Source organism: Sphingomonas sp. Marseille-Q8236 (assembly GCF_965112005.1).
The window spans coordinates 1,657,968-1,715,046 of the sequence record NZ_CBCOPO010000001.1 but is presented as its reverse complement, the minus strand read 5'-3'; the positions used below and the strand labels follow the sequence as shown (position 1 = coordinate 1,715,046).

At 65.6% G+C, this 57,079-nt stretch carries 50 protein-coding genes and 3 tRNA genes (2 of these 53 only partly in view); 24 read left to right on the top strand and 29 right to left on the bottom strand.

The window, feature by feature from the left end; genetic code table 11:
* The 3 genes from ACWPWT_RS08160 to ACWPWT_RS08150 all read right to left on the bottom strand — a co-directional run.
* On the bottom strand, positions 1-81 hold the 5' portion of the coding sequence (locus ACWPWT_RS08160; RefSeq protein WP_454279271.1) for a L,D-transpeptidase family protein. It extends 1,449 nt beyond the left edge of the window; the window shows 81 of its 1,530 coding nt (coding positions 1-81); the start codon lies at positions 79-81; its stop codon lies beyond the left edge, outside the window.
* A gap of 123 nt (positions 82-204) precedes the next feature.
* On the bottom strand, positions 205-2,316 hold the full coding sequence (locus ACWPWT_RS08155) for a TonB-dependent receptor domain-containing protein (RefSeq protein WP_454279270.1): 2,112 nt from the start codon (positions 2,314-2,316) through the stop codon (positions 205-207).
* Between the two features lie 197 nt (positions 2,317-2,513).
* A complete protein-coding gene (locus ACWPWT_RS08150; protein ID WP_454279904.1) occupies positions 2,514-3,170 on the bottom strand; it encodes a Crp/Fnr family transcriptional regulator in 657 nt (218 codons plus the stop codon).
* Between the two features lie 352 nt (positions 3,171-3,522).
* Between ACWPWT_RS08150 and ACWPWT_RS08145 the strand changes: the two genes are divergently transcribed.
* The 4 genes from ACWPWT_RS08145 (at position 3,523) to ACWPWT_RS08130 (ending at position 6,727) form a co-directional block, all read left to right on the top strand.
* On the top strand, positions 3,523-3,810 hold the full coding sequence (locus ACWPWT_RS08145; RefSeq protein WP_454279269.1) for a hypothetical protein: 288 nt from the start codon (positions 3,523-3,525) through the stop codon (positions 3,808-3,810).
* Complete coding sequence (locus ACWPWT_RS08140; protein ID WP_454279268.1) at positions 3,803-4,231, top strand: SAM-dependent methyltransferase; 429 nt, start codon at positions 3,803-3,805, stop codon at positions 4,229-4,231. Before ACWPWT_RS08145 ends, ACWPWT_RS08140 begins: the two co-directional genes overlap by 8 nt.
* Positions 4,228-4,491, top strand: a complete 264-nt coding sequence (locus ACWPWT_RS08135; protein WP_454279267.1) for a hypothetical protein — start codon at positions 4,228-4,230, stop codon at positions 4,489-4,491. The genes ACWPWT_RS08140 and ACWPWT_RS08135 overlap by 4 nt, the downstream gene beginning before the upstream one ends.
* A gap of 274 nt (positions 4,492-4,765) precedes the next feature.
* Positions 4,766-6,727, top strand: a complete 1,962-nt coding sequence (locus ACWPWT_RS08130) for a putative bifunctional diguanylate cyclase/phosphodiesterase (RefSeq protein WP_454279266.1) — start codon at positions 4,766-4,768, stop codon at positions 6,725-6,727.
* On the opposite strand, the gene ACWPWT_RS08125 is transcribed toward ACWPWT_RS08130, so the two are convergent.
* From ACWPWT_RS08125 to ACWPWT_RS08115, 3 genes are all read right to left on the bottom strand, one after another.
* A complete protein-coding gene (locus ACWPWT_RS08125; RefSeq protein ID WP_261268981.1) occupies positions 6,728-7,654 on the bottom strand; it encodes a crotonase/enoyl-CoA hydratase family protein in 927 nt (308 codons plus the stop codon). It lies immediately after the preceding gene.
* Positions 7,655-7,846: 192 nt separating this feature from the next.
* Entirely contained in the window at positions 7,847-10,360 is a 2,514-nt protein-coding gene (locus tag ACWPWT_RS08120; RefSeq protein WP_454279265.1) for a putative bifunctional diguanylate cyclase/phosphodiesterase, read from the bottom strand.
* 120 nt (positions 10,361-10,480) lie between these two features.
* Positions 10,481-11,920 carry a carboxylesterase/lipase family protein gene (locus ACWPWT_RS08115; RefSeq protein WP_454279264.1) on the bottom strand — a complete coding sequence of 480 codons (1,440 nt, stop codon included), beginning with the start codon at positions 11,918-11,920 and terminating at the stop codon, positions 10,481-10,483.
* Between the two features lie 475 nt (positions 11,921-12,395).
* Between ACWPWT_RS08115 and ACWPWT_RS08110 the strand changes: the two genes are divergently transcribed.
* The 4 genes from ACWPWT_RS08110 to ACWPWT_RS08095 all read left to right on the top strand — a co-directional run bounded on the left by ACWPWT_RS08110 (position 12,396) and on the right by ACWPWT_RS08095 (position 21,678).
* On the top strand, positions 12,396-14,873 hold the full coding sequence (locus tag ACWPWT_RS08110; RefSeq protein WP_454279263.1) for a TonB-dependent receptor domain-containing protein: 2,478 nt from the start codon (positions 12,396-12,398) through the stop codon (positions 14,871-14,873).
* A 555-nt stretch (positions 14,874-15,428) separates the two neighbouring features.
* Positions 15,429-18,470 (top strand): TonB-dependent receptor domain-containing protein, encoded by a 3,042-nt coding sequence (locus tag ACWPWT_RS08105; protein WP_454279262.1) that lies wholly within the window; start codon positions 15,429-15,431, stop codon positions 18,468-18,470.
* Between the two features lie 91 nt (positions 18,471-18,561).
* Positions 18,562-19,635, top strand: coding sequence for a DUF2332 domain-containing protein (locus ACWPWT_RS08100; protein WP_454279261.1), 1,074 nt, complete (start codon positions 18,562-18,564; stop codon positions 19,633-19,635).
* A 282-nt stretch (positions 19,636-19,917) separates the two neighbouring features.
* A complete protein-coding gene (locus ACWPWT_RS08095) occupies positions 19,918-21,678 on the top strand; it encodes a methyl-accepting chemotaxis protein (protein WP_454279260.1) in 1,761 nt (586 codons plus the stop codon).
* A gap of 445 nt (positions 21,679-22,123) precedes the next feature.
* Here the strand turns inward: ACWPWT_RS08095 and ACWPWT_RS08090 are convergent.
* From ACWPWT_RS08090 to dapB, 3 genes are all read right to left on the bottom strand, one after another.
* Positions 22,124-22,200: transfer RNA gene (locus ACWPWT_RS08090), tRNA-Arg, on the bottom strand.
* 45 nt (positions 22,201-22,245) lie between these two features.
* Positions 22,246-22,917, bottom strand: a complete 672-nt coding sequence (nth, locus tag ACWPWT_RS08085; RefSeq protein ID WP_454279259.1) for an endonuclease III — start codon at positions 22,915-22,917, stop codon at positions 22,246-22,248.
* A gap of 10 nt (positions 22,918-22,927) precedes the next feature.
* Positions 22,928-23,656, bottom strand: coding sequence for a 4-hydroxy-tetrahydrodipicolinate reductase (gene dapB / locus ACWPWT_RS08080; protein WP_261268972.1), 729 nt, complete (start codon positions 23,654-23,656; stop codon positions 22,928-22,930).
* A gap of 233 nt (positions 23,657-23,889) precedes the next feature.
* On the opposite strand from dapB, the gene ACWPWT_RS08075 reads away from it, so the two are divergent.
* Positions 23,890-24,603 (top strand): NAD-dependent deacylase, encoded by a 714-nt coding sequence (locus ACWPWT_RS08075; protein ID WP_454279258.1) that lies wholly within the window; start codon positions 23,890-23,892, stop codon positions 24,601-24,603.
* Here the strand turns inward: ACWPWT_RS08075 and ACWPWT_RS08070 are convergent.
* The gene (locus tag ACWPWT_RS08070; RefSeq protein ID WP_261268970.1) at positions 24,581-25,372 is read right to left on the bottom strand and encodes a 3'(2'),5'-bisphosphate nucleotidase CysQ; all 792 of its coding nucleotides are present in this window, start codon (positions 25,370-25,372) and stop codon (positions 24,581-24,583) included. The two genes, ACWPWT_RS08075 and ACWPWT_RS08070, sit on opposite strands and share 23 nt — an antisense overlap.
* Entirely contained in the window at positions 25,359-26,705 is a 1,347-nt protein-coding gene (locus tag ACWPWT_RS08065; protein ID WP_454279257.1) for a TldD/PmbA family protein, read from the bottom strand. Before ACWPWT_RS08065 ends, ACWPWT_RS08070 begins: the two co-directional genes overlap by 14 nt.
* A gap of 243 nt (positions 26,706-26,948) precedes the next feature.
* Between ACWPWT_RS08065 and ACWPWT_RS08060 the strand changes: the two genes are divergently transcribed.
* Positions 26,949-27,110, top strand: coding sequence for a hypothetical protein (locus ACWPWT_RS08060; protein WP_454279256.1), 162 nt, complete (start codon positions 26,949-26,951; stop codon positions 27,108-27,110).
* Between the two features lie 3 nt (positions 27,111-27,113).
* Here the strand turns inward: ACWPWT_RS08060 and ACWPWT_RS08055 are convergent, their stop codons facing one another.
* Positions 27,114-27,743: a DNA-3-methyladenine glycosylase family protein gene (locus ACWPWT_RS08055; protein WP_454279255.1), complete on the bottom strand. Its 630-nt coding sequence runs from the start codon at positions 27,741-27,743 to the stop codon at positions 27,114-27,116.
* 57 nt (positions 27,744-27,800) lie between these two features.
* Between ACWPWT_RS08055 and ACWPWT_RS08050 the strand changes: the two genes are divergently transcribed.
* Positions 27,801-28,118: a 2Fe-2S iron-sulfur cluster-binding protein gene (locus ACWPWT_RS08050; RefSeq protein WP_261268966.1), complete on the top strand. Its 318-nt coding sequence runs from the start codon at positions 27,801-27,803 to the stop codon at positions 28,116-28,118.
* A 355-nt stretch (positions 28,119-28,473) separates the two neighbouring features.
* Here the strand turns inward: ACWPWT_RS08050 and rlmB are convergent, their stop codons facing one another.
* A complete protein-coding gene (rlmB, locus tag ACWPWT_RS08045) occupies positions 28,474-29,217 on the bottom strand; it encodes a 23S rRNA (guanosine(2251)-2'-O)-methyltransferase RlmB (RefSeq protein ID WP_454279254.1) in 744 nt (247 codons plus the stop codon).
* Positions 29,217-30,827 (bottom strand): M20/M25/M40 family metallo-hydrolase, encoded by a 1,611-nt coding sequence (locus tag ACWPWT_RS08040; protein ID WP_454279253.1) that lies wholly within the window; start codon positions 30,825-30,827, stop codon positions 29,217-29,219. The genes rlmB and ACWPWT_RS08040 overlap by 1 nt, the downstream gene beginning before the upstream one ends.
* 170 nt (positions 30,828-30,997) lie before the next feature.
* Here ACWPWT_RS08040 and ACWPWT_RS08035 point away from each other — a divergent pair.
* The 8 genes from ACWPWT_RS08035 (at position 30,998) to ACWPWT_RS08000 (ending at position 36,771) form a co-directional block, all read left to right on the top strand.
* Positions 30,998-31,083: transfer RNA gene (locus tag ACWPWT_RS08035), tRNA-Tyr, on the top strand.
* Positions 31,084-31,126: 43 nt separating this feature from the next.
* Positions 31,127-31,200: transfer RNA gene (locus ACWPWT_RS08030), tRNA-Gly, on the top strand.
* Positions 31,201-31,340: 140 nt separating this feature from the next.
* Entirely contained in the window at positions 31,341-31,649 is a 309-nt protein-coding gene (locus ACWPWT_RS08025; RefSeq protein ID WP_454279252.1) for a polyhydroxyalkanoic acid system family protein, read from the top strand.
* 177 nt (positions 31,650-31,826) lie between these two features.
* Positions 31,827-32,279, top strand: a complete 453-nt coding sequence (locus tag ACWPWT_RS08020; protein WP_454279251.1) for a DUF2721 domain-containing protein — start codon at positions 31,827-31,829, stop codon at positions 32,277-32,279.
* Positions 32,276-32,677, top strand: a complete 402-nt coding sequence (locus tag ACWPWT_RS08015; RefSeq protein ID WP_454279250.1) for a DUF4345 domain-containing protein — start codon at positions 32,276-32,278, stop codon at positions 32,675-32,677. The genes ACWPWT_RS08020 and ACWPWT_RS08015 overlap by 4 nt, the downstream gene beginning before the upstream one ends.
* Positions 32,678-32,770: 93 nt before the next feature.
* Positions 32,771-33,937, top strand: a complete 1,167-nt coding sequence (locus ACWPWT_RS08010; RefSeq protein WP_454279249.1) for an MBL fold metallo-hydrolase — start codon at positions 32,771-32,773, stop codon at positions 33,935-33,937.
* A 156-nt stretch (positions 33,938-34,093) separates the two neighbouring features.
* Complete coding sequence (gene uvrB / locus ACWPWT_RS08005; protein ID WP_454279248.1) at positions 34,094-36,286, top strand: excinuclease ABC subunit UvrB; 2,193 nt, start codon at positions 34,094-34,096, stop codon at positions 36,284-36,286.
* Between the two features lie 80 nt (positions 36,287-36,366).
* Entirely contained in the window at positions 36,367-36,771 is a 405-nt protein-coding gene (locus ACWPWT_RS08000) for a DUF2924 domain-containing protein (protein WP_454279247.1), read from the top strand.
* A 54-nt stretch (positions 36,772-36,825) separates the two neighbouring features.
* Here ACWPWT_RS08000 and ACWPWT_RS07995 read toward each other — a convergent pair whose 3' ends face one another.
* Positions 36,826-37,197: a PRC-barrel domain-containing protein gene (locus tag ACWPWT_RS07995; RefSeq protein WP_261268957.1), complete on the bottom strand. Its 372-nt coding sequence runs from the start codon at positions 37,195-37,197 to the stop codon at positions 36,826-36,828.
* A gap of 130 nt (positions 37,198-37,327) precedes the next feature.
* On the opposite strand from ACWPWT_RS07995, the gene ACWPWT_RS07990 reads away from it, so the two are divergent.
* Positions 37,328-37,858 (top strand): hypothetical protein, encoded by a 531-nt coding sequence (locus ACWPWT_RS07990; protein ID WP_454279246.1) that lies wholly within the window; start codon positions 37,328-37,330, stop codon positions 37,856-37,858.
* A gap of 674 nt (positions 37,859-38,532) precedes the next feature.
* Here the strand turns inward: ACWPWT_RS07990 and ACWPWT_RS07985 are convergent.
* The 3 genes from ACWPWT_RS07985 to ruvB form a co-directional block, all read right to left on the bottom strand.
* A complete protein-coding gene (locus tag ACWPWT_RS07985; protein ID WP_454279245.1) occupies positions 38,533-39,267 on the bottom strand; it encodes a hypothetical protein in 735 nt (244 codons plus the stop codon).
* Positions 39,268-39,271: 4 nt separating this feature from the next.
* Positions 39,272-40,483, bottom strand: a complete 1,212-nt coding sequence (locus ACWPWT_RS07980) for a toxic anion resistance protein (RefSeq protein WP_454279244.1) — start codon at positions 40,481-40,483, stop codon at positions 39,272-39,274.
* Between the two features lie 151 nt (positions 40,484-40,634).
* On the bottom strand, positions 40,635-41,660 hold the full coding sequence (gene ruvB, locus ACWPWT_RS07975) for a Holliday junction branch migration DNA helicase RuvB (protein WP_454279243.1): 1,026 nt from the start codon (positions 41,658-41,660) through the stop codon (positions 40,635-40,637).
* A 170-nt stretch (positions 41,661-41,830) separates the two neighbouring features.
* Here ruvB and ACWPWT_RS07970 point away from each other — a divergent pair, with 170 nt between their 5' ends.
* A complete protein-coding gene (locus ACWPWT_RS07970; RefSeq protein WP_454279242.1) occupies positions 41,831-42,724 on the top strand; it encodes a 2-hydroxyacid dehydrogenase in 894 nt (297 codons plus the stop codon).
* Between the two features lie 35 nt (positions 42,725-42,759).
* On the opposite strand, the gene ruvA is transcribed toward ACWPWT_RS07970, so the two are convergent.
* The 4 genes from ruvA to ACWPWT_RS07950 all read right to left on the bottom strand — a co-directional run bounded on the left by ruvA (position 42,760) and on the right by ACWPWT_RS07950 (position 45,564).
* Complete coding sequence (ruvA, locus tag ACWPWT_RS07965) at positions 42,760-43,359, bottom strand: Holliday junction branch migration protein RuvA (RefSeq protein WP_454279241.1); 600 nt, start codon at positions 43,357-43,359, stop codon at positions 42,760-42,762.
* Positions 43,360-43,636: 277 nt separating this feature from the next.
* Positions 43,637-44,155: a crossover junction endodeoxyribonuclease RuvC gene (gene ruvC, locus ACWPWT_RS07960; protein ID WP_261268950.1), complete on the bottom strand. Its 519-nt coding sequence runs from the start codon at positions 44,153-44,155 to the stop codon at positions 43,637-43,639.
* A 98-nt stretch (positions 44,156-44,253) separates the two neighbouring features.
* Entirely contained in the window at positions 44,254-44,997 is a 744-nt protein-coding gene (locus ACWPWT_RS07955; RefSeq protein ID WP_056437018.1) for a YebC/PmpR family DNA-binding transcriptional regulator, read from the bottom strand.
* Positions 44,998-45,024: 27 nt separating this feature from the next.
* Entirely contained in the window at positions 45,025-45,564 is a 540-nt protein-coding gene (locus ACWPWT_RS07950; RefSeq protein WP_261268949.1) for a DUF1003 domain-containing protein, read from the bottom strand.
* A gap of 71 nt (positions 45,565-45,635) precedes the next feature.
* On the opposite strand from ACWPWT_RS07950, the gene ACWPWT_RS07945 reads away from it, so the two are divergent.
* On the top strand, positions 45,636-47,099 hold the full coding sequence (locus tag ACWPWT_RS07945; RefSeq protein WP_307100696.1) for an ATP-binding protein: 1,464 nt from the start codon (positions 45,636-45,638) through the stop codon (positions 47,097-47,099).
* Between the two features lie 98 nt (positions 47,100-47,197).
* On the opposite strand, the gene ACWPWT_RS07940 is transcribed toward ACWPWT_RS07945, so the two are convergent.
* From ACWPWT_RS07940 to ACWPWT_RS07930, 3 genes are all read right to left on the bottom strand, one after another.
* Positions 47,198-47,425, bottom strand: coding sequence for a hypothetical protein (locus tag ACWPWT_RS07940; protein ID WP_454279240.1), 228 nt, complete (start codon positions 47,423-47,425; stop codon positions 47,198-47,200).
* A gap of 134 nt (positions 47,426-47,559) precedes the next feature.
* Positions 47,560-47,820 carry a DUF2312 domain-containing protein gene (locus tag ACWPWT_RS07935; RefSeq protein ID WP_261268946.1) on the bottom strand — a complete coding sequence of 87 codons (261 nt, stop codon included), beginning with the start codon at positions 47,818-47,820 and terminating at the stop codon, positions 47,560-47,562.
* A 171-nt stretch (positions 47,821-47,991) separates the two neighbouring features.
* Entirely contained in the window at positions 47,992-48,294 is a 303-nt protein-coding gene (locus ACWPWT_RS07930; RefSeq protein WP_454279239.1) for a DUF1244 domain-containing protein, read from the bottom strand.
* A gap of 71 nt (positions 48,295-48,365) precedes the next feature.
* On the opposite strand from ACWPWT_RS07930, the gene pyk reads away from it, so the two are divergent.
* Positions 48,366-49,838, top strand: a complete 1,473-nt coding sequence (gene pyk, locus ACWPWT_RS07925) for a pyruvate kinase (protein ID WP_454279238.1) — start codon at positions 48,366-48,368, stop codon at positions 49,836-49,838.
* A gap of 187 nt (positions 49,839-50,025) precedes the next feature.
* Positions 50,026-50,223: a hypothetical protein gene (locus ACWPWT_RS07920; RefSeq protein ID WP_454279237.1), complete on the top strand. Its 198-nt coding sequence runs from the start codon at positions 50,026-50,028 to the stop codon at positions 50,221-50,223.
* A gap of 106 nt (positions 50,224-50,329) precedes the next feature.
* Here the strand turns inward: ACWPWT_RS07920 and lpdA are convergent, their stop codons facing one another.
* The 4 genes from lpdA to sucD all read right to left on the bottom strand — a co-directional run.
* Positions 50,330-51,724, bottom strand: coding sequence for a dihydrolipoyl dehydrogenase (gene lpdA, locus ACWPWT_RS07915; protein WP_454279236.1), 1,395 nt, complete (start codon positions 51,722-51,724; stop codon positions 50,330-50,332).
* A 110-nt stretch (positions 51,725-51,834) separates the two neighbouring features.
* Positions 51,835-53,067 carry a 2-oxoglutarate dehydrogenase complex dihydrolipoyllysine-residue succinyltransferase gene (odhB, locus tag ACWPWT_RS07910; protein WP_454279235.1) on the bottom strand — a complete coding sequence of 411 codons (1,233 nt, stop codon included), beginning with the start codon at positions 53,065-53,067 and terminating at the stop codon, positions 51,835-51,837.
* Between the two features lie 113 nt (positions 53,068-53,180).
* Positions 53,181-56,174: a 2-oxoglutarate dehydrogenase E1 component gene (locus ACWPWT_RS07905; protein ID WP_454279234.1), complete on the bottom strand. Its 2,994-nt coding sequence runs from the start codon at positions 56,172-56,174 to the stop codon at positions 53,181-53,183.
* A 130-nt stretch (positions 56,175-56,304) separates the two neighbouring features.
* A protein-coding gene (sucD, locus tag ACWPWT_RS07900) for a succinate--CoA ligase subunit alpha (protein WP_042484035.1) crosses the window boundary here: on the bottom strand, positions 56,305-57,079 show its 3' portion. Its footprint extends 110 nt past the window's final position; the window shows 775 of its 885 coding nt (coding positions 111-885); its start codon lies beyond the right edge, outside the window; it ends in the stop codon at positions 56,305-56,307.

The window sequence follows — 57,079 nt, the reverse complement described above, 5'->3', positions numbered from 1 at the left end:
GGCAACCAGCGACCCTGCCGCCAGCGAGCCGAGCAGCCGGGCGAGCGATGGGCCGAAAACGAAGGAATGCGATGCGGTCATGTCGGTATGATAGCCCCTATTCGTCGGAATGTCGTCGCCGGAGCGCGCGCTTACCGCACGCAATCCTACGCCAAGCTGAACCGCGCGGGGAAAATGTCGGGCAAATCCAGGGTAGTGAACGGGTCAATTCGCCGCCTTGCGCCCGAAATCGTAACCGAGACCCAGCAATAGCGCGCGCGTGTCGGTCACCCGCTGATTGACGCCGATCGCCAGCGGGCTGCGGATCGTGGTGCGGATATGGCTGTCCTGCACCAGCCCGCGCGCAGTCAACGAGGCAGTCCAGCGTGGCGAAACGGTGTGACGCCATACCAGATTCACCGCGCCCGCGCCGCTTCGCACCCCCAGCGGAAGCAGTTCCGGCCCCTGTCGATTGGCATCGAGGTGCACCTTGTCCCGCCTGGTCGCGTCCCAATCCACCGACGCCTGAACCGACCAGCCGAGCAGGGACGCTCGATAGGGGCCGAAATCATCGTCCCGGGCGATCCGGTCGGATCGGACATTGCCGCTCAGGCTATAGCGGATGGTCTTGCCGATCGGCCCCGACAGCACAACCTCGCCCCCGATCGATCGACGGACGCCGTTGTTGCGGACGGTGCGCAACAGGACATTGTCCACCCCGAACCGGTAATCGTCGCCGATCAACCGGTCGGTCCGGCGGAGATAGAGGGTGGCCGTCGCCTGAAAGCCCGAATGGTCGAAGCCATATTCGGCCTCCGCCGTGTCGATGTCTTGTGGGCGGAGCAGCGGATTGCCGCGCGACTGATTCTGGGGATCGACGGTGAACAGGACCGGGTTCAGGTCGCTGGGGTCCAGCCTGTCCCGCGAACGCGAGAGGCGCAGGGCCAGGTGATCGCGGCCCATGTCGCGCGTGACGGACAGGCGGTGCGCGAATCCCGCGACCCGGCGGCGCACCGGTTGCGATGACGGCACCGTCGAAACCGCGACCCGGACGTCCTCCAGCCGGCTGCCCGCCTCCACGGCCCAATCGCCTTCGCGATAGGTGATGGCGGCGTGGACGGCGGCGATATGCTGCACTCCGTCGAACCGGGATAGCGTGGGATAGGGGAGGATCGCGCTCCGCAGGGGATCGAAACCCACCTGCCCGTTCGCCACCCAATCCGCCTCGCGCTTGCCCTCCGCGCCCGCGCGCAACTTCCAGGACCGGGACAGCGGCAGATCATAGTCCATGGCGACCCGGTCGATCACCGACAACGTCCGGAACACGACCCGCTCCCCCATGGCGGGGCGAACCGGCATGTCGTAAACGGTGGTGAAGGGGCGGTCCGCGCGCAGTCCCGTTTCCTCATGCTGTGCCTCGATCGACAGCGAGCCATGGGTGTCGGACGGCTTTTGCCGGTAATAGAGGCTCAGGTCCCGATCGTCGTTGCGATAGGTCCCCGCCCTCACCCGGCGATAGAGGCTGTCCGGCTCGCCTTGCCCGACGGAGTCGCGATGCTCCTCGAAGATGCGGTTGATCGGGCTTCCTTCCGACAGGGCCGTCTCGACCCCGATCTCGCCCTTATCGGTCAGGGCGTAGGACAGGCTGGCCGTCAGATTGGCCGAGCGGCTGTGCGTCGGGCTATAGCGGGACCGGGTCACGAAACGCCGCGCTACCCCGCCGTCGCGATCCAGCAGCAGGCGGTCGTCATCGACCGTCATCAAGCGCACATCGTCGCGCAGCGCCATATCGATCGACGCCTTGACCCATCCGGCTTGCACGGTGGCGTTGCCTGACAGGGTGCGGCGGCCGCGATCGCCGACATTGCCGGCCACCCGTCCCCGCACCCCCTCCCCCCGTGCCTTTTTCATCACGAGGTTCAGGATCATCCCGCCTTGCGCATCGTAGCGGACCGAAGGGTTGGTCAGCAGTTCGACCGATGCGATCGATCCCCCCGACAGAGCCTCCAGCGCCGCGCCGCGATCGGGTCCGTTCAGCGCGGCGGAGGGGCGGCCATCGACGAAGATCCGGACCTTCGCATCACCGCGGATCGTCACCCGGCCATCCGGCGCGACATGGACCGAGGGCACGGTGTTGAGAAGATCGGTCGCCGTGCCCGCCACGCCCTGCGCATGGTCGCCGGTCGAATAGACGACGCCCTCCAGCGTGCGCTTCGCGGGCAGGCGGCGTCCACTGACCACGATGTCCTTCCGATCGGGCTTGTCGCCGTTCGGGTCGGCCGTGTCCTGCGCCGCCAGGGTCTGCGGTACGAGCAGCAACAGAGGCGAGGTCGTCACGACGATGCAGCGCCATCGCCATTTCCGATGCCCTGGTCGTCGGGCCATCGTCCGGGCACGATGATCCGTTGCACGCACGAACGGCATCTTGGCAGACCTGTCGCAAGGGGGTGGGCCCCGAAATGGGGATGTCCTTGCCTAGCCCGTTGCCCCGCGCGCCACTAACGATCAATTGTCCGGGAAGACCCCAATTTTCCTCATATCGCCGGGGGAAGCCATGCCGGTTCGAACTGCGGCTGCCGGGGAGAGAGCGGTGCAATGCGGCGCAAGGCGCCCACGTTGAGCAGCCTTACCCGTTGCCCCGACCGCGAGATCAGCCCTTCCATCTCCAGCGAGCGGATCGTGCGGTTCACATGGACGGCGGTCAGCCCCAGCAGGTCGCCGATGATCTCCTGCGTCAGGGGCAGGACGAAACCGTCATCCTCCACCAGACCGATCGGGGTCAGTCGCGCATGGAGATCGACCAGAAACCGGGATAGCTGTTCGCGCGCCGACGCCTTGCCCGTCACGGCCAGCGCATCCATCAGCGCCAGACGCTCCATTTGCGTCGCGACCGTGAACATCGCGGCCAGGCGGGGCAGTTCGGTATAAAGCCGCCCCAGCCGTTCATAGGGGACGAACGCCGTCACCGCCTCGGTAATCGCGGTCAGCGTGTCCGCCGCACGGGGCAGGACCATGCTCGGCGTGGCCAGCATATCGCCGGGCAGATGTACCTTCTGCACCAGTCGATTGCCGCTGCGCAGCAGGATGGAGGAACTCACCCATCCCTTGATAAGCAGGTAGATGCCCCGGATGGCATCGCCCTCGCGTTGGAATGTCTCGCCACGCCGCCGGACGACCTCGTCGTCACCCAGGGCGAGAAGCGCCTGCTCCTCCCTGGGGGTCAGATTGGCAAAAGCGCTGTAGCGGTGGATCGGGTACGCTATGCCTGTTTCCTTTCGAGTGCCAAAGGCGGCCGAAAAGGGGCAAATCCACGACCGCAACCGTAACGATAGCCATATCGTCGCGGGTCGTCCTGTGCCTACATCAATCACATAGCGGGAAACGTCTCGGTCTGGACCGGTGGCCACGCGGCACGCGCCCCGCCCTGTCTCGCCCACCGCCTCGACCCGGCGGGATTATGCCAATGCTATGCGAAAGGCGAAAATCCGTCTCGAAATGCTATGTCGCGGGCGATAGCTGGATCGCCACGACAAGGATTGTGGCATGGCGGCATGGCATCGATCGCGACGCGCGGATGGCGCGTTGCGGGGCGGCGGACTGATCTTATGGATGATCGCCTATGCGGCGATGACCCATCTTCGCGCGGGGCACCCCTCCCCGGTGTCACCCGGTGCAATGGCACTGGCGCTGGCGACAATCGGCTTTCTGGGGGCCAGCGCCGGAACCGCACTGGTCATGCTGGGCCGCCACCTGTTCGATGAGGTGGAGGTCAGTGCACGCTGGCGGACAAGGACCTCGCCCCGCGCGGTGGAGGAGACACGGCATGACTGACCAAGCGTCGCCGAACGGCGATCCGCGATGGTCCCGCATCGTCGACGCGCTGTCACATCTGCGCGAGCGTCGTCGTCATGCGGTGCGAATTATCGACATGGATTGCGCGGGCGGTGCCTTGCTGATCGCGGCAACCCGCCAGGCGCGATTGCTGGGCTTCACCGCGATCGAGGGGCTTGGCATCGACCCGTCGCCCCAGGCAATCGGTCGCGCGCGGGCGGCGGCGCGACGGCTGGGCGACCCAGCGATCGGGCTCGACTTCCAACGTGCCGAGGGGGTGCAGGCCCTGGCGAAGGAGGCCGACTTTCCCGCCGACATTCTGATATGCCACGCCACCAGCATCCCGGCCGCGCTTGCGGCGGCGGGCGATCTGGTGATCGGCGACCAGGCAAATGCCAATGGCGGGAAGCATTTCCGATGACCTGTCGCGATCTCTGCTGGAAAGCCGGGGGCCTCGCGCTGACCGGCCTGGCCTGTACCCTGTGCCTGGTGCTCGACAGATCGCCATGGCAGATGCTGCTCTTTCCACTGGCATTGCTGGGACTGCCGCTGATGATTCACGGCAAGCGGGTCGGCCAGATGGTCCGTGCCGAGCGACGCGGCCATGCGCATACCGCCGATCTGGTCCGTGCCGCGCGACTCCGCCGGCACGCCGAGGGTCGAGGCCTGTCCGGCCGCTGATCGGCTTGCCGAGGTAAATTCAGACGCCTTTTCAGGTGTTTTTACGCCCATGTCGCGGCATGGTGAGGCGGTTCCGGGGGCTGCGTCGTTCTCCATGCGATGACTATCGCCAAGCCATGGCTCCCGCCGCCATCAGCACCGCGCCGATCCGGTGCCGTTACAATCCTCTGGCACTCTTGCCTCCCTTTCCGTACCCAATCGCGCTTGCGAATGACTGACGGAAAGCGATTTGGGCCCTGGCCCGGATGCGATAGGCATCGCCCAGGAGATTGATATGCGACGATTGATCAACCGGGTGCGACGAATCCGTCAGGCCGACGATCAGATTTCCTCCCGGGTTCGCGCGGTGCTGGTCGAATCACTCTATGCGTCCCCGCGCTCTCTGGTCATCGGGGCTCTGACCAGCAGCGCGATCGCCGTGGTCGTCGCCATCGCCAGCCAGGATGACTGGCTGATCGCCTGTGCCTGGGGCATCGCACTGGTCGCGCTGGTCCGGATCGTCGACACCTTTTGGACCCGCCGCACCGCCACGACACGCCAGCAGGAGCGGGGCTATCGCCTGGGCGCGCTGAGCTATGCCGCCTTGCTGGGGGTATTCGGGCTTCTGACCCTGACCCGGACCGATGACGGGGTGCTGCACCTGCTGTCGGTCACCACCGCCATCGGCTATGCGGCGGGGATTGCCGGGCGGAATGCCGGACGGCCGTTGATCGCGCTGTCGCAGCTCTGCTGTGCCTCGCTGCCGCTTTCCATCGGGCTGCTCATACCGCTGGAGCCGCTCAAGGCGTTGCTGGCATTGGTGATCCTGTTGTTCGTCGTCGCGATGATGGACATTACGCAACAGACCTATGCCGAAATCCTGCGCGCCACCGTCGCGTCCGAGGAAAAGGCCGCACTCGCCGAACATCATGCGCAGATGGCGCGGCGGGACGACCTGACCGGGGTGTCCAACCGAACCGCCTTTCGCGAGCATTTCGAGGAGAGGCTGCGCAGCCTGTCCGGCTCGGGCGACAAGCTGGCGCTGCTCTGGCTCGATCTCGACCGCTTCAAGGAGGTGAATGATTCCTTCGGCCATCTGGCGGGCAATGCCCTGCTCGTCGCGGTCGCGCGGCGGTTGACTGCGCAATTCGGGCAGGCGGGGCTCGTCGCGCGGCTGGGCGGGGACGAATTCGCCGTCTTGTGCCACATCAGCCATGCCGATGCGGCGGAAGGGATCGGCAAGACCGTGCTCGATCTGGTGCGCCACCCCGTGGCGTTCAGCGGCAATATGCTGCGCACCTCCGCCTCGATCGGCATGGCGATCGCGCCCGATGACGGCGACGATGCCGACACGCTGCTGAAGAATGCCGATCTGGCGCTGTATCGCGCCAAGGAGAATGGGCGCGGGCGATTCTTCCTCTACGAACCCCTGATGGACGAGAAGATCGAGCGCCGCCGGCAATTGGCCGCCGCCATGGACGGCGCGCTGGAGCGGGGGGAATTCCGCCTGCTGTTCCAGCCGATCTTTCGTCTGGAGGGGGGTGACATCACCTCCTGCGAAACGCTGTTGCGCTGGAACAGTCCGCAGTTCGGCCCGGTCTCGCCCGCCGAGTTCATTCCCATTGCCGAGGAGAATGGCCTGATCGTCCCGATCGGCGACTGGGTGCTGCGTCGGGCCTGTCTGGCGGCCAATGGCTGGCCGCCCGAGGTCACCGTCGCGGTCAATCTGTCCCCCGTGCAACTGCGTACCCCCGATCTGCACAAAGCCGTGAAGCGCGCCCTGGACGCAAGCGGCCTTCCCCCGCAGCGCCTGACCCTGGAGGTTACGGAGACGGTGCTGCTCGACGATGTCGAACGGTCGATCGAGGCCCTGACCGCGCTCAACCGGATACATGTCTGCACCACGCTGGACGATTTCGGGACCGGCTATTCCTCGCTCAGCTATCTTACCCAGTTTCCATTCCAGACGCTCAAGATCGACCGGTCCTTCGTCATCGATCTGGAGCATAATCCCGCCTCGGTCGCGATCGTCCAGACGATCGTCGAACTCGCCGCCAAGCTGGGCATGCGGACGGTGGCGGAGGGGGTGGAGACGCCCGCGCAGCTGGAGCAATTGCGCCGGACGCGGTGCGATTCGGTCCAGGGCTTCCTGCTGGCCAGACCGATGCCTGCGGACAGGCTGTCGGCGCTGTTCGCCGGCATGGGGCTGGAGGATGGTGGCCCCGGGAAAGCATCCGCGATTCCCGGGGCCGGTTGATCAGGCCTCGGCCTTTTCGCGCAGGCGGGTCTGCGCGGCGACCAGCCGCTCCATCCGCTTCAGATCACCCTCGGTCAGCCGCAGGGCCGCATCGGCCCATAGTTCGACCACGGCCTCCAGTTCCTCCAACGGCAGCGGATTGACCGCGCGCGACGCCTCATAAATGGCGCAATGCGCGCTGTGCCGCCGATGGTTCTGGCGAATATAGTCGGCGACCATCCGCCGCCCCTCGCCCGGTTCGGCCAGGTTGTGGACGAGTCCCATATCGTACAGCTCCTCCGCGCTATAGGTCCGGCCGCTCATGATCATCCGCTCGGCCCGCGCCGCGCCCAGCCGCCGCGACAGGAAGCAGTGCGCGCCCATGCCGGGGAACAGGCCGAACAGCGTCTCGGGCAGGCCGAAGCTGGTCCCCCGTTCGGCGATAACGACATGGAAGGACAGCAGCGCCTCGAACCCGCCGCCCAGCGCATCGCCCTCGACCAGACCGATGGTGACGATCGGTCGCTCCAGCCCGCGCATATTGCGATGGAGGATACGGACGCAGGTGCGGCCATATCCGACCAGCGCGTCGTGGTTGCGATCCCGGATCGCCTGGGCGAACAGGTTCAGGTCGCCGCCCAGCGAGAATATGCCCGGAAAGCTCGATCCCAGCACCAGATAGCGGATCGGCATCGTGCCGCCATCGGCGGCCTTGGCGATCGCCTCCTGCCAGCGGACAAAGTCGCGCAACAGGTCCGCATTGAAGCTGGGCCGGGTCCGCGCCCGCATGTCGGTCCACAAGGTCTGGGTATCGGGGTCGTAGCGGGTGTCGAGTTGTTCGAGGCGAAACGATGCCGCGATCCCGTCGTCATCACCGTTCGGGCCATGGCGTTGGGCGACACGCAGATCTCGATGCTCCGTCGCCATCTTGAAGTCATAAGCGGTCATGAATTTTACTTTCGACATGCAGCACCATGCTGCACGTCGAAGATAGGCCGGGCGGCCTGGGACGCCGTCTGGAAAGCGACGTATCCGAAAGGACTTAGGGGCGCCTTACGTCACCCTCTTCCGGCCGGGGGGCAGGGCTTTCTCAAGAGGGTCGGCACCCGCCATTGGCCGGGCTGCCGGTTGCGAATAGGGTTAAGTCGTCACCACGCGCGGCAGCCCCCATGGATCGGCGGCCATGGACTCCCCCGCCATCGGTTCGGCTGACGGGTGACCATAGAGATAGCCCTGCCCCAACTGACAGCCCAGTTGCTTCAGGCGCAGCGCCTGGACCTCGTTCTCGATCCCTTCCGCGACGACGACCTTGCCCAGGCCACCGCCCAGACCGACGATCGCATGCACGATGGCCAGCGTCCCGCCATCCGTCTCGTCGATCCCCGCGACGAAGGACCTGTCGATCTTGATGCGATCGACCGGCAATTGCCGAAGATGGACCAGCGAGGCATAGCCGGTGCCGAAATCGTCGAGCGCGATACAGACGCCCGCGTCATGCAAAGTGCGCAGGTTCGCCAGGATGCTGTCCGCTGCCCGGTCGAGCATCACGCCTTCGGTCACTTCGACGCAGAGCCGGTCCGGCGCGATGCCATAATGCGCCAGCCGGTCGAGCACCGCGCGCGCGCCGCGTGGCCCCGCCAACTGGGCCGAGGTGAAATTGACGCTGAGCACGCCCAACCGCTCGCCCTGTTCGCGAAGCGCGGTCAGCGCGAGTTCCAGCACATGCTCCTGGATCATCAGGCCGATCCGCTCGGCTACCAGCACATCGGCGAAGCGATCCGGGGCCAACAGCCCGTGCCGAGGATGGCGCCACCGCAACAACGCCTCGTGCCCGCACACCGCCTCCGTTTCCAGCGAGACGATCGGCTGCATGTAAAGCGCGAACTCGCCGCGTTGGATCGCCGCCTCGGAATCCTCGATAAAGGCGGTCTGCAGGTCCCGCAGCGAACGCTGCAATGGATCGTACCGGGTATAGCGCCCGCGACCGAGCCGCTTGGCAGTGTAGAGCGCCAGGTCGGCATTTTGATAGAGCAGGTCGAGCGCTCGCGCATCTTCCGGGAAACGCGCCGCGCCGATGCTGAGCGACAGGGTGCGGTCGCGATCCTCGGCATGCCAGACATCGCCCTGAAGCGCCATCGCCGCGTCGGCCAGAGCGGCCTCGTCGCCATGGCTGCCGGGGCATAATATGGCGAATTCGTCGCCACCGATCCGTGCGATCCGGGTTCCCGGCCACGCCCGCGTCGTCTCGACCAACGCCGCCCCGACATGCTGCAACAAACGGTCCCCCACCGCATGGCCCAGCCGGTCGTTGACGTCCTTCATGTAATCGACATCGACCAGGAACAGGCTGAACGCGGTGCCGCTGGACATCCATTCATAGGACTGATGCTGAAAGGCCGAGCGGTTTCCCAGCCCGGTCAGGAAATCGGTCTGCGCCGCCAGCCGCAATGTCTTGGTTTCCGCCATATCGACCTCGCGGCGCTGGCGGCTCAACTCCAGTTCCTGGCGGATCAGGCGGAACCGGTCGGCGATCGCCAGCGACAGGACCAGAGCCTCGAAAGCGAGGGCGGCGAAGGTCCCCATGTCGACCAGGTCATTCTGGGGCGCAAAGCCCAGATTGCGAGCCAGACGGGCCAGAAAGACGCCGATCACCGGGCCCCAGCCGATCAGATAGAACCAGACGACCCGGCTGCCGCGCCGCGCCGCGATCCAGCACGACAGGGCCAGCAGCGCTGCGGTGGCCGCGATGGCATAATTGAGCAGTCGGTCGGTCAGCCCTGGCGGCACCCACCAGTCCGCCGCCGCCACAAAGCCCAACACCGCCCCCGTCACGGCCAGGGTCCGCCCCGCCGTGGCGAAGCGACGGCTCAGCACCCCCTCTTCGATCACGGCGAAGAAGAACATGTTCCCCGCCGCGACCATCAGGCCGACCAGGACCAGGTTCAGCCGCACCGCGAGCGGGCCGATCAGCCACGAAACGATGAACGCCGCCGTGTTCGTCCAGATCAAACCATAGGCCAGGGCGACACTGACCCACAGCAGATACCAGCGCTGGAACGCGGGGCGCTGCCCCGTATGGATCACCAGATTGTAGAGCAGCGCGGACAAGAGCGTGCCGGTGAACAGCCCCATCAGCAGCAGCCAGTGAATATCGCCCCCGGTCATCCTGACGCCCGGCCGCGCCTCCAGCTTGCGCATCAACGACAGCTCGTCGATGTTGCGAAAGCCCAGATACAGGCCGCGGACATCGCGTCCCGGCGTCGGGACCACGAAGCGCAACAACCCGCCTGGCGCGCCATGGCCGTCCAGGCCGGAGGGCCCGCGCTCGATCCGGACCGCGCCGTCGCGCCCCACGACCAGCAGGGCGATACGATCGAACCGGGTCTGATCGATCAACATATCCCAGCGTGGTGGCAGCGTGGCCAATCCCGACGGATCGAGACGCAGCCACAGCCACGGCGTCCCCCGCGTCGGGGTGTCGGCACCGCAGACATAGCGCGCCTCGGTGATGCTGGCGGTTCGGGTGCCATCGGGCAGCGCGGCACTGCAGGCCGATCGACGCAGGTCGACGGTCGTGGCCGACGCCGTTCCCGGCATCAACCCCGTCAGGAGCATCAGCAGCGCAAGCGCTACCGCTCTGATGTCCCATGCCACTTTCGCGGCCCCCATTTACTCACCCGCCCACAACCCGCTCTAAGCAGGACTTAATTAGATTAAGGCAAGTGTAAAATCGGTTACCGTTTTAACCATTGCGTAAAGCGGGCCGCATCCGCCCTATCGCGACGAGGGTGCAGCCCTGCCCGCCGCGTTGATCTCCGCCCCCCAGGGATCGGCGCGGGCGACCGCCTTGCCATCGGCTCCGAAGTCCATGATCCGGTCGCTGGCGCGGGCATAGCGTGGCCATTGCGGCAGGCCCGCCGCATTGGGATTGCCGGTCTTGGCGAACTGGGTGAGATAGCGGCTCATCACCCGCCCCATGTCGCGGTCCCGCATTGTCGTCGCCGCGCCATATTTGATCGCGGTGGTATCGAAGAAGAACGGAATATCGGTCGCATGCTGCGCGCCCGGCTGGCTGACCGAATTCGCGACATAGGAAAAACGATATTCCCATACGGGCACGCCCTTGTCGGCGACGACGCCCGCCACCTCACGGGCTCCGGCGATCATGAATCCGGTCTTGCCCCCTATATCCGCCCCCGTCGCGCCGACGATCATCGGCACGCGGGCGAAGCGGTCCTCGGCATAGGCCTTGCCCAGATCGACCACCACCCTGCCATCGGCAAAGGGCCCCATATTGGTCGGCGGGCCGGGTTGGGGCCGGAACAGCGCCATCATGTTCAGGCCATCGGTCACCGCCTCGGCGCTCAGTGCGCGTAGCCTGTCCAACGCATCGGGGCTGTCGGGATCGATATTCTTGGACCGGGCGAAATTCTCTCCGATCCGTTCGGCATCGGCCAGTGTCTTGCCGTCCGACCGGCCATTGCCGCCCGACATCACGAAGACCTTGCTGAACAGCCCCCGCGCCAGCGGCGAGGTGTTGAGCATGTGCACCGACATGCCGCCCGCGCTCTCTCCGACGATGGTGACGTTCGACGGGTCGCCGCCGAACGCCGCCGCATTGCGCTGCACCCATTGCAGCGCCGCGATCTGGTCCATGATGCCGTAATTGCCCAGCCGGCCCTCATCGGCGTTCGCCTTGGTCAGTTGCGGCAGGGCGAAGGTGCCGAACCGGCCTACCCGGTAGTTGAAGCTGACGACCATGACTCCCTGCCTGGCCAGTTCCGCCCCCGAATAGGTCGGTGGCGACGCCCCGCCGTTCACGAAGCCGCCGCCATAGATCCACACTAGGATCGGCAGCTTCCCCCGCGCCGCCACCGGCTTCCAGACATTGGCGTAAAGACAGTCCTCCGCCGGGGCCGTACCGAGCGGCGCGGCATCGCTGGGGAACGGCACCTGCATACAGTCAGGCGCATAGGCGGTGGCATCCCGAACGCCTTGCCATGAGGCGGCGGGCTGCGGCGCACGCCAGCGAAGCGGCCCGACCGGCGCGGCGGCGAAAGGAATTCCCTTCCAACTCGCCACCCCGTCCGCCACGCCACCCCGCACGGCACCGCGATTGGTGGAAATGACGGGGGCGGAAGCCGACACCTGCGCGGCCAATGGCGCGGCCAGGACGATCGTCGCCGCCATGGCGGCCTTCAGGAACATCGTCATCACATCCTCCCCCTCATGATGCGCTTTTTCGAAGCGCCGACATTGGCGCGATAGTTCGCCACGCTTTTCAGCAGGATAGAACCCAAACGCGCCCCATGGAAAGGGGGATCGACTTCCGGCCAGCTCGACAGGATCGACCCGAGCCCTTTAAATCGATTCATTCCCTGTGAGAAAATCCCGGTCAGGTCTGGCAGGTGCCGGACGAGGGAATCCACAGGCATCGAACACAGAGAAGGCGCCGTGCCTGCTTCGGCCAGGGCGCCGCCGCGGCCCAGCTACATTTCAGCGGGATAGTGACCGGCCGCTGGATCAGGACGATGCCGTGCATCATTGGGCTATGCCCTCCCCCGCCAGAACATTGCGTCGGAAGGTAAGCAATCAGTCCAAAAATATCTCACCAGCGCGTCAAGGCATTTTAATCGTTTGCAAAGCCTCCAGTGGTAGTGAGCGTCCCTGACAAAGAGGAGGGGATTAGGTGCTTCGTCACAAGCTATTCATTTCGGCCATTCCGTTCGCGCTATTGGTTCCGGGGCATGCTCAAGCGCAGACTGCACAGGCAGACAAACCGACCGAGAAGAGCGCACTCAATAAGGATGTGGTCGTCACCGCCGTGGCGCGCGGGCGCGATCGTCTGGACAGCGCCATTTCGACCAGTTCGCTCGGCGCGGCCGAGATCCTGAAGGCGGCGCCGCGTTCGACCGCCGAGATCTTCCGCAACATCCCCGGCATCCGATCGGAAAGCTCGGGTGGCGATGGCAATGCCAATATCTCAATCCGCGGCCTGCCGATCGCGTCGGGCGGCGCCAAGTTCCTACAATTGCAGGAAGACGGCCTGCCGGTGCTGGAGTTCGGCGACATCACCTTCGGCAATGCCGACATCTTCCTGCGTGCCGATATGAACGTGTCGTCGGTCGACGCCATTCGCGGTGGTTCGGCCTCGACCTTCTCGTCCAACTCGCCCGGCGGGGTCATCAACATGATTTCCAAGACCGGCGACGTGCCGGGCGGCGCGATCATGGCGACGGCGGGTCTGGACTATGGCGAATACCGGCTCGACTTTGATTACGGGGCCAAGCTCTCCGACACGTTGCGCTTCCATATCGGCGGCTTTTATCACCAAGGCGAGGGGCCGCGCCGTGTCGGCTATGACGGCACCAAGGGCGGCCAGATCAAGCTGAACGTCACCAAGGAATTCAGCGGCGGCTATATCCGCTTCTACGGCAAGTTCCTCAACGATCGGTCGGCGGCCTATCTGCCCAATCCCGTGCGCGTGACCGGCGCCAACGCCAATCCGCGGTACGAGAGCCTGCCGGGTTTCGACATCGCCCGCGACGCGCTGCTGTCGCGCTACGACACCAGCAACGTGACGCTGGACGGCCAGAACAACCCGGTGGTCGATGATATTCGCGACGGCCAGCATCCGGTGGTCAACGCCTTCGGGGTCGAGACGCGCTTCGACGTGTCGGGTTGGACCGTGACCGACCGGTTCCGCTATGCCGATGTCTCGGGCCGGTTCATCTCGAACTTCCCCTCGGCGGTCGATAGCGCGGCGGCGACTGCGACGGCGCTGGGCGGCGCGGGGGCGACGCTGCGCTATGCCAGCGGGCCGAATAGCGGGCAGGCGATCACCAACCTGTCGGGGCTGAACGGCAACGGCCTGCTCGCGCGCGTGGTGGTGTTCGACACCAAGCTCAACAGCCTGGACAATGTCACCAACGACCTGCGCGCCAGCCGCGTCTACACCATCGGCAAGGGTGAGTTGACCACCACCGCCGGCTTCTACAAGTCGCGCCAGACGATCGACACCGACTGGCTGTGGACCTCGACGCTGATGGACGTGCGCGGCGACGGGCGCGCGGCGCTCGTCGACGTGGTCAATGGCGCGGGCGTGCCGCAGACGCAGAACGGCTATTATGCGTTCGGGGCGGACTATTTCGGCGGCTGCTGCCGCCGCAGCTACCGCGTCGATTATAACGTCAATGCGCCCTTCGGATCGCTGAACTACAAGATCGGGCGTTTCGCGCTGGGCGCCAGCGTCCGCTATGACTTCGGCAATGCGCAAGGGTCGATCTTCGGGTCGGATCTGGGTGGCGGCCGTGTCGGCACCACGGCGCGCGACATGAATGGCGACGGCGTGATCTCGGCGGCCGAGCGGCGCGTGGCGGTGATCCCGCTGACCAGCCCGGCGCCGGTCGATTACAGCTGGCGCTATCTGTCCTATTCGTCGGGGATCAACTTCCGCGTGTCGGAGCCGTTCGCGATGTTCGTCCGCTATAGCCGGGGCGCACGTGCCAATGCCGACCGGCTGTTGTTCGGTCCGGCGGTCAGCACGACCGACGGCCATCTGATCAACAAGGACGCGGCGGTCGACTATGTGCGCCAGGCCGAACTGGGCCTGAAATATCGCAGGAACGGCATGTATGTGAACCTGACCGGCTTCTGGGCGCGCACCGAGGAGCAGAATTACGAGGCGACGCGTCAGGTCTTCATCGATCGCGAATATCGCGCCTATGGCTTGGAGCTGGACGGGGCGTATAGCGTCGGCCCGTTCAACATGACCGGCGGGGCGACCTGGACCGATGCCAAGATCGTCAGCGACGCGCTGAACCCCGGCGTGGTCGGCAACACCCCGCGCCGCCAGGCCCGGCTGATCTTCCAGGCGACGCCGCAGGTCGATCTGGACCGCGTCACGATCGGCGCGAACGTGATCGGCACGACCAGCAGCTATGCGCAGGACAGCAATCAGCTGAAGCTGCCCGGCTATACGGTGGTCAACGCCTTTATGCAGTTCCGCGCCACTGACCGTATCCTGGTCTCGCTGAACAGCAACAACCTGTTCAACGCACTGGGCTTTACCGAGGCGGAAGACGGCGTGATCCCGACCAACGGCATCGTGCGTGCGCGTGCCATCAACGCGCGGACGACCTCGCTGTCGGTGCGGGTCGGCTTCTGATAAAGATAGGGGCGCGGCCCAATAGCTGCGCCCCCTCCGATATCTGCATGTCGCGCGGAGCCATGGCAGGGCATCCTTATCTCTTTGCCAGGCAAAGGAGATTGTAACGCCAACTCCATGGTCGCGTCGTTCTGCAAGACGATAGGATCCAAACTCATCTGGCGTACCGTCTTCTATACCATTGCCCAGTCCGAACAGCCAATTGCTCGCTATATCAACGGCTTTTGCAATTCCGTCCGACGCCATTCCGCACGCGATTGCCGCAGTACCGCGTAAATCGAACGGACTGCGTCACGCTGAGCAAATGCCTTTCCGGTTAACCGGGACAAGTCCAGCGTTAAATTTGTTGCGCTGTGAGGTAAGCGATTACGCTGCTTTTGCCTTCTCCATAACAAATTCAATATCATACCATCTCAATGCCAAAACTCGGCCTTTTAACACCCCAGTAACTCCATGGGTGATAGGCGCCCATCTATCGCAGCGCCGGTTCGTGGCGAGGGGAATGAAGGCGACGCAAGTCGCTGCTGCGTCAGAGGGGGAAATCAAGTGACTTCGATGAATTCTGCGTTCGGTAAACTGCGCCTGGGGATTTCGACCGCGGCATTGCTGACCGCGATCGCCGCTCCGGCCTATGGGCAGCAGGCGGCACCGGCACAGACGGCCGACACCGCCGACCAGAACGCCGCGGCACCCGCACCGGCCGAGCAGGACGTTCAGATCAAGCGGGCTGCCCCCGCTCCCGCCACGGCGCAAGGCGCCACGGTCATCGTGACCGGCACGCTGTTCCGCGATTCGAACGCCAGTTCGATCTCGCCCGTGACCGTGGTGAGTTCCAACGTGATGCAACGCGCGAACATCACGACCGCGCAGGACGCCATCCGTTCGGTTTCGGCAGACAGTGCCGGTTCGATCTCGACCGGTTTCCGCAACGGCTTTTCCGCCGGCGGCGCGGCGGTGTCGCTGCGCGGCTTGGGCGTGTCGTCGACCGTGGTGCTGATCGACGGTCTGCGCAACGCCAACTTCCCGCTGAACGATGATGGCCATAACGCCTATGTCGACCTGAATTCGATCCCGTTCAGCACCATCGAGCGTATCGAAGTGCTGAAGGACGGCGCGTCCTCAACCTATGGCGCGGACGCGATCGGCGGTGTGGTCAACCTGATCAGCAAGAAGAATGTCCAGGGCATTTCGGGTTCGGTCCAGGGCGGCACCACCGAAAAGGCCGATGGCGCCCATTACCGCGCCACGCTGACCGCCGGTATCGGCGATTATCGCGAGCAGGGCTTCAACTTCTACGTCAATGGTGAATACACCTATGACGGGTTCATCACCAACAACTCGCGCGGCTATCCGTTCAACACGCTGGATCTGCGTCCGAGCGGCCTGCTCGACCGCAACCGCAATGACGACTCGCTGCTGACCGCCAACCCGCAGGCGGTGGTCACCCGCGTTTCGCAGACCGATCTGAACAATCCGCTGTCGGGTCAGGTCGGCTCGCCGCCGACCAACCAGTATCAGCTGCTCAACCCCAATGCCTGCCCCTTCGGCACCTTCACCGTGACCTCGGGCGCGGCGCAGGGCACCGGCTGCAAGCACAACCTGCCGGCCGAATATTCGATCATCCAACCGCGCCAGCAGCGTTATTCGGCAACGGCACGCCTGAACGTCCGCATTGCCGAGGGCTGGGAAGCCTTTGCCAGCGGCAGTTACTCGCATTCCGAAGTCGATATTCGCGGCACCCCGGCGGGCATCCGCCAATCCCAGCCGTTCGGCGGTTCGGCGGCTTTGGCGTCGACCAGCCCGGGTATCGTGCTGCCCATGTATATTTGCTCGGCGGGCGTGAACTGCGCGAATGCGGCCGACCGCCGCCTGAACCCGAACAACCCCTATGCCGTGGCGGGCGCCGACCCGACCCAGAATGCCGCGCGTATCTATTACCTGTTCGGCGACATTCCCGCAGGCAGCCACCGCTATGTCGACGTGTTCCGCGCGACCTATGGCATTTCGGGCGATCTGGGCGATGGCTTCAAGTTCCGCCTGAACGGCGTCTATGCCCGTGACAATTTCGCTGTCACGCAGCGCGGCTTCATCAACATTCAGGGCCTGCTGAACGCGATCAACACCGGCGCCTACAACTTCGTCAATCCGGAGCTGAACACGGCGGCGGTGCGCAACCAGATTTCGCCGGAGCGGACCACCCCATCCTATTCGACGGTTGCGACGATCGGCGGTTCGCTGCTGAAGTCGCTGATGGAATTGCCGGGCGGCGATCTTAATGTCGGCGGGGGCTTCCAGGTCCGTCGCGAGACTCTGATGAACCGCAACCAGAATTTCGATCTGGCCTATTATGGCCTGAACACCTCGTCGGCCCAGGGTCGCCAGACCGTGACCGCCGGGTTCTTCGAAATCGACGCGCCGTTTCTGCGCTCGTTCGACCTGAACGTCTCGGGCCGTTACGATCACTATTCGCAGGGCTATAGCCACTTCTCGCCGAAGATTGGCGCCAAGTTCACGCCAGTCCGCGAATTCTCGCTCCGTGCGACCTATTCCCAGGGCTTCCGCGCGCCGACCTTTGCCGAGTACAACCCGGCGAGCAGCTATGCCGGCTTCTCGTCCTTCACCCCGCCCGCCAGCTTCATCGCGGCGCATCCGGGCAGTCCGGCCTATACGACCTCGTACAACATCGGCAGCGGCGCGCAGGGCAACCCAGACATCCTGCCCGAAGTGTCGCGCAGCTTCACTGCCGGTACGATCGTCAATCCGACCCCCTGGCTGAACTTCACCGTCGACTATTACAACATCCGCAAGTCGAACCTGATCGTCAGCGGCCCGCTGCGCGCCCAAGCAATTGCGGCCTATTATGGCCAGACGAACGCAACCGATGGGTGTGCGGCGCTCGCCAAGGTGGGCACAGGCTATAAGTGCAACGTCATTGACGGGGTCGATCCCGTCAATCCGAACGCCCTGCCCCGTCTGCTGGTGTTCGACGTGCCATATGTCAACGCCAACTATATGGTCAGCTCGGGCATCGACATGCAGGCCAATGCGAATGTCCAGCTTGCGAACGGCGTGAAGTTCATCAGCCGCGTCGACGTGACCCGCGTTCTCCGCCTCGACCTCGTCACCCCGGCGGGCGTGGTGCAGAAATATGCGGGTACGCTGGGGCCATACGAGCTGTCCTCGGGCGGCGGTACGCCCCGCATCCGCGGCAATTGGCAGAACACGATCGAAGTCGGCAATTTCTCGCTGACCAGCACGACCTATTATGTCGGTCGGATCAAGCAGGTGGCCGCCGACGAAATCCAGCCGGTCAATGGCGTGATCGACCTGTCCTGCTCGCACACGCTGGCGCCCATCCCGACGGGTGGTGACGTCAACAACCAGTGCTATGTGCGGCCGTTCATCTACACGGACCTGAACATGGGCGTGCGGGTCAATGATGATTTCCGCTTCTTCTTCAGCATCCAGAACGTGACCAATGCCCGCGCTCCGCTGGCATCGGGTGCCTATGCCAGCAATCCCAACTATCTGAGCAGCTGGCATTACGCAGGCCTGGTCGGCCGTAACTTCAGCGCTGGCGCGAACTTCAACTTCTGATCTCGTCTGACGGGGCAAACCGCATCGGGGCGATATTCCATCGTCCCGATGCGTCTTGCCCATCCTACCCTTGCGACGTCATAGGCGACCGATGCACCCGGAACGTTCCAACATCATGTATCCGGGTTCGGATGATCCGACCGCGCAGCCGAGCGAACTGTACCGACAGTCGCTCGTCATGCGGGCGATCGGCACGCCCTTCGTCGCCGATCTGCTGGCGGCGGTGGACCGACAGCTCGACAAGGCGCCCCTCAGCGCGGCGCTGATCCGGTCATGGGGCAATACCGCCGCATCCTCGGCGATCGCGATGCGGATCAACGCCGCCCTGCACGCCCTGGTCCGGCGTGGAGTGGAACCCCAGCTGACCGCGCTTTATGCCGGGAAGCATGACCGTTTCGACGAAGCGGTCGCACTGGCCTTGGCCAGCCATGACGAATTCCTGGTCGACTGGTTGCTGCGCGTGCCGCAGACCAACGAAATCGGCCGTGCCGCGGCCCTTCACGCCGCCCTGATGGTCCTGGCCCAGTCTCACGGCCATGATTTCGAGGTGTTCGAGATCGGCGCGAGCGCAGGGCTGAACCTCAATCTGGCGCGCTATGCCTATGACCTAGGCGGCGTCCGGACAGGCGAACCGAATTCGAGGGTGCGGATCGCTCCCGAATGGCGTGGTCCCCCGCCCCCCGACGCCGCCGTGACCGTCCATGCCGCTCGCGGCGTCGACCTCCATCCGCTCGACGTGAACGATCCGGCCGCATGCGAGCGGCTGGCTTCCTTCATCTTCGCCGACCAGCCCGAGCGCGCGCAGCGGCTGGACCGTGCCCTGGAGATCGCGCGCCAGCATCCGCCCCGGCTCGACACCGGGGATGCCGCATCCTGGCTCGCGGAACAGCTGGCCGTTCCGGGGACGGATCATCGCCACCGCGTCGTCCTGCATTCCATGGTGCTGCAATATTTGAACGCGGAGGACCGCATGACCATCGAGGCGACCTTGCAGAAGGCCGGAGCGGCCGCGACCCCGGCGCGCCCCTTCGCGGCCATCGGCTTCGAATGGGACAAGGCGCGCGAACGGGTCGAGCTGCGCCTGCGCTCCTGGCCGGGCCATCAGGACCGGGTCGTGGCCCATTGCCATCCCTATGGCGCATGGATCGAGTGGATCGACGGATAGGTCAGCGTATCTGTTGGTAACGCTCCGTCACTTCACCCATAATTAACTTCACAATCCTAACAATTGTCGGACGGAATCAGGATTAACTCAGGATATGGCGATCAAGTATCGGGTGGTGACAGCGCCACTGTGTCTTACGGCATCCGCCATGGCGGATCCTATGCCTATGCCTGACGCCCTGAGCGCCCCGTTGAACAGCGGGTTTGGTAACGACAACCCGATCGATCCGCGCGGATCGTCCCCGGCCCGACCTGTTGAGAGAGACGCACAATGCTTGCGAGCATGAACATCCCCAAGAAGCTGGGTGTATCGTTCCTGATCGTCAGCCTGTCGGCCGCGATCATGACAATCGTGTTCTTCGTCAATATCTGGGAAATCCGAAGCGCGACCACGCGCAACAACCACGCCCAGGAGGTCTATGCCAAAGCGCTGACCTTGGAGACATCGATCCTGCGCGAAAACAGCCAGTTGCGCGGTTTCCTGGTCACGGCGGACAAGAGCTATCTCAAATCCTACGAAGAAGCGCGCAAGGAATATGACACGACCAGCCAAGAGCTGGCCGCGATGCTGACCGACCGGACCGAGCAGGAGCTGCTCGCCAAGTCCAATGCCGAGAAGACAAAGTGGCGGCGGACGTGGAGCGACCGGCTGACCGATTGGGTCAAGGAAGGGCGACGCGACGAAGCGCAGCAGGCGGTCCGCGACGCGGGGAAAGCCGTGCTGACCAGCGACATCGTGCTGCCGCTCCGCGCGATTCGCGAGCAGGAAACGGCAGCGATCGCCAGCAATGCCGCCTCGCAGGACAATGCGATCGGCACCGCCATCGTCGCCCTGGTCCTGGGCGGCGTGATGCTGATCGGCGTCGTCATCACGCTTCAGATGGTCCTCAGCCGCAGCATCGCGCGACCGATCACCGCCCTCACCCGATTGATGGCCGAGCTTGCGCGCGGTCGCAACGACATCGAGGTACCGGGCAGCGAGCGCGGCGATGAACTGGGCGACATGGCCCGCGCCGTCGTCGTCTTCCGCGATGCCGCCAAGGCCAAGGTCAGCGACGACCGCGAACGCGAACTGGCCTTGCAAGCGATCGGCTCGGGCCTGCACAGCCTGTCCGAGGCGGACCTGACGGCTCGGCTGACCGACCTGCCCCCCTCCTTCCATCAGCTGGCCGCCGACTTTAATCGCGCCGTTCAGAATCTGTCCGGCCTGACCAGCGATGTGCGCGGCAGCGCAGGCACCATCCGCTCGAACATCGAGGAAATCCGTCAGGCCACCGACCATCTGTCGGCGCGCAGCGAGCAGCAGGCCGCCAGCTTGCGCGAGACTGCGGCTGCGGTCGGGGAAATCACCCAAGGCGTTCGCGAAGGGGCCGCCAGCGCGGGCGAGGCCAATCGCGCCGTGACGGAAGCGCGCAACGAAGCCGAAAAGGGCGGCGAGATCGTCGCCAAGTCGATCACCGCCATGAACGGTATCGACCAGGCCAGCCGCGAGATCGTGGATATCATCACGGTCATCGACGGCATCGCCTTTCAGACCAATCTCCTTGCACTCAACGCGGGCGTCGAAGCGGCGCGGGCGGGCGATGCCGGCAAGGGCTTCGCCGTTGTCGCATCCGAAGTCCGTGCGTTGGCGCAACGCTCGGCCGACGCGGCCTCGGACGTCAAGGCACGCATCCTTTCGGCCATCGAGCATGTTCGCTCGGGCGTGGTGCTGGTCGACGAAACCGGCAACGCGCTGCAACGAATCATCAGCAAGGTTTCGGACGTCAGCACCGTCGTGGACGTGATCGCCCGCTCCTCCGAACAGCAGGCACATAGCCTGGGCCAGGTGAACATCGCGATCGGCGAGATCGACTCCGTCACCCAGCAAAACGCCGCGATGGTCGAGGAGTCGACGGCGGCGGCCAGCCTGTTGGCGCAGGAATGCGGGACGCTGATGGCATCGGTGATGCGGTTCAACGTCGATACGGCGTCCACAGCGCGAACGCAGGCACGCTACCGCCCGGACGATTTCCGCCACTCACAACCGAGCCGCGCAGCCTGATGACGCCGCTGGTGCCGGTGTCCGAATAGCGGATATTCGCGTTCCGGCATAAGTTCGCTCAATAACGCATGCGCAAACGCTGGCACGACATCGTCACTGGCTACAGATATGCTTTGTCCCGATCGTGACTACCTCGTGCGAGATATTGACGAACATGCTCGCTTTCAGGTCGCCGGTCAATTTGGCTTGGATGATGGGATTTCTGGCCATCATGGGCATGGTCGCGAACATCGGTTGAGATCGCCGATGCTTTATGGCCATGGCGCTGCTGGATCGCATCTTCGCCCATCCCCCATATTTGGCGGGCATGAGCAAAGAACCAATGAGCGCCACCGTTCGCGCTCGAACGCCTACGACAAGCAGACGGTGAGGGACCGAGAGGTGGCATGCAGCCATCTCATCAGCCTTAAACGGCTAAATTATCGATATAGTGGATGAGAATAGATGGCGCACCCGACAGGATTCGAACCTGTGGCCTCTGCCTTCGGAGGGCAGCGCTCTATCCAGCTGAGCTACGGGTGCGTGGGCGAGCCGACTAGCATCGTGCAGACCACCACGCCAGCCTTTTTATGACGCCGTTGCCGCTTTTCCGCCTTTGGCGACGGGCACGGGGGTCTTGGGGCGGTAGGCGCACAGGTCCTCGACCGGGCAGCGCCAGCATTCGGGGCGCCGCGCCTTGCAGATATAACGGCCATGCAGGATCAGCCAGTGATGCGCGTGAACCCGGAACGGCGCAGGCGTCGCCTTGTCGAGCCGGAGTTCGACCGCCAGCGGGGTCTTGCCCTTGGCCAGGCCGGTACGGTTGCAGACGCGGAAGATATGGGTGTCGACCGCGAAGGTTTCGTGTCCGAAGGCGACGTTGAGCACGACATTGGCGGTCTTGCGCCCGACGCCCGGCAGCCGCTCCAGCGCTTCGCGATCCTCGGGCACCTCGCCGCCATAATCGTCGACCAGCATCCGCGACAGCGCGATGACGTTCTTGGCCTTGGTGTTGAACAGGCCGATCGTCTTGATATGCTGCTTCAGCCCATCCTCGCCCAGCGCGAGCATCTTTTCGGGCGTGTCGACGTCGGCGAACAGCGCGCGCGTCGCCTTGTTCACCCCGACATCGGTCGCCTGCGCCGACAGCGCGACCGCGACGACCAGCGTATAGGGGTTGCGGAATTCCAACTCGGTCTCGGGATGCGGATTGGCCTCCGCGAGACGGTGATAGAATTCGACGATCTCGGCCTTTTTCACGAAGGCGTCCTTACAGGCCCAGCACGTCGCCCATGCGATACCGCCCCGGCGCCTGGGTCGCGAGCCACAGCGCCGCGCGCACCGCGCCGCGCGCGAAAATGCTGCGATCCTGCGCGAAATGGCCCAGCGTCACCCGCTCGCCCTCGCCCGCGAAGATCACCTCATGATCGCCGATCACCGAGCCGCCGCGCAGCGCCGCCATGCCGATCGTCCCTTCGGTCCGTGCGCCCACCAGCCCGGCACGCCCATCGACGCGGAGTTCGGACAGGCTGCTCCCCCGCCCCGCCGCCGCCGCCTCGCCCAGCAGCAATGCGGTTCCAGAAGGCGCATCGACCTTGTGCCGGTGATGCATCTCGGTGATCTCGATGTCCCAGTCGGTGCCCAACCGCGCCGCCGCCTCGCGCACCAAATTGGCGAGCAGCGTGATGCCGAGCGAGGTATTGCCGGTTTGCAGCACCGCGATCTCGGTCGCCGCCTCGTCGATCGCGGCATGCTGTGCGGGCGACAGACCGGTGGTGCCGATCACGATCGGGGTCCGCGCCGCCCGCGCCGCCGCCAGATGCGCATCGAGCGCGCCGGTGATCGAAAAGTCGACCAGCACGTCCGCCCGTGCCGCCAACAGGGTCGGATCGTCATGCGAATCGCATCCCCCGGCCAGGGTCGCGCCCTCCCCCTCGATCAGTTCGGCGATGGCCCGGCCCATGCGTCCCGCGCTGCCGTAAATGCCGATTGCCGTCATGCCGTGTGATGTCCTTTTCGAGAGGGGTGGTGATGGTCGGTGCGGCGCTCCTTGGCACAGGTCACGCCAAGGGGAAACCGCTCGCTTGAACGCGCGGTGACCGGCTATGGGCCATGGGCGATGGCGACTTCGGACGCATTTTCCCGAATCCCGGGCCTGTGCGGCGCAACTGCGGAGATTGGGGGCGTTTTGGGTCGTACGCGCCGCGCTCACGCGCTACCGTCGTCGCCGTCATGACCAGCATCGCCAATGTCGTCATCCTCACCGGCGCGGGCATTTCCGCCGAATCCGGCATCGCCACCTTTCGCGGGCCGGGTGGGCTTTGGGAAGGACACCGGGTCGAGGATGTGTGTACGCCGGAGGCTCTCGCCGCCGATCCGGCGCTGGTACACCGCTTCTACGACTTGCGGCGGGCGGCGCTGTCGAAGGTCAGCCCCAATGCGGCGCATGAGGCTTTGGCGCGGCTCGACCGCGAATGGCCGGGCGCGTTGCTGATCGTCACGCAGAATGTCGACGACCTGCACGAGCGGGCGGGGGCGACCCGGCTCCTGCACATGCACGGCGCGCTGAAACAGGCGCTGTGCGCGGCGTGCGGAGAACGGTTCGAGTGGTATGACGCGTTGCCGCCCGGCACGCCCTGCCCCGCCTGCACCGCGCCCGCCTTGCAACCCGATATCGTGTTCTTCGGCGAAATCCCCTATCAGATGGAGCGGATCGAGGCGGCGCTGGCCGAGGCCGATCTGTTCGTGTCGATCGGGACGTCGGGCGCCGTCTATCCGGCGGCGGGGTTCGTGCGGATGGCCAGCGCCTATGGCGCGGAGACGCTGGAGCTCAATCTCGATCGATCGGACGGAAGCGGCTGGTTCGACGAAAGCCGCCTGGGCCCCGCCGGGCAATTGGTGCCCCAATGGGTGGAGCAGATGCTCAGCCGCCGACCGGCACGATAACCTCGCGCGCGCGCGGGCCCAGCCGCGCGACCGCCGCATCCTGAAGCCCGCGCGCGGTCACCAGCACGCCGAAGGCACGCGGATCGGGCTTGTTGAACAGCAGGGGCTGGCCCAGCGCATCGGCCACCCCCGCCCCCGCTTCCGACGCGATCAGCGCGGCGGCGGCAATGTCCCACTCATTGCCCCAGCGCAGCGTCGCGACCAGATCGGCCTCGTCCGAGGCGACCATGGCGATGCGCAGCGCGATCGAATTGGGCTTGAAGACGGCGACGAGATCGCGGTCGGCCTTGGGCAGCGCGTCGACCGGCACACGCGCGCCGGGCATCTGCCGACAATATCCCGCGCTGAGCGTTCGCCCGTTGCGGGTCGCGCCCGCCCCCGCCTGTGCCAGCCATAACTCGCCGCGCGCGGGAGCGGCGAGTACGCCGATGACCGGCCGTCCATCCTCGACCAGCGCGACCGAGACCGCCCAACCCTCGCGCCCGCGAATATAGTCGCGGGTTCCATCGATCGGGTCGACCACCCAGACGCGCCGCGCGGCCAGCCGATCGGGCCTGTCGGCCGTCTCCTCGGACAGCCAGCCCGCTTCCGGGATCAGCGCGGTCAGTCGCGCAAACAGCATCCGGTCGACATCCAGATCGACCTCGCACACCGGGCTGCCCGGCGTCTTTTCCCATTGGCGGAAATCGGTGCGCCAGCGGGCGAGTGCCATCGCCGCCGCCTCGCGCGCCGCCGCCACGACGGCCGGGATCAGCTCAGCCGCTGGCAACCGTCATTCCATCGATGCGCAGCGTCGGCACGTTGACGCCGTAGCGGAATTCCAGATCATTGGCCGGCGTCATGGCAAGGAACATGTCTTTCAGATTACCTGCCACGGTGAACTCCGCAACCGGCTCCGCGATCCGTCCTCCGACGATGCGAAAGCCCGCCGCGCCCCGGCTGTAATCGCCGGTGACAGGATTGACGCCGCTGCCGATCAGTTCGGTGACATAGACGCCATCGGCAATGTCGCCGATCAACGTATCGACCGGCACGCGGCCCGCCACCATATAGAGGTTGCTGGTCGATACGCCCGGCGCGCCCGCGGTGCCGCGCGCCGCATGGCCGGTCGGCTCCAACCCCAATTGCCGCGCCGAGGCCGAATCGAGCAGCCATGTTTCCAGCACCCCATCCTCGACGATCGCGGTCGGCGACACAGCCAGCCCCTCTCCATCGAAGGGGCGCGAACGAAGGCCGTGCGGGCGGTGCGGATCGTCCTCGATCCGGATACCCTCCGCCATCACCCGCTCACCCAGCCGGTCGAGCAGGAAGCTGGTCCGCCGCGTGATCGCGCTACCCGCAATGGCGGAAACCAGATGGCCGACCAGCGACGATCCGACGCGCGGGTCGAACACCACTGGCATCGCCCCACTGGCGATCCGGCCCGGATCGAGCCGCGCCACCGTCCGCTCGCCCGCGCGGGTGCCGATCGCCTCGGGGCTTTCGAGCAGCCGACGTAGGCGCGCGCCATGATGCGCATAGTCGCGCTGCATCCCCGCGCCTTCGCCCGCGACCACGCTGACCGACAGGCCATAGCCGGTTGCGGCATAGCCCGCCGCAAAGCCGTGGCTGGTCGCCAATGCGGTGACCACGCGCGAGGCGGAGGCTCCACCCCCTTCGGAATTGGTCACGCCAGGTACCGCCCGCGCGGCTTCCTCGGCCGCGAGGGCGGCGGCGCGCAGTGTTTCAGGCACGATCTCGCCGCCATCGTCCAGATCGAGCATCGGCGGGGCGCCGTGCAGCAACCGTTCTTCGGGGGCCAGGCCCGCCCAGCGATCCTCGGGCGCTTCGCGCGCCATCGCGACGGCACGCTCCACCGCCCGATCCATCGCATCGCCCGACAGGTCCGAGGTCGAAACGCTGGCCGAGCGGCGCCCGACAAAGACGCGCAGGCCCAGCTCCTCGCTCTCGGACCGTCCCACATCCTCCAGCGCGCCCAGCCGGACCGACACTTCCAGCGCAGCATCGGCGGCGAAGATGGCATCGGCGGCATCCGCTCCGGCGGCACGAGCGCGGGCAACGATATCGGCGGCCCGGTCGCGGGCCTGTTCGGGGGTCAGCATGGCATGGGACTTAAGGGCGGGCGGGCGGGGATGCCAGCCCCGGCGTTCGGTTCGATGCCGATTGCAGTCGGACCGGCGGTGCTTGACATAGTTCGCCCCCCGACGTCATCCGATGTCGCATGGGTCGAATGGCCTTGCCCGATCGGCCCGCCTGAACCCCGCCGCCGTCGAGCGCGTTGTGGCGGGATGACCCAGGACACCCCACTCGCACCCCGGCGGGCCACGACTTCGCAAAAGGCGGTTTTGCGCCTGGCGGCCGGACGCCGTCTGCGCCTTCGCGCCAAGGTCGAGGTGACGAATGGCGGCCTGCTCGCGATCGGCGGGCTGGTCTCCTCGATCCTGCTTTCCACTGCGATCCTGGTCGGCGTTGCGACTCGCCACGGGCCAGGACGCTCCGAACGATAGGCGTCAGACCGGCGCGGCGTCGGCACCCGCTCCATAATGGTGCCAGGTGAAGATTGCCAAGGCACTTCGGTGCGGGCGAAAGGCTTCGGCGAGTTCGCGGACCAGCTTTTCCGAAGGGCGCACGTCATGGCCCAATATCCGGCCCATTTCGATCTGCACCGCCAGATCGCCCGCCGGCCATATGTCGGTCCGCCCCTCCGCGAACAGCAGATAGACCTCCGCCGACCAGCGGCCGATCCCCTTCACCGCGACCAGTTGCGCAATCGCCTCTTCATCGTCCTGGGGCAGGTCCGCCAGGTTCAGGCGTCCGCTCGTCACCTCGTCCGCCAGGCTGCGCAGATAGCCGGCTTTCTGCCGTGAGATGCCCGCACCGCGCAGTTCCTCGTCGGTGACGCCGTGCATCCGCGTCGGGTCGCTGGCATCGCCCAGCAATTCGTTCAGCCGCCGCCAATGCGCATCCGCCGAGGCGACCGATACCTGCTGGCCCAATATGGTGCGGACCAACGTCGCATAGCCGCGCGCCCGGATTCGTGGTGCGGGATAGCCGATCCGGTCCAGCGCGGCGGCGATGGCGGGCGAAGATGCGGCCAGCGCATCCATGCTTTCGCGAATCTGTTCGGCGCTCAGCCCCATGATGCTTGATCCGCGCGTTCTGGCCCGGCAAGACCGCGACCGACAAGGAGAATGGACATGCCCAAGCTTATCGTCGTGACGCGCGACGGGGAAGAACGCGAAATCGACGGCGAGGCCGGTCTGTCGGTGATGGAGGTCATCCGCGACGCCGGGGTGGACGAATTGCTGGCGCTGTGCGGAGGGTGCTGTTCCTGCGCGACCTGCCATGTGCATGTCGATCCCGATTTCGCGGGCTCGCTGCCCGCGATCGGGCCGGACGAGGACGACCTGCTCGATTCGACCAGCGACCGAAATGCGACGTCGCGCCTGTCGTGCCAGTTGCCGTTCGGCGACGCGCAGGACGGCATGCGGGTGCGGATCGCGGCCGAAGACTGATCGAGCATTTCCCGTAAACGTCGGAGGGCGGGGTTTCGGCCCCGCCTTTTTTTTGCTCACGCGGAGACGCGGAGGCGCGGAGATGTCCGGTGCGCTGCGATCGAACCCCGCCTTACGACCGGAAGACCAGGCTGCAGCGGTGATAGCAGACTGGCCTTGCGGCCGGACACGCCATCTCCGCGTCTCCGCGCGAACCTGCATCCCATGGCCTTTGACTTCGCTCAGGCTGAACGGAGGAGTGGCGGCTACCGTCCAATCGACCATGAGCCACAAACCCCGTTCAGGCTGGGCTCACCACCAACACACGCTCTGCGCGATCAAGAAAGGCAGCAGGACCAACCCACCGCCCCGAAAGTCACCGCGCCGCCACCGCGTACAGCGCGATCGCCGCTGCGTTGGAGACGTTCAGGCTCTCCACTTTCGAGCTGATCGGCAGCTTGGCGAGCTCGTCGCAATGCGCCTCGGTATTCTGGCGCATCCCCTCGCCTTCCGCGCCCAGCACGATGCAGATGCGCTGCGTCCCCATCGCCTGCGCCAGTGTCTGGTTGGCATGGCCGGTCAGGCCGATCCGCCAGAAGCCCGCCTCCGCGATTTCCTCCAGCGCGCGGGCGAGGTTCACCACGCGAATCCACGGCACCGTCTCCAGCGCACCGCTGGCCGACCGCGCGACCGTGCCCGATTCGGGTGGCGCGTGCCGATCCTGGGTCACGATGCCCAGCGCGTCGAAGGCGGCGGCCGAGCGCAGGATCGCGCCCACATTGTGCGGATCGGTCACCTGGTCGAGCACCACCAGCGGCCGCTGATCGTCCTGTCCCTCATGCAACAGATCGCCCAGCCAGATATCCTCCAGCGGATCGACCTCGGCCACCAGCCCCTGATGTGGCGCGTCGGCGGGGACCAGACGTCCCAGGTCCGCCGCATCGGCATAGGTGATCGGCACCACGGGCGGCAGGTCGAGCGCGGCGAGCGCCTCGCGCGTGCCCCATATCTTGCGCACGGTGCGGTTGGGGTTGGCGAGCGCCGCCGTCACCGCATGCCGCCCCCAAAAGCGCGGGCGGTTGGCGGAGGCTTGGCTGGGGCGATGTCCTCGGCGTGCCATCAGTCGTCGGTATCCGTGTAGTCAAAGGGCTTGGTCGTCGCCGGTTGGGTCGGAACCGGCGGGCGCGGCAACGCCTTGTCCGCATTCGCCGCCGCGAGCAAGACCCCCGCGAGCACCACGGACGCCTGACGCATGTCCTCGCCCTTCAAATGGTCGAAAGTATCGGCCGAGCTGTGATGGATGCGGCTGCCATAATCCAGCGGGTCCTGGATGAACTGGAAACCCTGCACGCCGACCGCCTGCATGAAGACATGGTCGGTGCCGCCCGTCGTCCGCTGCACGACATTGCCCGCCCCCAGCGAGGCATAGGGCGACAGCCATTCCTTCAGCATCGGCACCGCCGCCGGGTTGTTCTCGGCATAGAGGCCGCGCAGCTTGCCCGAGCCATTGTCGATGTTGAAATAGGCCGCCAGATCACCGTAACCCGGCTTGGGCGTGATCGGCCAGCGATTGGTCCAGCCATAATAGCGCTTCAGGCCCGTCTGCGGCGCATCGCCCGGCCGTCCGCGCGTCGCCAGATGCTGCTCGACATAAGCCATCGAGCCGAGAATGCCCTGCTCCTCGCCCGACCAGAGCGCGAAGCGGATGGTGCGCCGGGGCCGCTGTCCCGTGGCGGCGAGGATGCGCGCGGCCTCCATCACCATCGCGCTGCCCGCCGCATTGTCGGCCGCGCCGTCGCCCGCGACCCAGCTGTCGAGATGCGCGCCGGCCATCACATAGCCCGCCTTGGGATCGGTGCCGGGGATTTCGGCGATGATGTTGTAGGCGTTCTCGTCGCTGTCGTCATAGCGGACGTCGCTCAGCACCTCGATCGTCGGTGCGGGGCCCAGCTTGGCCAGCCGCGCGAGGCGGCGATAATCCTCCGCCGCCAGTTCGATGCCCGGCACCGCCGGCGTCTCGCCACGCCCGAACAGATAGCCCTCGCCGTGCAGCAGCTTGCCGTCGCGATAGCTCTGCGTGACATAGGCGACCGCCCCTTCGGCCTTCAGGAAAGCATCGAGCTTCTGCGCGAAGTCGAGCCGCTTCATCCGACGATCGGCGGATTCGGGGTCGTGCTCGGGCTGGACATAGATATCGAGCTTGGCGATGTCCTCGCCGGTCAGGCGACGGAAGGGCGCGAAGCCAGGTTCGTCTCCGGTCCCGGGCATCGAGACCATGACGATCTTGCCGCGTAACTGGCCGCGCCACTTGTCGAAATCCCGCTCGCGCTTCATCGGCGCGACGATCACGGGGGCGGTGACCGCGCCATTGGTCGCGGGCGTCCAGGCGATCGGAATGGCGGTCAGTTGCAGCGGACGGGGCGACACCATCCGTACGCTCGCCCGCTCGATCGACCAGCCGCGCCCGAACGCAAAGCCTTCCTTATGGACGTTCTTCAGGCCCCATTTGGCGAACTGCTCGGCGGTCCACCCTTCCGCGGTGCGCATCGCGGGGCTGTTGGTCATGCGCGGACCGATCACATCGGTCAGATGCTCGGCGGTCTGCATCACCTGGCTATGATTCATGCCCTCGTCGATCAGGCGATTGGCAGCGCCGCGATCCTGCGCAACGGCGGCGGCGACAGGCATGAGGGCGACCGCCGCGACGGCGGCGAGCAAGCAAACGCGCATAGGTGATGGATTCCCCGGAAACTTCGTTATGGGACAGAGGCTATGTCCCGATCGCCGGACATGCAAGCAAGCGGATCATCCGGGGTCCGCGCAAAAACGCACAAAACGTCGTTGACAGCCGCGCCCAGCTTCGGCATTGGGCCCGCCTCGCTCCGGTGGAGCGACACCCCGGAAGGGTGGCCGAGTGGTTAAAGGCAGCAGACTGTAAATCTGCCCGCGTGAGCGTACACTGGTTCGAATCCAGTCCCTTCCACCATCCCCGCCTATCGGCTAGGGTCCGATTACGGCGCCGGATATGAGCGGGTATAGCACAATGGTAGTGCAGCAGCCTTCCAAGCTGAATACACGGGTTCGATTCCCGTTACCCGCTCCAAAACTTTCCCCGGGCATCCGGTGCAGCAGCCTTCCAAGCTGAATATCCCGTGACGATGCGCGGTCCGCGCCTTGACGCTTACGTCAATACGCGTCATCCGCCGCGTCCTATTGGCGTCGGAACAGAAAGAGTTACGGGATATGGCATCGGTCAATTTCGACATTCCCCATGAACTGGGTCGTGCCGAGGCGCGCCGCCGCATCGAACAGGGGTTGCCCAAGCTGGAGTCCAAGATTCCCGGCGGCGGTCAGGTGACGTCCGAATGGCCGGCCGACGACCGGCTGATGCTGACCATCATCGCCATGGGGCAGACGGTGAAGGCCGATATGGCGATCGGCGACCGCGCGATCACCGGCACGGTCGCGATTCCGATGATGCTGTCGATGATGGCCGGCCCGATCGGCGAGTTCGTGAAGACCAGCGCCGAAAAGATGCTCTCCAAGGCCTGAAACCGGCCGACACTTGCGCCCTTCCAGCCTTGCAGGGCAGGAAGGGGTGCTTCGTCGGGCGGAGGCCGAACCAGGCCAAGTCGCACAAGTTCCACGGGAGTCGGCGGATAAAAGGCCCGATGCGGAACAGCACTTCCCTCTTGCCGGGTGCGGCGCGACACGCCACCATTTCCGGCGATGCCCACCCTTCCCGCCGTCACCACCATTGCCCAGACCATCCAGTTGTCGCTGGCCCCCGTCTTCATGCTCGCCGCGATCGGGCAGTTGCTGAACGTGCTCGCCGGGCGGCTGGCGCGGGTCATCGACCGCGCACGCGGGCTGGAAATGATGATCCACAAGCTCGATGACGGGCCGGAGCGGTTGCGCCACAAATGGGAGCTGCGGCTGCTCGACCGGCGCATGTCGATCATCAACGCCGCACTTTTCCTGGCGGTATCGAGCGCGGTCATGGCGTGCATCGTCATCGCGGTGCTGTTCATCGCCAATCTCGGCAAATTCCACATCGGAACCTGGATCGCGCTGGCCTTCATCATGGCGGTGACCCTGCTGATCCTGTGCCTGGTCGCCTTCATGATCGAGGTCCGAATTTCGCTGCGTGCGATCCATGTACGCAAGGAAATCCTGGATTGATCGGCGCCAGGACCGAACGGCTGCTGCTGCAACTGGTCGTCGCGGTCGCCTGTCTGGTGCCGCTGTCGATCGGGGGGATCAGCGTGGCGAAGGGGCCGGGCTGGCTGGGTCATCCGCCCGCCATACCCGCTGATCTGGACAGCCAGTTCCGCTATGTCTCGGGGATATTTCTGGGCTTGGGGCTGGCCTTCGTCACCTGCATCCCCGCGATCGAGCGAAAGGGCGCGCGGTTCCGCCTGCTCGGCCTGCTCGTCGTCGCGGGCGGGCTGGCCCGGGCGCTGTCCTGGGCCATGGTCGGTGCGCCCTCGATCGGGCATCAGCTGGGCTTGACCATGGAACTGGGCGTCGTCCCGCTTCTTATGCTGTGGCAGGGTCGCGTTTCGCGTATCTATCGCTGATTTCAGGAGCTTCGAGATGCGCGTTTCCCACCGGGCCTTTTCCGCCACCGGCGGCATATCGGCTATCGGCCAGGCTGGGCGGCCGATCATCGCATGAGGGCTGTGCGATGGATCGCCAAGGGGCTCGCCCTGATCCTGATACTCATCGGCCTCGCCGCGACGATCGTGCCGCGTTATCTCGATCGGCTCTATTATGAAGGGCCGGAGAGCGGCCATTATGACGGAGAGCGCTTCTTCAACCCCGATGGCGATGCCGACACCTTTCGGATGCCGTCGCGCGGCGGGCGGAGCGGGTTTCTCTGGCGGCAACTGACCGGTGACGACGGACGCCCCGTCTGGCCCGAAACGGTGCCGGTCCGCCCCTCCCGACCCGAGGCACGGGTTCAGGGACAGCGCATGGTCGCGACCTGGATCGGGCATGCGACGGTGCTGGTGCAGACCCAGGGCCTCAACATTCTGACCGACCCCATCTATGCCGAGCGGGCCGGTCCCTTCGGCTTCGGCCCCAAACGGGTCGCGCAGCCGGGCGTGGCGTTCGACGACCTCCCCAGGATCGATCTCGTCGTTATCAGCCACAATCATTATGACCATCTCGACCAGGCGACGCTGAAAAAGCTTTGGCAGCGCGACCGGCCGCTGGTCGTCACCAGCCTGGGCAATGACAGCGTGATCGGACAGGTCGGTGTCCCCGCCATCGCGCTCGACTGGGGTCGCGAAAAGGCGATCCGGCCGGGTGTGTCGGTGGTCGTGACCCGCAACCATCATTGGGGCAGCCGCTGGTTCGCCGACCGCAATCGGGCGCTCTGGTCGAGTTTCGTCGTGAAGCTGCCGGGCGGGAACATCTTCTTTGCGGGGGACACCGGCATGGGCGACGGACGCTGGCCCGAGGAAGCGGCAAAGCTCGGTCCGGTGCGGTTGGCGCTGTTGCCGATCGGCGCATTCCGCTTCGTGCCTGGGCAGATGTCGGCAGGGAGCCATATCGGCCCACCACAGGCCGTGCAGATTTTCGAGCGGCTGGGCGCTTCGACCGCGATCCCGATCCATTGGGGGACGTTCCGTCTCTCCTATGAGGCCTATGACACACCACCTAAACTTCTTGATGCGGCGATGCGGTGCTCGGGTGCGCAGGGGCAATTTGCGGCGGTTCGGCTGGGTGAGCCGGTGGCAATCGCTCCTTTCCGGGCGGCGGGCGCGGGGCGGACAGGCGATGCCGCGATGAAGGCTTGCCTCGACACGCGGCAGGTTCGCGCTTTGCGATAGGCCAAGGAGCACCCTTGGCCTTCGACTTCGCTCAGGCTGAACGGCGTTGGGTATCCAGACTCACTCCCCGCTCCGTTTGGGCTGAGCGAAGCCGAAGCCCACGCCCCAATGCCGGAACCACTGGAACAAAAGCGCAACCGGACCCATATTCCCCCCATGGCGATCCAGATCCGCACCACCCTCGATGAACCCGAAACCGGGGTCAGCTTCATCCCCCACCGTCCGTCGCGCCCCGAAAAGGCCGAAGGGGGCAAGCGTTTCGAGTTGGTCACCGACTATACCGCCAATGGCGACCAGCCGGCCGCGATTCGCGAACTGACCGCCGCGGCGCGCGCGGGCGACAAGGACCAGGTCCTGCTGGGCGTCACCGGCTCGGGCAAGACCTTCACCATGGCCAAGGTGATCGAGGAGTTGCAACGCCCCGCGCTGATCCTGGCGCCCAACAAGATCCTGGCGGCGCAGCTCTATGGGGAGTTCAAGAACTTTTTCCCCAACAACGCGGTCGAATATTTCGTCAGCTATTACGATTATTACCAGCCAGAGGCCTATGTGCCCCGGTCCGACACCTATATCGAGAAGGAAAGCTCGATCAACGAGTCGATCGACCGGATGCGCCACTCGGCGACGCGCGCGCTGCTGGAGCGCGACGACGTCATCATCGTCGCCTCGGTGTCGTGTCTCTATGGTATCGGTTCGGTCGAAACCTATTCGGCGATGATCTTCGACCTGAAGAAAGGTCAGAGCGTCGACCAGCGCGAGATCATCCGCAAGCTCGTCGCGCTCCAGTACAAGCGCAACGACGCCGCCTTCATGCGCGGCAATTTCCGGGTGAAGGGCGACAATCTCGAAATCTTCCCCTCGCACTATGAGGATTCGGCTTGGCGCATCTCGTTCTTCGGGGACGAGATCGAGGAGATTGTCGAGTTCGACCCGCTGACCGGCAAGAAGGTCGCGCATCTCAACTCGGTGCGCATCTACGCCAACAGCCACTATGTGACGCCGGGTCCGACGATGAAGCAGGCGGTCGAGGCGATCAAGTTCGAGCTGGCCGAGCGGCTGAAGGAGCTGGAGATCGAGGGCAAGCTGCTGGAGCGCCAGCGGCTGGAGCAGCGTACCAATTTCGACCTGGAGATGATCGCCGCCACCGGCAGCTGCAACGGCATCGAGAATTACAGCCGCTTCCTGACCGGCCGCCTGCCCGGCGAGCCGCCGCCCACTTTGTTCGAGTATCTGCCCGAAAACGCCGTGCTGTTCGTCGACGAGAGCCATGTCACCATCGGCCAGATCAACGGCATGTCGCGCGGCGACCATCGGCGCAAGATCACGCTGGCCGAATATGGCTTCCGTCTGCCCTCCGCGATCGACAACCGGCCGCTGCGCTTCAACGAATGGGACGCGATGCGCCCGCAGACGGTCAGCGTCTCGGCCACGCCCGGCAATTGGGAGATGGAGCAGACCGGCGGCGTGTTCGTCGAACAGGTCATCCGCCCCACCGGGCTGATCGACCCACCGGTTGAGATCAAGCCGGTCGAGGAACAGGTGCAGGACCTGATCATCGAGGCGCGCAAGACGACCGAACTCGGCTACCGCACCCTCGTCACCACGCTGACCAAGCGGATGGCGGAGGATCTGACCGAATATATGCACGAGGCGGGGATCAAGGTCCGCTACATGCACTCCGACGTCGAGACGCTGGAGCGTATCGAGCTGATCCGTGACCTTCGGCTGGGCGTGTATGACGTGCTGATCGGCATCAACCTGCTGCGCGAGGGATTGGACATTCCCGAATGCGGGCTGGTCGCGATCCTCGACGCGGACAAGGAAGGGTTCCTACGCTCCGAGACCTCGCTGATCCAGACGATCGGGCGCGCGGCGCGCAACGTTGACGGGCGTGTGATCCTCTATGCCGACCGGATCACCGGATCGATGGAACGCGCCATGTCCGAGACGTCACGGCGTCGCGAGAAGCAGATGGCCTATAATGCCGAACATGGCATCACGCCGCAGACGATCCGTCGCCAGATCGGCGACATCATCGCACATGTCGCCAGCGGCGATCAGGTGACCGTGCCGATCGACGAGGACCGTCCGCATATGGTCGGCCACAATCTGCGCGCCTATATCGAGGAGTTGGAAAAGAAGATGCGCAAGGCCGCCGCCGACCTCGAATTCGAGGAAGCGGGCCGCTTGCGCGACGAAATCCGACAGCTGGAGAATGAAGAACTGGGCCTGCCCGTCCATGAGCAGAAGGCCCCGATCATGGGTCGATCCAACGAGGGCAAGCCGGGGACGCGCAAGACGCGGTTCGGGAAGAGCAAGAAGTTCGCCAGCGGGCGCAAGGCGAACTGACGCACCTGCTACAAAATAGTACTATTAGTGCTATTGATCGATCGCATGCCGATGCTATCCTGCACGCCGAAAGGATCGACATGCAGAGCATTGATGTGGATTTCGCCGTGTGGAAGGCACTGACCGCTCTGCGACGCGATGAAGCGCACAGCTACAATGATGTGCTCCGCGCTTTGTTGAACTTGCCAGCGGGAGAGGCGTCAGAGGCGATCGCCGGCACAGGTCGAGAAGAAGAGGGATGCTATCTTAGCGGCCGATGGATGCCCAACGGCACGCAGCTTCGCGCCCAATACAAGGGCCGGACGCATGAGGCGACAATTCGGAGCGGTCAGTTGACCGATGCAGAGGGCCTTGCACATTCTTCGGCTTCGGCGGCAGCAAAGGCCGTCACATCGACCAACGTCAATGGCCTCATGTTCTGGTCCGTCAAAAGACCGGGCGACGAGACATGGCGTCGACTCGGCAACCTTCCGAAAAGATGGTGACCCGTGTGGACGCCCCCCCCCGTCACGAACCCGAAGCCATTGGCCCGTCGCCGCTCAGCCCATGCTCAGATTCTCGGTGCCGACACCATAATATCCCGCGACGCGATCCGCATAAGCCTGGTCGAACACGGGCGCGTTGTTGGCCCAGCTCGGTCCGCCCTCCAGCAGGCGACGATCGACGGTGATGACATATTGGTCGCCCACCGGATCGAACTGCAACAGGCTGAACGGCACGGGATAGAAGCTCTTGCCCATGCCCAGGAACCCGCCCAGCGCCAGCACCGCATGGGTCGCGCGGCCCGAGCGCTTATGAACCATGAAGGCATGGACCGCGCCGATCGTGTCGCCATCGCGGCTTTCCAGCTTCAACGTACCCGAGACATTGGACTGAACCAGGATCAGGGTCGGCGTGTCGTGATCGGCCATTCTTAATCTCCGTTTATCGCCCATCCAAACCCGTCAGAGCGAGGCCCGGTTCCGATGCCCGCCGCATCGGCACGGTCCGCCGCAGCATGGGGTTGAGCCGCGCGGCGCGCTTGCCCATAGGCTGGGTGCGATGCGTCGCCTGTCCCTTGCTTCCCTTGCCCCGACGATGGTCGTGGCCGCCGCCCTGTCCGGCTGTATCCCCGCCACGCCACGTCCCGAGGCGCCGCCGCCCGCACGGACCGCGCCACAGCCCGCCCTGCCCGCGCCGCGCCCCGTTCTGGGTGCGGATTGGCGCGACTGGCCGCTGACGCCTGGCGACTGGCGGTATCAGCGGACGGCGCAAGGCTCGGTCGCTGTGTTCGGCGCGGCGGGTATGCCCCGGCTGTCGCTGACCTGCGATCCGCGCACGCGGCAGATCCGGCTCGATCGTCCGGCCGCGGTAGCCGGGGCGGTCACGATTCGCACCTCCAGCCTGACCCGGACGCTGACCCTGCGCGCGGCCGCGACCGGCGCGGAAACGGTACTCGCCACCAATGATCCGCTGCTCGACGCCATGGCGTTCAGCCGGGGGCGGTTCACCGTCGAGCAGAGCGGCCACACGCCGCTGGTCATTCCCGCTTATGCCGAGATCGGGCGCGTGATCGAAGATTGTCGGGGATGAGTCCCCGCCGTTTGGCGGGCGCGAGATGCTCGGACAAACATCGTTGCATTACAAGTCTTGTTTATCGCTCTCCGACTACGCACATTGCGATCGCGCACTTTGAAAGGGCGCGTTGGCTATCCACTAGCGAAAGGAGGTGATCCGATGTCTCATGGTTCAGCAAGGGGGTCGGTTCAGTTCGTTCGGGGGGCCGGTCTCTGACATTGATGGATGCGGTCGGGGGGTATTTTCCTCCAATCAACGGTCGCATCTGGATGTCATGAGGCCCGCATGGTTTCCCGGGCTGGAGCTCTCCGGCCGCTGACCATGTTTAGGGGTTGCCGGGTCGTCGTGATGACGCCCCGGCAGCCTCTTTTCATTTTGGGGGTAAGGCACGCCATAAACGCCACCCCCGCATAGGCTGTGATCTTCGGGCGACATTCCGATTTCCGGGCCAATCGACATTCATGCCCTACTTCACCTCGCAGGACGCGCCGCATGTCCGACGGAGGGTGTCTCGCCAGAGCAATTTGGCCAAACGCCGTTCGGCGCTTCGCACGATCCCCTCCCCTCTCGGCGGGGATCGTTGCGGAATTTGCCCGACGCACCACCCCGGCAAAGGCCGGGCTCCCCTTAAGCCGCGACCAGAGTGACGTGTCAGCGCCCCTCAGCCGAATTCCGGCCTGGGCGGTGCGTCAGTCCGTCTTTTCCTCGCGATATTTCATTTCCAGGAAGCGGCCGCGCGTCGAAAGGCTATCGAGGTCGGCCTGGGCCAGACGCTGGGTCATGTCACCGATTTCCTGCTCGATCAGCTTCAATCCGTCGACCAGCTGCGCGTCCGGCGTCCGCCCATTGCGCTCGACCCGGCGCAACGGCTCGGGCACCCGCTCATAGTCGCGCAGAAAGGCGGGGAGTTGTTCCCCGATCAGGCGACGGACTTCCATCGCCTCGGCGGTGTCATTGTCGACCCCCGCCAGTTGCGGCGACAGCGTGTCGAGCCGCTGGCCGATCCGGTCGACCAGTTGCACGGCGGGCGCGGGCAGCAGTGGGCGCTGCGCCTCCAGCCAGCGTTCGGTCTGCGCGGGCAACGCCTTGATATCGACCTGCGCCAGCTTGGCCGGGGTCGGCGCGCGCGCGGCGGGGGCCAGGGCGATGGCAAGCGTCACCGCGATCATCAGCATCATCGCCGCCAGTGCCCCGAAAATGCCGATGCCGCCGGGCAGGATCAGGCCCGTCACCATCGCCGCGATCAGGATGGCGGCATTGGCGATGGCGATCAGGATCACGCGTTGCAGGGCCGAGCGGGCGCGGCGTCGCACCCGCTTGACGGTCTGCTGCGCGGACCCGCGATAATCCTGCGAGATGCGCGCCATCACTTCGCGCGCACGCTCGATCTGGGCATCGACCTCGTTCGAGCGGGGTGTGGTCACGGGCTTACAGCGCCTCCAGCTTGAACGACGACGATGCGCCGCTGGTCAATTGCGGGTTCTGCGCCCCCTCGGCCCGCGCGATATAGCCCTTCGACTTCTCGACTTCGTTGCCCAGCGTCGTGACGGTGGTCTTCATCGAATCGAGCGCCTTCAGCTTGAAGCTGTCGATCGCGTCCATCGTGTCATAGATGTTCTGGAAGGCGCGTTGCAGCGTTTCCAGCGGGATGGTCGAGGCCGCCGCCTGCTCATGGATCTGCGCGGTCTGGCTGCGCAGCAGCTTGCCGGTCGAATCGATGATGTTGGCGGTGGTCGAGTTGAGCGCGGTGATCTGGTCGAGCACCAGCTTCTGATTAGCCAGCGCCTGCGCCACGGTGACGGCGGTGCGCAAAGCCGAGACGGTGGTGGTCGAGGCGCGGTCGACGCCCTTCACCAGCTCGACATTGTTCTTCTTGACCAGATCGAGCGCCAGATAGCCCTGCACCGTGACCGCCATCTGGGTCAGCAGGTCCTGCGTCCGCTGGCGCGTGTAGAAGAGTGCGGTCTCGCGGATCGCCTTGGCCTTGGCGGGATCGGTGTGATCCAGCTCGTTGGCCGTATCCTCCAGCTTGGCGTCCATCGTCTTGGACAGATGGATCATCTGCTCCAACCGCCCCATGGCGGACCACAAATTCGCCCGCTCGGTATCGATCGCGGCATTGTCCATCAGCAGTTCGTCACGGCCCGAGGACAGGCTCTTCAGGATCGCGGCGATATGCGTCTGCGACGAGCGATAGCCGTCGAAATAGTCGCGCATCTTGTTGCCGAAGGGCAGGATGCCCAGCAGCTTGCGCGGTGCCGAGAGATTGCCCTGCCGACCGGGATCGAGGCTTTCGACCACGCGGCGCAACTCGGTCAGGTCCTTGCCCACGCCGGTCTCGCCGTCCATTGCCTTGACCGGGCGGTCGAGGAAGCGGTTGGACTGGCTGGCCGCCTCGCGGATTTCCTTCTGCCCCATGGCGGTGATCGCATCGACGCGGCGGCCGAATTCGGGGCTGTTCACATCCTGCGCGATCAGCTCGGCGACGAAGCCGTCGACCTTCTGCTCGAGCTGGCTGCGCGTCTTGTCGTCCACGGGCACAAGCCCGGCGGCCTGGGACGGCGCGACCGTCGGCACGGGATCGGGCGGCGTGAGAGTCAGCCCCTTTTCCTGGGTCGCGGTGTCGGCGGTCGTGGCCATTCTCAAAGTCTCCAAATGCCTTGCCCCTAGTGTGGAGGGGATGGGCGCATGGTTCAAGTGTATTATAGGGCTAATACTATAGGACGTCTCCGCACGGGTTCCCCTTCCCCGTCCAGCTTGAGCGAGGTTTGGGAGGACGGTCGCCCCCCCCTTACGCGTCGAACAACCCGTCCTGCGACCCCACCGGCGGGTTCAGCCCCAGATGCTTCCAACCGCCCGCATTCAGGATGCGCCCCCGCGCCGTCCGCGCGAGCAGGCCGAGCTGGATCAGATAGGGCTCGATCACCTCCTCGATCGTGTCGCGCGGCTCGGACAGTCCGGCGGCGAGCGTCTCCACCCCCACCGGGCCGCCACGATAGACATCGGCGATCATCGTCAGATAGCGCCGGTCCATCGCATCCAGCCCCAGCGCATCGACCTCCAGCCGGTTGAGCGCCTGGTCCGCCGCCGCCGCATGGACGATGTCATGTCCCGCAACGCTGGCAAAGTCGCGCACCCGGCGCAGCAACCGCCCGGCGATACGCGGCGTACCCCGCGAACGCCGCGCCACCTCCATCGCGCCATCCTCGGCGATCGGCAGGTCGAGCAGCCGCGCGGCACGGGTGACGACGCGGGTCAGTTCCTCGACAGTGTAGAATTGCAGGCGGACCGGAATGCCGAAACGATCGCGGAGCGGCGTGGTCAGCAACCCCTGCCGCGTCGTCGCCCCCACCAGGGTGAAGCGCGGCAGATCGATCCGCACCGATCGCGCGGACGGCCCCTCGCCGATCATCAGGTCGAGGACGCGGTCCTCCATCGCCGGGTACAGGACTTCCTCGACCGCCGGTTGCAGGCGGTGGATCTCGTCGATGAAGAGCACGTCGCCGTCCTCGAGATTGGTCAGCAGCGCGGCGAGGTCGCCCGACTTGGCGATGACCGGGCCGGAAGTCGCGCGGAAACCCACGCCCATCTCGCGCGCGATGATCTGCGCCAGCGTCGTCTTGCCCAGCCCCGGCGGGCCAAAGAACAGGACATGGTCGAGCGCATCGCCGCGCCCGCGCGCCGCCTGGATGAAAACGCGCAAATTGTCGCGCGCCGCCTGCTGCCCGACGAACTCGTCCAGGCTCTTGGGACGGAGCGCGGCATCGACATCCTCGGGACGACGGCTGGCGGACAGAAGGCGGTCTGGGTCGGTCACGCGCGCTGCCCTAGCGAGCAGGCGACGGGGTTGTCGAGCAAAGCGATGATGGCGACGTCAGCGAACATTGCACGAACATAGCAGGGGATAGCCGACAGGGACAGCCGCCGCAGCGACCTCACCAAACCTAGGTAGCGGACTTACCGCAGAATCGCGCTACAACAGATGCCATGCCGCAGGACATTTTTCTGGCAACCGCCATTCCGCCCGCCCTGGAAATCGCACTGGCCGAACGCTTCACGCTTCATCGCGACACGCCCCCACCGACCGCCCGCGCCATTGTCGGCGGCGGCATGATGACGGTCGATGCCGCGCTGCTCGATCAACTGCCGGCGTTGCAGATCATCGCGGTGCACGGAGTGGGTTTCGACGGGATCGACCGCGAAGCCGTCGCCGCACGCGGCATCCGGATCGCGATCACCCCCGATGCGCTGACCGACGATGTCGCGGACCAGGCCATTGCGCTGTGGCTGGCGGTCGATCGGCGGATTGCCGCCAATGACCGGGCCTTGCGGATGGGCAATTGGACGGTGCCACTGGGCCGCCGGGCGACGGGGCGGCGGATCGGCATTTTCGGGCTGGGGCGGATCGGCCAGGCCATCGCCAAACGCGCCGAGCCCTTTGCCGCAGAGATCCTCTACACTGCCCGCTCGGCCAAGCCGGTGGCGTGGCGCTATGTCCCCGAACTGGCGCAACTGGCGGAAGAGAGCGACGTGCTGATCCTCGCGGCGCCCGGTGGCACGGAGACGCACGGGGCGGTGGATGCGGAGGTGCTGGACCGGCTGGGCGCCGATGGCGTGCTGGTCAATATCGCACGCGGGAGCCTGGTCGACGAGGAGGCGCTGATCGCCGCGCTGGAAAGCCACCGGATCGCCGGGGCGGGGCTGGACGTGTTCGCCGACGAACCCGAGGTGCCCTATGCTCTGCGGCGGATGAACCATGTCGTGCTCGCTCCGCACCAGGGGAGCGCGACACGCGAGGGGCGCGCGGAAATGGCGCAGATGGTGATCGCCAATCTGGAGGCCCATTTCGACGGGCGGGAGCCGCCGGGGCTACTGGGTTAGCGGAGGCGCTTGGCCTTTTGGCCCCAGCCTCCGCGCTATTTCGCCGCCTTGCGCAACGCCAGGCGAACCAGCGCATCGAGCGAGGCCGTCGCGCCCAATTCCTCTTCCGCCGCCGCCACCGCCGCGCTCGCCTCGGCGGGACGGAAGCCCAGGTTGAGCAGCGCGGACACCGCATCGGCCCCCGCCCCGACCGGCGCGGCCATGCCGCCACCCGATCCCGGTGCCAGCACGATCCCGCTGACCTTGTCCTTCAACTCCATGACGATCCGCTGGGCAAGCTTCGGCCCGACACCGTTGGCGCGGGCCACCATAGCCTTGTCGCCGCTGGCGATCGCACGCATCAGGTCGGCGGGCTCCAGCGCCGACAGGATCGCCAGCGCCACGCGCGACCCCACGCCCTGCACGCCGGTCAGCAAGCGAAACCAGTCGCGCTCGTCGGCGCTGGCGAAACCGACCAGGCGGATCGAATCCTCCGACACCAGCATCTCGGTATGCAGCATCGCCGCCTCGCCCACCGGGCCGATGGCAGACAGGGTGCGCGCCGAAGCGCCGACCAGATAGCCCACACCGCCGACATCGATCACCGCATGGTCGATACCGGTGGAGTCCAAACGTCCCTTGAGATGCGCGATCATGGCGTAGGGTTAGAACAAAACGGGGATTTCGTCACCCACTTCGATGAGACGCAAATCTGATTCACGCGAAGTCGCGATGACGCGAAGGAATAGATTTTCGCGCGGAGGCGCGGAGGACGCAGAGGTTTTTCGCCCGCCGCGCCAGCGGCCCTACAATCTCGATCGGTGCGTGAAGCGGATAATGCGCCAAACGGGTCGCCACCTCCGCGCTCTCTGCGCCTCCGCGCGAAACCACCTTCTTCTTCGCGGCATCGCGGCTTCGCGTGAGCCAAAATTCCTAAACCGCCGAAGCCCGCCGCTGCATCGCCCGCGCACTTGCCAGATGATGCGCATGGGTGATCGCCACCGCCAAGGCATCGGCCGCGTCGGGGCCGGTCAGCTTCACGCCCGGCAGCAGATGGCCGACCATCGCCTGCACCTGTTTCTTGTCCGCGCCGCCGGTGCCGACCGTCGCCTTCTTGACGATGCTGGGGTGATATTCACCGACCACCAGCCCCGCCTGCGCCGCCGCGAGCAACACGATGCCGCGCGCTTGCCCCAGTTTCAGCGTGGACTGCGCATTGCTGTTGCCCAGCACCTCTTCCACCGCCGCGCCGTCGGGCTGTTGCTGGCGGATCACGTCGTAGAGCGCGGCGTGGAGGTTCGCGAGGCGGCGGGGGAGCACCATCGACGGCTCGGTTTTGATCTGACCATTGGCGACGTGACGCAGCCGGTTGCCTTCCACCGCGATCACCCCCCAGCCGGTGGTGCCGAGGCCGGGATCGAGGCCGAGGATGATGGCGGGGGGTACGGTCATGGGTCGCCTTGAGAGGGATGATCTATGGTCCTGCCCCTCCACAACCGGTTTCACCCGGCGGTTTCCCTCCCCAGACTTTGCCTGGGGAGGATCAGGGTTCAGGCCAGCTTTTCCATCACTTCGTCGGAGACTTCGTAATTGCCCCAGACGGTCTGGACGTCGTCGTCATCGTCCAGCGTGTCGATTAGCTTGAACAGCGTCGCCGCCGCCGCTTCGTCCACCGACACCATGGTCTGCGGACGCCAGGCGAGCTTGGCGCCTTCCGCCTCGCCCAGCACGGGCTCCAGCGCCTTGGCGACTTCGTGCAAATCGCCCTGCGCGGTCCAGATCTCGTGGCCGTCCTCCGACGAGGTCACGTCTTCGGCACCGGCCTCCAACGCCGCCTCGAACACCTTTTCGGCGTCGCCCGCGCTGGCGGGATAGTTGATCAGGCCCATCCGGTCGAAACCATGGCTGACCGAACCACCGGCACCCAGGTTGCCGCCATTCTTCGATACCGCGGTGCGGACATTGGTCGCGGTGCGATTGCGATTGTCGGTCAGCGCCTCGATGATCAGGCTGACGCCGCCGGGGCCGAAGCCCTCGTACCGGACTTCCTCGTAATTCTCTCCGTCGCCGCGAGAAGCCTTGTCGATCGCGCGCGCGATATTGTCCTTGGGCATCGACGCCGCCTTGGCCGCATTGACCGCCGCGCGCAGACGCGGGTTCATGTCCGGATCGGGCGTGCCCATCTTCGCCGCAACGGTGATTTCGCGGGAAAGCTTGGAGAATGCCGCCGAGCGCTTCTTATCCTGCGCGCCCTTGCGGTGCATGATGTTCTTGAATTTGCTGTGGCCTGCCATCGGTGCCTCTTGATATGATCGCGCTCTCTACGACCGCGACAGGGCCTTTGCCAACCCGTCGATCTTCGCCTCCAGACTATCGAGCCGTTCGGTGACCGCGTTGTCCAGCTTATGGTGCAGGCGCAATATGTCGATCTCGGCGCGCAAATTGGTGCGATAGTCGAGGCTGGCGGCCAGCCGGTCCTTTGCCGACTGCCGGTTCTGGCTCATCATGATGACCGGCGCCTGGATCGCCGCCAGCGTCGAGAGCATCAGGTTAAGGAAAATGTAGGGATAGGGATCGAAGACCAGCCCGAAATGGCTGAGCACGTCCGAGTTGAGCAGCATCCACCCGAGCAAGATCACCGAAAAGGTGATGATGAAGCCCCAGCTTCCCCCGACCGCCGCGACCCGGTCGGCCAGCCTTTCGCCCCAGGTCGAGGTCTCGTCCGCGACATCGGCGGCGTCGCGCGCGCTGAGATTGCCCGACTCGATATCGGCAATGACCTGGGCCTCTTCCTCGTCCAGTTCGTGCGCGGGCTTGCCCAGCGTGCGGCGGGCGATTTCGGCGGCGGTCGACAGGGCCATGAGCGAAGGGCTCCGTTCAGGGAATCAAATGCCTTGCTCCTTGGGGCGTTGATCGGCCAAACGCCAGAGTCATGACGGTACGCGTGGATATGGGAACCGATGAGCGTGGCTCGTCGGTGCCGATCGATTTGGAGGAACTGCTGGCGACCCGCCTGCTGGTGCAGGGCAATTCGGGGTCGGGAAAGTCGCATCTTCTGCGCCGCCTGCTCGAGAAATCGGCGGGCCAGGTGCAACAGGTGGTGATCGACCCCGAGGGTGATTTCGTCACGCTTTCCAAGGCCTATGGCCATGTCGTGATCGAGGCGGGCGACTATGCCGAGCGTGAGGTCGGGCGGTTCGGCGCGCGAATCCGCGAACACCGCGCCTCAGTGGTCCTCAGCCTGGAGGGGCTGGAGATCGAGGGGCAGATGCGCTGCGCCGCGACGTTCCTGAACGCGCTGTTCGATGCCCCGCGCGAGCATTGGTATCCCGCGCTGGTCGTGGTGGACGAGGCGCAGCTCTTCGCGCCCACCACCGGAGGCGAAGTGTCGGAGGAGGTCCGCCGCGCCTCACTCTCCGCCATGACCAATCTGATGTGTCGTGGGCGCAAGCGTGGCCTGGCGGGGGTGATCGCGACCCAGCGACTCGCCAAGCTCGCCAAGAACGTCGCCGCCGAGGCGTCCAACTTCCTGATGGGCCGCACCTTCCTCGACATCGACATGGCGCGCGCCGCCGACCTGCTGGGCATGGAGCGGCGGCAGGCTGACTCGATCCGCGATCTGGCGCGCGGCACCTTCCTGGCGCTGGGGCCCGCCGTCTCGCGTCGGCCGATCACGGTGAAGATCGGCGCGGTCGAGACCTCGGCCCGCTCGGGCAGCCCCAAGCTGACCCCCCTGCCCGACGCGCCGCCGCCCGATTTGCAGGAACTGCTCTTCGCGCCGGTCGAGGAAGCCCCGACCCTGCCCATGACCTTCGACCCGCGCCCGCGCCGGGTGCCCGCCGAGGAACTGATGGCCGATCTCGGGCGCCCGCCCTTGCCCACCACCGCCGCGCCGCCCGCGCCCGAAATGGACGAGGGCGAGGTCGAGGCGATCTACGAACAGGTGCTGCGCGCAATCGTAGAGGACCCCGAATCGACCTTCCGCCCTGCCTCGGTGCTGTTCCAGGATTTCCAGGTGCGCTGCCGGATGGCGGGCCTTGCGCGGCCGCCGCTCGACCTGAACGGCTTCGCCCGGCGGCTGTCCTGCGCGCGGGCGGGGATTTTCGACGTGAACGATCCCGACTGGCAGGAGGCGCTGGCGCTGGCCGGGATGCTGCCCGACGACATGCTGGGCGCGTTCCTGCTGGTCGCGCGCGCGGCGCGGGAGGGCCTGCCCTGCCCGCCGGATACCAAGATCGCCGAGACCTATGGTACCAGTTCGCTCGGCCGGGTGAAGCGGTTGATCGCCTATATCGAGAGTCGCGACCTGTTTGTGTGCCGCACCGACCTGACGGGGAAGCGGTCGATCACGATTCCGCGATTGGGCTGGACGACCCAGGCAGCGGAGATGGGGTGAGCGGTTCGCGTGGCCTTCGACTTCGCTCAGGCTGAACGGAGGTTGGGGGTTACGGCCGATAAAAACCTTGGTCCGCGGCTATGGCGCAAGCCAACGCCCTACCTCTCGCGACGTTTTGCTGGCTTATCTTCATCACGGCGGATCTTCCGTTCCAACAGCATCGCAAGCAATTGGTCCGACCAGCTTAGCATGATGATGGCGGGAACAGCCAGAACAGCGAAAAGCCCCATCGTTCCCTCATCGCCCAACGTCGCCATCCGGCGCGACGATATGCCGGTCTTCAGGAAAATGTCAGCCTGGCGTGCGCCTTTTCGCCTGAAACGCAAATTCCCTTACGTCCACCACCCCCGTTCAGCCTGAGCGAAGTCGAAGGCCACGCACCGCCGCCCGCCCCAAACAAAAAGGGCGACGGAGCCCAAAGTCCCGCCGCCCTTCGCATCTTGAAACCGGAAAACCGGGATCAGATCATGCCCAACGCCTTCATATACACTTCGAGGATGGCTTCCTCTTCCTGATATTCCTCACGCTTCTTCTTGCGGATCTGCATGATCTTCTTGATCGCCTTGGGGTCGTACCCGCGCGCCTTGGCTTCGGCGAAGACGTCCTTGATGTCGTCCGAAATGCCCTTCTTCTCTTCTTCCAGCCGCTCGGCCCGCTCGATCAGCAGGCGCAGCTCGTCGGCCGTCACATTGCCGCTGCTGTCGTAATTGTCGTCCGCCATCGTCTTAACCCTCTGAATACCGATATGCCCGCATGACCGAATCCATGTCGCGGCCCCAACCTGCCCCCTCAATCAAGCGAAGGTCGGTCTGGCGCGGCCGGATCGGGCCCCATGTCGGGATCGGCGGCGGGTCTAGGCGGTTCCGCCGCCGGGCTCAAGCGGGCATGTTCGTTAGGCGTTCTTCTTCACGCTTTCGGCCATGCGCGCCAACTGTTCGGGCGTCGCCTCGCCCTGATGCTGCGTCTTCCACGCATCATAGGGCATGCCATAGATCGCTTCGCGCGCACGGGCCTTGTCGATTTCCGCTGCCTCGCCCACCCAGTCGGACAGGCAGTTGCGGCAAAAGCCCGCCAAACCCATCAAATCGACATTCTGGGCATCGCTCCGATGGCGTAGGTGCAGCACCAGTCGCCGGAAAGCCGCCGCTGCCGCCCGATCATCGATTGCATTCAGTGCATCTACCGCATCGCCCATATTCGTCTCTCCAAGGTTGATCGCGCCGCATTAGGCTTTAGGACGCACCCAGAAAAGAAGCAGGATGTAAGATGACCCAGGCCCTCCCACCGCGTTCACGCAAAGTCCGCGTCCTCGCCACGCTCGGCCCGGCCAGCAGCGATCCCGAAACGATCGCCACCCTGTTTCAGGCAGGGGCCGACGCCTTCCGAATCAATATGAGCCATGGCGACCAGCAGTCCAAGGTTCCGCTGATCCAGGCGATCCGTTCGTTGGAAGAGCGATTCGGCCGCCCCACCACCATCCTCGCCGATCTTCAGGGCCCGAAGCTGCGCGTCGGCAAGTTCGCCGAGGGCAAGGTGATGCTGGAGACCGGCAGCACCTTCATCCTCGACCGCGATCCGACGCCGGGCGACGCGACCCGTGTCGAACTGCCCCACAAGGAAATCTTCGCCGCGATCGAGCCGGGTGCGCGCCTGCTGCTCGACGACGGCAAGCTGGTGCTGCGCGTCGCCTTCCACGACGATCAGAAGATCACCACCTTAGTCGAGGTCGGCGGCGCGCTGTCGAACAATAAGGGGCTGAACGTTCCCGACGTGGTGCTGCCTATGGCCGCGCTGACCGAGAAGGACCGTTCGGACCTGGCCTTTGCGGTCGAGCAGGGCGTCGACTGGATCGCGCTGTCCTTCGTCCAGCGGCCCGAGGATCTGATGGAGGCGCGCGGCCTGATCAAGGGGCGCGCCGCGCTGCTCGCCAAGATCGAGAAGCCGCAGGCGATCGACCGGCTGGAGGAAATCGTCGAGCAGTGCGACGGCGTGATGGTCGCACGCGGCGACCTGGGCGTCGAGCTGCCGCCCCAGGCCGTCCCGCCGCTCCAGAAGCGCATCGTCGAGGTGTCGCGCCGCATGGGCCGCCCGGTCGTCGTCGCGACCCAGATGCTCGAGTCGATGATCCAGAGCCCTTCGCCCACCCGCGCCGAGGTGTCGGACGTGGCGACCGCCATCTATGACGGCGCCGACGCGATCATGCTGTCGGCCGAATCGGCGGCGGGTGCATGGCCGGTCGAATCGGTCGCGATGATGAACGCGATCGGCGTGTCGGTGGAAAGCGATCCCGGTCACGGCGAGCGCGTCCACTTCACCGCGATGACCCCCGATCCGACCACCGCCGATGCACTGGCGGAGGCGGCCGCACGGATCACCAATACCGTGTCGTCCAAGGCGATCATCTGCTTCACCTCCAGCGGCTCGACCGCTCGGCGCGTCGCGCGTGAGCGTCCCCTGGTGCCGATCCTGGTCCTGACCCCGCGGCTGGAGACGGCACGTCGCCTGGGCCTGCTCTGGGGCTGTCACGCGGTGCATACCCGTGACGTCGAGTCGTTCGAAGAGATGGTCGCCAAGTCCAAGCGCATGGCGCTGCGCCATGGCATCGCCGAAGCGGGCAATCAGGTCGTGCTGATGGCGGGCGTCCCGTTCCGCACGCCGGGCTCGACCAATGTGCTGCACGTCACCCGGATCATGGGCGACGAACTTGCGAGCTACGGGGATCGCAGCGAAGAGGCGTAAGCCACTTTCTTACCCGGTGAGATGGCCGGGATAAGGAAATCGGGGCGGCGGCGCGAACAGCGCCTGCCGCCCCTTTTCGATCGGTATGGCGACGAACTGGCCGCCGGCACCTTGGTGGCCGCCGATCAGCTTGTATCCACAAGCCGGACCAGCGTGCCCGTTTCATCCGGGCGAGCTGGATATAGCGATGCAGAGTGAGCCTGAAGGTCGCCGAGAACTGCCGGTGGAAGTGGAATTTCGAGAAGGCGGCAATGCCGCTGATCCTATCCAGATCCAGCTCGTCATCGAGATGCCGGTCGATATGATCCAGCACCCGTTGCATCCGGCCATGGTAGTTACGAAGCGCCGCCGTCATCGTCCTGTCCTCCGTGGCGGTGACAGCTAGACCTTTGCAGTGAAACCGCGCTCGACCGATCTTGCGCTTCGCGCATAGCAGAAGGGGCGGACATCTTGCGATGCCCGCCCCCCTTTCATCACTCGGTGACGACCAATCAGATGTGGATCGGCTTGCCCTGCACCGCCATGGCGGCTTCCTTGAGCGCCTCGGCATGGGTCGGGTGCGCGTGGCAGGTGTACGCGATGTCTTCCGACGTCGCGCCGAACTCCATCGCCTGGGCGGCCTGCGCGATCATCGTTCCGGCAAGCGAGGAGATGATCCACACGCCCAGCACGCGGTCGGTCTTCGCGTCGGCGATGACCTTCACGAAGCCGTCGGTGTCGCGGTTGGTCTTGGCGCGGCTGTTCGCCATGAAGGGGAACTTGCCGACCTTCACTTCGCCCTTTTCCTTGGCGGCTTCTTCCGACAGGCCGACACCGGCGATTTCGGGCATGGTATAGACGACGCTGGGGATGACGTCGTGGTTCACGATGCCGGTCTGGCCCGCGATGTTCTCGGCCACCGCGACGCCTTCGTCTTCGGCCTTGTGGGCGAGCATAAGTCCGGGAGCCACGTCGCCGATCGCCCAGATGCCGTCGACATTGGTCGCGAAGTCATGGTCGATGGCAACCTGACCGCGATCGGTCAGCTTCACGCCGGCGGCCTCCAGGTTCAGGCCGTCGATATTCGGCTTGCGGCCGATCGCGACCAGCACGGCGTCGGCCGACAGCGTTTCCGCCGCACCGCCCGTCGCCGGTTCGACCGACACGGTCGCGCGATCGCCCTCGACGGTGACGCCGGTCACCTTGGTCGAAGTCTTCAGCTCCATGCCCTGCTTCTTGAACAGCTTGGCCGATTCCTTGCGGACCTCGCCGTCGAAGCCGGGGAGGATCTGGTCGAGATATTCGACGACCGTGACCTTGGCCCCCAGACGACGCCAGACCGAGCCCAGCTCCAGTCCAATCACGCCGCCGCCGATGACGACCAGATGCTCGGGCACTTTGGGCAGCGCCAGCGCGCCGGTCGAGTCGACCACGACCTTCTGGTCGATCGCGACGCCGGGCAGCGGGGTGACGACCGAGCCGGTCGCGATTACGATGTCGCGCGCGGTGACGGTCTGGTCACCGACCGTGACCGTGCTCGAATCCTGGAACGCGGCCTTGCCCTTCAGCCAGGTGACCTTGTTCTTCTTGAAGAGATATTCGATGCCGCCGGTCAGCTCGCCGACCGCCTTGGCCTTTTCGGCGTGCATCTGGTCGAGGTTGAGCTTCGCGCCCTCGATCTCGACACCGAACTTCGCAAGGGCACCATGCGACGCTTCCTCGAACAGTTCGGAGGCGTGGAGCAGCGCCTTGGACGGGATGCAGCCGACATTGAGGCAGGTGCCGCCCAGCGTCGCGCGCGACTCGGCGCACGCGGTCTTCAGGCCCAGCTGCGCCGCGCGGATCGCCGCGACATAGCCGCCGGGGCCAGCGCCGATCACCAGGACGTCATAGTCATACTCAGCCATTTGTCTCTCCCGTTCCCCGGCCTTCGGGGTCCAGCCTGCGGGCGCACCCGCCTTCATACAGCAATAACGGACCCTCGCCGGTGCAAGGGTCCGTATAGGTCACAAACCGATCAGAGGTCGATCAGGATGCGGGTCGGGTCCTGGATCGCGTTCTTCAGCGCGACGAGGAAGGTCACCGCCTCGCGGCCGTCGATGATGCGGTGGTCATAGGACAGCGCCAGGTACATCATCGGGCGGATGACGATCTGGCCGTCGACGACGACCGGACGCTCCTCGATGCGGTGGAGACCCAGCACCGCCGACTGGGGCGGGTTGATGATCGGGGTCGACATCAGCGAGCCGAACACGCCGCCGTTCGAGATGGTGAAGGTTCCGCCCTTCATCTCTTCCATCTTCAACGTGCCGTCCTTGGCGCGCTTGCCGAAGTCGCCAATCGTCTTTTCGATACCCGCGACCGTCAGGTCCTGCGCATCGCGGATCACCGGCACGACCAGGCCGTTCGGGGCCGAGACGGCGACCGAGATGTCAGCATAGTCGTGATAGACGATCTCATCGCCCTCGATCGAGGCGTTGACCGACGGAATGTCCTTCAGCGCCATCGTCGCGGCCTTCACGAAGAAGCCCATGAAGCCCAGGCGGACGCCATGCTTCTTCTCGAACAGGTCCTTATACTTGGCGCGCGCCTCGATCACCGCGGTCATGTCGACGTCGTTGAACGTCGTCAGCATCGCGGCGGTGTTCTGCGCTTCCTTCAGGCGCTTGGCGATCGTTTGACGCAGGCGCGTCATCTTCACGCGCTCTTCCTTGCGCGCCGAACCGGCGGGGGCAGCAGCAGCCGGAGCGGCCGCCGGAGCCGAAGCGCTCGACTTGTTCGCGGCGGCGGCGGCGACGTCTTCCTTGGTGATGCGGCCGTCCTTGCCGGTGCCCTTGATCGTCGCGGGGTCGAGGCCATGCTCGAGCACCGCACGGCGCACCGACGGCGAGAGCGCTGCGGGCGAGTCGCTCGACTCGTCAGCGGCCGGGGCCGCAGCAGGCGCCGGAGCGGCAGCGGCCGGAGCCGCGGTCACGGCCGGGGTCGCCGCTTCGGTCTTGGCCGGAGCCGAGCCACCGGCATCGACGGTCGCCAGCAGCGCGCCGACCTGCACCGTGTCGCCGACCTTCACGGCATGCTCACCCATGACACCCGCCACCGGCGAGGGCACTTCGACCGAGACCTTGTCGGTCTCCAGGCTCGCGATCGGCTCGTCCACCGCCACCGCGTCACCCGGCTGCTTCAGCCATTCGCCCAGCGTCGCCTCGGAGATCGATTCGCCCAGTACCGGGACCAGAACTTCAGTCGCCATTTCCATTTCCTCCGCCCGGTCCATCGACCGGGGCTCTTACGCGGGCGGGCAAAGCGCCCGCGCCAGATTTCATCCCTCCCCGGCCCATGAAGGACCGGGGAACTCGGTAAAGATCAGTCCGCCGCCGCCGTGGTCGGCTTGGCGGTGGTATTGCTGCCCTCGGCGCGCGTCCGGCGGATTTCTTCGCGGACATTGTGGCCCAGCGCATCGGCGACCAGCGCGCCCTGCTCGGCGGTGTGGCGCTTCATCAGGCCGGTGGCGGGCGATGCCGCCGCCGCACGACCCGCATAGCGCGCCCGCTTCACCGACGCCCCGGCCTCGGCCAGCGCTTCCTCGATCAGCGGCTCGACGAAGAACCAGTAACCGTTGTTCTTCGGCTCTTCCTGCGCCCAGACCACGTCCTGCAGGTTGGGCATGCGCGCGATCCGCTTGGCGAGCGCGTCGCTCGGGAACGGATAGAGCTGCTCGACGCGCACGATCTGGGTCGTGGTGTCGCCCGCCGCATCGCGTGCCTCGATCAGGTCATAGGCGACCTTGCCGGTGCACAGGACCAGCCGCGTCGTCGCCTCGTCGGCGGCGCCGTTGGTGTCCGACAGCAGGCGGCGGAAGTGGCTCTCGCCCTGGAATTCCTCGGCCTTCGACACCGCCAGCTTGTGACGCAGCAGCGACTTCGGCGTGAAGACGATCAGCGGCTTGCGGAAGTTACGGTGCATCTGGCGGCGCAGCAGGTGGAAATAGTTGGCCGGGGTGGTGCAGTTCGCAACCTGGATATTGTCGTTGGCGCAGCTCTGGAGGAAGCGCTCGGGACGCGCCGACGAGTGCTCCGGCCCCTGGCCTTCATAACCATGCGGCAGCAGCATCACGAGGCCGTTGGCGCGCAGCCACTTGGACTCGCCGCTCGTGATGAACTGGTCGATCATGATCTGCGCGCCGTTGACGAAGTCGCCGAACTGCGCCTCCCACAGCACCAAAGTCTTCGGATCGGCGAGCGCATAGCCATATTCGAAGCCCAGCACGCCATACTCGGACAGCGGGCTGTCCAACACCTCGAAGCTACCATGCTCGACGGTCTTCAGCGGCACGTACTTGTGCTCGTCCGTCTGGTCGACCCAGACGGCGTGACGCTGTGAGAAGGTGCCGCGACCCGAATCCTGGCCCGACAGGCGGACGCCGTAACCTTCCGACAGCAGCGAGCCGAAGGCCAGCGCCTCGCCGGTCGCCCAGTCGAAATTCTCGCCGGTCGCGAACATCTGCCGCTTGGCGTCGAGCACGCGGTTCAGCGTCTTGTGGACCTGCAAGCCTTCCGGGATCGTGGTCAGCGTGCGGCCGATCGCGTCGAACAGCTTCTTGTCGAGGCCGGTCTCCACGTTGCGACGACCCTGATCGGTTTCCTTCGGTGCCGACAGGCCCGACCAGCGACCGGCGAACCAGTCGGCCTTGTTGGGCTTGTAACTCTGGCCCGCCTCGAACTCGCCTTCGCAGCGCGTGGTATACTGCTTGATATTCTCGTCGACCCAGGCCTGGTCCACGACACCCTCGGCGACTAGGCGCTTCGAGTAGATCTCGCTGACACCGGGGTGCGAGCGGATCTTGTTGTACATCAGCGGCTGGGTGAAGCCCGGCTCGTCGCCTTCGTTATGACCGAAGCGGCGATAGCACCACATGTCGATCACGATGTCGCGGTGGAACTTTTGGCGGAACTCGATCGCCATCTTGGTGGCGAAGGTCACCGCCTCGGGATCGTCGCCATTGACGTGGAAGACCGGCGCCTGAACGCCCTTGGCCACATCCGACGGATAGGGCGAGGAGCGCGCAAACTGCGGGCTGGTGGTGAAGCCCACCTGATTGTTGATGATGAAGTGGACGCAGCCACCCGTGTTGTAGCCACGGATGCCCGAGAAGCCGAGGCACTCCCACACGATGCCCTGGCCCGCAAAGGCGGCGTCGCCATGGATCAGCACCGGAACGGAAGCCGAGTGATCGGTCAGGTCGTCCGCAATCGTCTGGATCGCGCGGGTCTTGCCCAGCACGACCGGGTTCACCGCCTCAAGGTGCGAGGGGTTGGCGACCAGCGACATATGGACCTTGTGGCCATCAAACTCACGGTCGGTCGAGGTGCCGAGGTGATACTTCACGTCGCCCGATCCGCCAATGTCATCGGGGTTGGCCGAACCACCGGCGAATTCGTGGAAGATCACGCGCAGCGGCTTGGCCATGACATTAGCCAGCACGTTCAGACGGCCGCGATGCGCCATGCCGAACACGATCTCGCGCACGCCCATCTGGCCACCGTATTTGATGACCGATTCCAGCGCGGGGATCATCGACTCGCCGCCGTCCAAGCCGAAGCGCTTGGTGCCGACATATTTCTTGCCGAGGAACTTTTCCCACTGCTCGGCCTCGATGACCTTGTTCAGGATCGCCTTCTTGCCATCGACGGTGAAGTCGATCGCCTTGTCCTGGCCTTCCATCCGGTCCTGGAGGAAGCGGCGCTCCTCCACGTCCGCGATGTGCATATATTCCAGGCCGATATTGCCGCAGTAATTCTTGCGCAGCGTGTCGACCAGTTCGCGAACGGTCGCCCATTCGAAGCCCATCGTGCCGCCGAGATACACCTTGCGGTCGAGGTCGGCGTCGGTGAAGCCGTGATATTCGGTCTTCAGGTCCTCGGGAAGTTCACGCAGGCCCGACAGGCCCAGCGGGTCGAGGTTCGCCGCAAGATGGCCGCGCACCCGGTAGGTGCGGATCAGCATCTGCGCGCGGATCGCGTCGCCCGCCGCCTTGACGATGTCGGCGGTCGAGGGGGCCGCGCCCGCAGCGGCCGCCGGAGCGGGCTTGCCGCCCCCCTTGCCATCACGGCCGGGCTTGGGGGCCGGTTCCATCTGGGTCGGGTCGAGGCCCGCCGTCAGATCGTCGGTCGAGGTCAGCGGCCAGCGCTTGTTCTGCCAGCTGGGGGCGCCCACGCCCTGCTCCAGACCGTCGAAAAAGGTCCGCCAGCCCGCATCGACCGACGACGAGTCGGCCTGATACTTGGCATAGAGCGTTTCGATGAAAGCGGGGCTGACGCCCGCCGCGATTTCGCTGAATTCCTGGCCTTCGTAGCCCATGAGACGCTTCCTCGACCGCCCGTCTTCTTCATGATCGCCACCCCGGCACATCCGCCTGGGGTCCGCAGCCGCGAGCGGCCCGCCTGCCGCCACGGACCCCGGCGGGTGTGCCGGGGTGACGCGATACGCCTTACTTGTTCAGCACCGACAACAGGGTCGAGCCGAGCTCCGACGGGCTGGCCGCGACCTTGATCCCGGCCGCTTCCATCGCCGCGATCTTGTCCTCGGCGCCGCCCTGGCCGCCCGACACGATCGCACCGGCATGGCCCATGCGACGGCCCGGAGGCGCGGTGCGGCCCGCGATGAAGCCGGCCATCGGCTTCGAACGGCCGCGCTTGGCTTCGTCACGCAGGAACTGCGCGGCTTCTTCTTCGGCCGAGCCGCCGATCTCGCCGATCATGATGATCGACTGGGTTTCGTCGTCGGCCAGGAACAGTTCCAGCACGTCGATGAAGTTGGTGCCGTTGACGGGATCGCCACCGATGCCGACCGCGGTCGTCTGACCCAGGCCAGCGTTCGAAGTCTGGAACACCGCCTCATAGGTCAGGGTTCCCGAACGCGACACGACGCCGACCGAGCCCTTCTTGAAGATCGAACCCGGCATGATGCCGATCTTGCACTCGCCCGGCGTCAGCACGCCCGGGCAGTTCGGACCGATCAGGCGCGACTTCGAACCCGACAGGGCGCGCTTCACCTTGACCATGTCGAGGACCGGAATGCCTTCCGTGATCGCGACGATCAGCGGAATTTCCGCGTCGATGGCTTCCAGGATCGAGTCGGCCGCGAAGGGCGGCGGCACGTAGATGACCGACGCATCGGCGCCCGTCTTCGACTTGGCTTCGGCGACGGTGTTGAAGACCGGCAGGCCGATATGCTCGGTGCCGCCCTTGCCCGGCGTGACGCCG

What these genes read in the sequence shown, in the direction of transcription:
- ACWPWT_RS08145 (WP_454279269.1), top strand. Translation starts at nt 3,523, where the DNA reads ATGGCGGCATGGCATCGATCGCGACGCGCGGATGGCGCGTTGCGGGGC.
- ACWPWT_RS07955 (WP_056437018.1), bottom strand. Translation starts at nt 44,997, where the DNA reads ATGGCAGGCCACAGCAAATTCAAGAACATCATGCACCGCAAGGGCGCG.
- pyk (WP_454279238.1), top strand. Translation starts at nt 48,366, where the DNA reads ATGACCCAGGCCCTCCCACCGCGTTCACGCAAAGTCCGCGTCCTCGCC.
- ACWPWT_RS08100 (WP_454279261.1), top strand. Translation starts at nt 18,562, where the DNA reads ATGCACCCGGAACGTTCCAACATCATGTATCCGGGTTCGGATGATCCG.
- ACWPWT_RS08000 (WP_454279247.1), top strand. Translation starts at nt 36,367, where the DNA reads ATGCAGAGCATTGATGTGGATTTCGCCGTGTGGAAGGCACTGACCGCT.
- ACWPWT_RS08025 (WP_454279252.1), top strand. Translation starts at nt 31,341, where the DNA reads ATGGCATCGGTCAATTTCGACATTCCCCATGAACTGGGTCGTGCCGAG.
- ACWPWT_RS07935 (WP_261268946.1), bottom strand. Translation starts at nt 47,820, where the DNA reads ATGGCGGACGACAATTACGACAGCAGCGGCAATGTGACGGCCGACGAG.
- ACWPWT_RS08135 (WP_454279267.1), top strand. Translation starts at nt 4,228, where the DNA reads ATGACCTGTCGCGATCTCTGCTGGAAAGCCGGGGGCCTCGCGCTGACC.
- ACWPWT_RS08055 (WP_454279255.1), bottom strand. Translation starts at nt 27,743, where the DNA reads ATGGGGCTGAGCGCCGAACAGATTCGCGAAAGCATGGATGCGCTGGCC.
- rlmB (WP_454279254.1), bottom strand. Translation starts at nt 29,217, where the DNA reads ATGGCACGCCGAGGACATCGCCCCAGCCAAGCCTCCGCCAACCGCCCG.
- ruvA (WP_454279241.1), bottom strand. Translation starts at nt 43,359, where the DNA reads ATGATCGCGCATCTCAAGGGACGTTTGGACTCCACCGGTATCGACCAT.
- ACWPWT_RS07945 (WP_307100696.1), top strand. Translation starts at nt 45,636, where the DNA reads ATGACGGTACGCGTGGATATGGGAACCGATGAGCGTGGCTCGTCGGTG.
- ACWPWT_RS08140 (WP_454279268.1), top strand. Translation starts at nt 3,803, where the DNA reads ATGACTGACCAAGCGTCGCCGAACGGCGATCCGCGATGGTCCCGCATC.
- ACWPWT_RS07990 (WP_454279246.1), top strand. Translation starts at nt 37,328, where the DNA reads ATGCGTCGCCTGTCCCTTGCTTCCCTTGCCCCGACGATGGTCGTGGCC.
- ACWPWT_RS08115 (WP_454279264.1), bottom strand. Translation starts at nt 11,920, where the DNA reads ATGACGATGTTCCTGAAGGCCGCCATGGCGGCGACGATCGTCCTGGCC.
- ACWPWT_RS07970 (WP_454279242.1), top strand. Translation starts at nt 41,831, where the DNA reads ATGCCGCAGGACATTTTTCTGGCAACCGCCATTCCGCCCGCCCTGGAA.
- ACWPWT_RS07995 (WP_261268957.1), bottom strand. Translation starts at nt 37,197, where the DNA reads ATGGCCGATCACGACACGCCGACCCTGATCCTGGTTCAGTCCAATGTC.
- ACWPWT_RS08095 (WP_454279260.1), top strand. Translation starts at nt 19,918, where the DNA reads ATGAACATCCCCAAGAAGCTGGGTGTATCGTTCCTGATCGTCAGCCTG.
- ACWPWT_RS07920 (WP_454279237.1), top strand. Translation starts at nt 50,026, where the DNA reads ATGCAGAGTGAGCCTGAAGGTCGCCGAGAACTGCCGGTGGAAGTGGAA.
- ACWPWT_RS08125 (WP_261268981.1), bottom strand. Translation starts at nt 7,654, where the DNA reads ATGACCGCTTATGACTTCAAGATGGCGACGGAGCATCGAGATCTGCGT.
- ACWPWT_RS08040 (WP_454279253.1), bottom strand. Translation starts at nt 30,827, where the DNA reads ATGCGCGTTTGCTTGCTCGCCGCCGTCGCGGCGGTCGCCCTCATGCCT.
- uvrB (WP_454279248.1), top strand. Translation starts at nt 34,094, where the DNA reads ATGGCGATCCAGATCCGCACCACCCTCGATGAACCCGAAACCGGGGTC.
- ACWPWT_RS08020 (WP_454279251.1), top strand. Translation starts at nt 31,827, where the DNA reads ATGCCCACCCTTCCCGCCGTCACCACCATTGCCCAGACCATCCAGTTG.
- ruvC (WP_261268950.1), bottom strand. Translation starts at nt 44,155, where the DNA reads ATGACCGTACCCCCCGCCATCATCCTCGGCCTCGATCCCGGCCTCGGC.
- ACWPWT_RS07980 (WP_454279244.1), bottom strand. Translation starts at nt 40,483, where the DNA reads ATGGCCACGACCGCCGACACCGCGACCCAGGAAAAGGGGCTGACTCTC.
- dapB (WP_261268972.1), bottom strand. Translation starts at nt 23,656, where the DNA reads ATGACGGCAATCGGCATTTACGGCAGCGCGGGACGCATGGGCCGGGCC.
- ACWPWT_RS08050 (WP_261268966.1), top strand. Translation starts at nt 27,801, where the DNA reads ATGCCCAAGCTTATCGTCGTGACGCGCGACGGGGAAGAACGCGAAATC.
- ACWPWT_RS08010 (WP_454279249.1), top strand. Translation starts at nt 32,771, where the DNA reads ATGAGGGCTGTGCGATGGATCGCCAAGGGGCTCGCCCTGATCCTGATA.
- ACWPWT_RS08075 (WP_454279258.1), top strand. Translation starts at nt 23,890, where the DNA reads ATGACCAGCATCGCCAATGTCGTCATCCTCACCGGCGCGGGCATTTCC.
- lpdA (WP_454279236.1), bottom strand. Translation starts at nt 51,724, where the DNA reads ATGGCTGAGTATGACTATGACGTCCTGGTGATCGGCGCTGGCCCCGGC.
- ACWPWT_RS07950 (WP_261268949.1), bottom strand. Translation starts at nt 45,564, where the DNA reads ATGGCCCTGTCGACCGCCGCCGAAATCGCCCGCCGCACGCTGGGCAAG.
- ACWPWT_RS08105 (WP_454279262.1), top strand. Translation starts at nt 15,429, where the DNA reads ATGAATTCTGCGTTCGGTAAACTGCGCCTGGGGATTTCGACCGCGGCA.
- ACWPWT_RS07930 (WP_454279239.1), bottom strand. Translation starts at nt 48,294, where the DNA reads ATGGGCGATGCGGTAGATGCACTGAATGCAATCGATGATCGGGCGGCA.
- ACWPWT_RS08130 (WP_454279266.1), top strand. Translation starts at nt 4,766, where the DNA reads ATGCGACGATTGATCAACCGGGTGCGACGAATCCGTCAGGCCGACGAT.
- ACWPWT_RS07905 (WP_454279234.1), bottom strand. Translation starts at nt 56,174, where the DNA reads ATGGGCTACGAAGGCCAGGAATTCAGCGAAATCGCGGCGGGCGTCAGC.
- ACWPWT_RS08065 (WP_454279257.1), bottom strand. Translation starts at nt 26,705, where the DNA reads ATGCTGACCCCCGAACAGGCCCGCGACCGGGCCGCCGATATCGTTGCC.
- odhB (WP_454279235.1), bottom strand. Translation starts at nt 53,067, where the DNA reads ATGGCGACTGAAGTTCTGGTCCCGGTACTGGGCGAATCGATCTCCGAG.